The organism is Listeria floridensis FSL S10-1187 (genome assembly GCF_000525875.1).
Taxonomy (GTDB): domain Bacteria; phylum Bacillota; class Bacilli; order Lactobacillales; family Listeriaceae; genus Listeria; species Listeria floridensis.
In genome coordinates, this window is sequence record NZ_AODF01000032.1 from 1 (window position 1) to 57,671 (window position 57,671).

Genomic DNA, 57,671 nt, shown 5'->3' on the forward strand with positions numbered 1-57,671 from the left:
TATCGCGGATTAGCGAAAGTCACACTGCAAGCCACGCTTACTTATACTGCCATGAACCTGAAAAAAACTAGCTTTATGGACGTGGAAGAAGTCTTGTTCTTCTTCGAGTTTTTTCATTCTGAGAGCTAAAAACGACAATCCCGTCTTTTTTTTCATTTTGGAATTGTCGTTTTTCAACAGTCTGAGACCATTTTCAATTGAAAATGGTCTTTTTATCGTTATATTTTCTTTGTTTTACATTTTTTCTTTTTTGCAAAACATGATTTTACTGGCGCAAAACTTAGACGATGGATCGGACACGGACCAAGTTCACGTAAACCTTCAAGATGTTTTTTGGTTCCATATCCCATATTACTCGCAAAATCATACCCAGGGTATAGCTGATCGAATTCAACCATCATCCGATCTCGAGTTACTTTCGCTATAATGGACGCAGCGGCAATTGAAATACTTTTCGCATCTCCTTTTATAATCGAAGATTCATTTTCCGAATAGTGAAGCGGCATTGCATCAATTAACGTATAATCCGCCGGAACTTTAAGCGCATCCAGAGCTTGTGTCATCGCAATTTTAGTGGCTTCATAGATATTTACCTTATCAATTGTTTCATGTGATACTATCCCAACTCCTGAGGCTACAGCATGATTCATAATTTGTTCATAAAAGTCATTTCGCTTAGCTTCACTTAATTGTTTAGAGTCATTCATACCAAGGAGCATAAAATTGTCAGGTAAAATTACTGCAGCAGCAACTACTGGGCCAGCAAGCGGCCCTCTTCCTACTTCATCAACCCCTGCAATATTTAAAAATCCCTTTTTTTTTATAAATCTTTTCATAGTGCTGCATTTCATGAAACTGATCAATCAATTGCTGCTTTTTTTTGAGACGTTTTTCTGCACTCTTTACAAGTACAGCCACACCCTTGCGTTCATCGGTATAAAACTCAGTCAGCTCAGACTCCTTCTTAACTTGAGCAAGCATCTGTTTGATCTCAGAAATAGATCTTTTCATTCTTCGATCGCTTCTTTCTCAAGTGGAAAATCAAAACTGAGACGTCCCATTTTTTGTGATCGGATTTCTCTAACAATCAGCTCTGCAGCCCGACCATAGTCTGGATCTCCATAACGATCTTTAAGTCCTCGTGCACCTGCAATCTCTGCTAACCATTCTGCTCCTGTTTTACTTTTTTCTGTATGTTTAATCCACTTAGAAAACTGCTCCGGATAGTGATCATAAATAAAATGTAGTCCATATAATGCAATGTCCTCCATATTAAGCAAATCATCTTTAATTGCTCCTGTTAGCGCTAGTTTAAAGCCGACTGTTTGATCTTCAAATTTTGGCCAAAGTATGCCTGGTGTATCCAGCAATTCCAGTGATTTCCCAACTTTTATCCATTGTTGTGCTTTTGTCACTCCAGGCTTATTTCCCGTCCTCGCAATATTTTTTTTTCGCTAATCGATTAATCAAAGTAGATTTCCCAACATTTGGGATACCAAGAATCATCGCTCTGATAGCTCTTGGTTTCATTCCCTTCTCCTTCAATCGATTAAACTTCTCCGCCATCAAAGCTTCCGCTGCTTTTTCGATCGCATGCATATTTTTACCTTGCTGCGAATTCACAGCAACAGCCTTCAATCCTTTTTCTTTAAAGTGCTCAATCCAAGCTTGTGTTATTTTTTCGTCAGCTGTATCTGCCTTATTTAAAATAATGACACGTTTCTTTTGATGGATTATTTCTTCAAGCATCGGATTGGATGAAGAAATTGGAATACGCGCATCCACTAATTCAAAGATTATATCCACTAATTTTAATTTTTCAGTTACCTCACGGCGTGCTTTTGCCATGTGACCTGGAAACCATTGTATTGTCATTCTTTTAACCCCTATTTAATAAATTTTGCATCTTTAATTGGCCAGTAGCATAGTGGCGTTGTACCAAGTACTTTACTTTTTGGAATAGGTCCGATAATTCTGCTGTCGCGACTTGCTCGCCGATTATCGCCTAAAACGAAATAGGTATCTTTCGGTACTTTTCCGCCTCTTAACATTTCTTTTGTACTGTAGTTCTCTGTTAAAAACCCTTCCTTCATTTGGGTACGATAGGTATCAAGGTATGGTTCTTCAAATTTTTTACCATTAACATACAACACATCAGCTTTATATTCAATTTCGTCGCCTGGAAGTCCGATCACACGTTTAATATAATCGTTTTTTCCCTCACGAAAAACCACAACATCGAAGCGGTCAATTTTTTCAAAACGATTAATGATCACTCGGTTTCCGTCTGTTAGCGTAGGCATCATTGAGACCCCGTCTACGACAATTGGAATAAATAAATAAAAACGAATGATAAGCGCTAAAATAATAGCTACGACCAGTGCCCAAATCCAAGCCCAGAGCGATTTTAAGTTCTTCTCTTTCACCATTTGCACCGCCTAACGAATCTTCCTTACCTTCTGTTCATTATAAACGAAAAAAAAGGCCCATGAATAGACAAATCCGTGAAGAATCTTCACGGATTACACATGCCTTATTTCTTACCAAAGTTTACGACAACACCATCAACCGCAGACGAGTTAATAAAGCCAAATATTCGGCTGTCCATGCTGCCCTCCCGGTTGTCTCCTAAAACAAAGAGCTTTCCTTTTGGAACAGTTGCAGATCCCGTAATGTCCTTTAAGGTAAAATTACCATTTCCATCACCAGGTTCGCGATACGTTTTCATTCCATCAGCTAAATAAGATTCACTTTGTTTTTTTCCATTTAAATATAAAATACCCTCTTTAAATTCAATTTTATCTCCCGGAACTCCAATCACACGTTTGATAAAGTACTTACCTTCATCTCCAGTTGAAACAGGAGCATCAAATACAATTTTATCAAAACGATCCGGCCCAGTCAGTTTTTCGATAAAAACACGATTTCCATCTTCATACGTTGGATACATCGACATTCCATCTACTTTTACAGGCGCAAAAACAAAGGTGCGAACAAGCATTGCAATTCCAATTGCAACTGCAATTACAAGAACCCAGCTGAGTATTTGCTGCCAGATTGATTTTTTCTTCACTTCTTCTGTCATAATCTACTTCCTCTCAAAAGCGCTTGCTCATTAATAGTCTTAACTTTTTTCTATTATCCCATGGTTTAATGCGATTGTAAAGAAAACGGCGTTTGCAAAAACAGCTAGAACTCAGCGTTTCAATGAATTCCCAAACGAAATAACTTTACCGATTACATCCTCTTGTTTAATAAAACCAATATATCTGCTATCTTTACTGATGCGCCGATTATCCCCTAGTACAAACAGTTGATTTTTCGGAACCACTTTCGCACTTTTAACGGCTGGCAAATCTTGTAGCTTAAAATTTTTCGTCAAATAACCGCTTCCTCCAAGCTCCTTTTTCTCCGCATCTAAATAAGGTTCTTCGTACTTTTTCCCGTTAATATAAAGCGTATCTTTCTTATATTCAATCGTATCTCCTGGAAGACCAATAATTCGTTTTATATATTCAGAGCCCTCCTCATCAGGCGCAGGAAAGACAATAATATCAAAGCGCTTCGGTGTGGACAATTTATTAATAAATAAATGTTCCCCATCATGCAGTGTCGGATCCATGGAATCCCCATAAACCGTGACAGGCGAAATTAAAAAATATCGAATTGCAAATGCCACAACGAGCGCCAAAATAATAATCTTCATCCAGCCAAAAGCTGATGAAAAAAAGCCGCCTTTGTCTTGTTCTTTACTCATCCCCACAATTCCTCTCTCGTCCATTTCTTAAATTATAGCATGAAATAAAAAAAGCAGCAGTTCTTTTTTCTGAAAACAAAAGCCAGCATCTCTTATTTGTAAGATGCTGGCTTAAAAATTAAGCAGATGTTTTCGTTGGAAGGATGGACCCGTCATCAAGCTGCATTTGCGGATCACTTTCCCCAATCACAGCTTCCTTCGTGATGATACATTTCACAATATCATCACGCGAAGGTATTTCGAACATCACATCAAGCATGATTCGCTCAATGATCGACCGAAGACCGCGTGCCCCAGTTTTACGATGAATCGCTTCTTTAGCAATTTCAAGTAAAGCTTCATCCGTAAATTCAAGTTCAACGTTATCAAGTTCAAGCATTTTTTGATATTGCTTCACAAGTGCGTTTTTAGGCTGCGTTAAGATCGATACGAGCGTTTCTTCATCGAGCTGTTCAAGTGACGCAATGACCGGCAAACGCCCAATAAATTCAGGGATTAACCCAAATTTAAGCAAATCTTCCGGTACAACTTTAGAAAGATACGTTTCATCATCTTCTAGAACTTCATTTTCAGCTCCAAATCCGATCACTTTCTCACCCATACGATTTTTTACAATTTGTTCAATGCCGTCAAATGCACCACCGACAATAAACAAGATATTACTTGTATCAATTTGAATGAATTCTTGATGCGGATGCTTTCTGCCGCCTTGCGGAGGAACACTTGCTACAGTACCTTCTAGAATTTTAAGAAGGGCTTGCTGTACCCCTTCACCAGAAACATCTCGTGTAATCGATGGATTTTCTGATTTACGGGCAACTTTATCAATTTCATCAATATAAATGATGCCTTTTTCAGCTTTTTCAACATCATAATCTGCCGACTGGATCAGTTTGAGCAAAATATTCTCAACATCTTCCCCGACATATCCAGCCTCAGTCAATGACGTAGCATCTGCAATCGCAAATGGAACATTCAAAATACGTGCAAGAGTCTGGGCAAGAAGTGTTTTACCACTTCCGGTTGGACCGATAATACAAATATTACTCTTTGAAAGTTCCACATCATCATCGGCTGATTCATTAGAGTTAATGCGTTTATAATGATTGTATACTGCGACAGATAAAGCTTTTTTCGCACGTTCTTGTCCAATCACATAATCGCTTAAAATAGAACGGATTTCGTGCGGTTTTGGTACTTCTCCAAAATCAACAGCTTCCGATACATTTAGTTCTTCTTCAATGATCTCGTTGCAAAGTTCGATACATTCGTCACAAATATAGACACCAGGACCGGCAACAAGTTTTCTGACTTGGTCTTGAGTTTTTCCACAAAAGGAGCATTTTAGTTGACCTTTTTCATCATTAAATTTAAACAAATTAGTTTCACCCCTTCGTTTCTCTAGGATTGAGGTGCTACAATCCCATATATTAATGATAGCACCGAAACTTTAAAAAAACTACTCATCTGATTTTAAAAAAGAAAGGACAAGAGAAAATTCTCGTGTCCTTTTCTTCGCAAAAAATCGATTTAAGCCTTCTTATTTTTCAACAGCACTGTCTACTAGAAGATCGATAGCTTTACGGATCTTAAGGTCAGATTTAAGTTCGCTCAAATCTCCAAGAGCTTGGCGTACCGCATCTTTTTCCATTCCGTATTTTTCTGCAAGCGCGCTTACTTCTTCATCAACCGCTGCTTCATCAGGTTCAATGTTTTCAGCTTCAGCAATCGCCTCAAGAACTAGATTCATTTTAACGCGTTTTTCTGCGTCTTTTTCCATTTGATCATGCATTTGTTCTTCTGTTTGACCAGTAAACTGATAGTAAAGTTCTGGAGTCAAGCCTTGAGCTTGTAAGTCTTGTGTAAAGTGACCCATCAAGTGGTCTGCTTCATGGTGGATCATCGCATGAGGAATTTCCACTTCAGCATTTTCAACTGCTTTTTCAATGACTTCATCTTGCTTCGCTTGGCTTGCAGAATCTTCTTTTGCTTCTTTCAAACGTTTTGTAACTTTTTCTTTAAGCTCTGCCACTGTTTCTACTTCAGAATCAATGTCTTTTGCAAGCTCATCGTCAAGTTCTGGAACTTCTTTTGTTTTGATTTCGTGAACTTTCACTTTGAAAACAGCAGGTTGACCTGCAAGATCTGCTGCATGATATTCCTCAGGGAATGTGATGTTAATTTCTTTTTCTTCTCCTGCTTTAGCACCAACAAGTTGTTCTTCGAATCCTGGAATGAATTGACCAGAACCTAATTCAAGAGAATAGTTGTCAGCTTGTCCGCCTTCAAAAGGTTCGTTGTCCTTGAATCCTTCAAAGTCAATAACGACAGTATCGCCATTTGCAGCAGGTTCTTCTTCTTTCACAACCAAGTCTGCTTGACGTTCAGTTAAGCTTTTGATTTCTTCATCTACTTCTGCATCTGTAAGCTCAGAATCCTGCTTAGCTACTTCAAGACCTTTGTAGTCGCCAAGTTTCACTTCTGGTTTAACAGTAACTTCAGCAGAAAGCTTCCAGTTTTCGCCTTTTTCCATTGAGTCGATATTCACTTGAGGAGTATCAACCGGATCGATTCCTGCTTCTTCAACAGCTTGTGTATAAACTTCTGGAAGAAGAATATCAAGTGCATCTTGATAAAGTGCTTCTTCGCCAAAACGCTGATTGAAGATTTGACGAGGTACCTTTCCTTTACGAAAACCAGGCACATTTAAAGTTTTACGAACTTTTTGAAAAGCTCGGTCAAGTCCTGATTTAATTTGTTCTTGGTCGATTTCAAAAGAAAGCGTCCCTACATTGCCTTCTTTTTTTTTCCCATTTTACTGACATGGTTCTATTCCCTCCATCATCTATTTAATTCAGTATAAGTAAATTCATGACAACTTTCAGCCATACTTGATTATTTTAACATAAAACAACAGCTATGAAAACAGGAAAGCCATATTAGAGCAAATAATTTTGCTGTTGCTCTTCCAAATCTTCAATAAATGAAACAGCATTTTCAAGTTCCGACGACATTGGCTTCGATAAAGTACCACTATATAGTTTTTCAGCAAACGCGAAATAGGCTTGTGCCCAAAGCTTTGCGTCTTTCGGATGAAATGAAAACGGATAAATCATAAAAATATGATGTTGAAGCGTTTGCGTCAACTGATCAAGCAGTGAAGGATTCTCGCTTTCGAGCAGCCTTCGTAGTTCGCGAAACAATTCTTTTGCAAATTCATCTTCACCGATCAGTGGCAGTTCAGAAGGGGTGAAATCCCCCTCTTGCCCTAACTTTTTGACCTTAAAAGGCTGATCAATTCCCTTTTCTTGAAGTAGCTCAAACACAATTGACTGAACAAACGGCGAAGCCTGATCACTTACCAAAAAAGAACGAAACTCTTCTAAAAATGGAGAAATACTTTCAAACCTTAACTTTTGAAGAAACTCCAACTGCTCAGTCGGCGATAATTCCAGCCAATTTCCCCTAGACGAATTTAAAAGCATTTTTTTGGGAAACGGGATTACATTATCGTGGACATCGCTACTTTCCTCCATAGGTTCCTTTTCCTCATCGGTAAAAAAGCGAACAAGTGAAAAATAAGTATCCATTTCATCCGTATTCATATAAGCAAGCGATAGCTCAGACAATACGGCCTTGCTGTATCCGTTCATTGTCAGGAATGAACGTCCGATTTGTTTGGCCTTCTCGTTCTCACCTCGGGTGACAAAAAGACGTATCAAAGCCTGTACAACTATCTCATTGCAAGGCTCAAGTTCATATTGTGTTTCCAAATAAGAAAAAACTTCAAGTTCTTCTTCAAAACTAAGTTCAGCATTCTTATCCTTCAGCCAATTCGCTATTTTAGTTGGCAACATATCTTCACTTCCTGTCATGCTTTTTCGCTCCTCTTACAAGTGTCGGTCTCTTATTCAGCTTGCATCATTTTAGCCATCTCAGCCCTTCTTGTCAAGTTCAGTACTGAACGAACAAAATAGATAAAACACGATTTCAAACTTTCAATATACTTATAGTCAATATTGTTATTCTACCATATAATACCTATTTAAAAAGAAAAAAAGTCGTGAAATGTTGTTTTTTTTGTCACAAAGTGATAATTTATGTTATTTTTATAATTCTTTTGATAGGAAATATAAAAAACGAGACTACAATGAGTCTCGTTTTCATGCAATTAATCACAAAAATCGGATAAATCGCAATTAAGAATTTCACTCAAAATCACAGCGTTTTGATAAGATAACCGTACAGTTCCCTTCTCGACGTTTGCATAGCCGGACGTATATTTATACTGCATTTTCCGTGCGACAAAAGCTTGCGTGATTCCTTTACTGAGGCGGATTTCTCTAATCTTGGCTACGTTGATATTCTTTGTCTTAAGTTGATCCATTCATCTAGCCTCCTAACACATTTTGAGTTGTCTTCCTTATTCTATCAACACTTTATGTATTTGTCAACAAAATAAGGCTTCTAATTGTGTTGTTTTATACTTATTTTGTGTATACTCGTGTATAATATTAACGAGGAGATGATAAACATGACAAATTTAAGCCGCCAACTCACATTATTACGGGAAAAACAAGGTTGGACAAAAAGAGAAACTGCCAGACGCCTTGGTTTAAAAGCACCATCGACATACGGCAATTGGGAATATGGAATCAGAGAACCGGATCTGTCAATGGTCAGAGAGATCGCGGCTTTATACGATGTGACCGTGGATTATTTAATTGGTGAGGATGACGTGCAAAAAGAAAAACCAAAATCCGACACCAAGAATATGAAGAAGGAACTGGAAAGTATAGCTGATTTGCTCTCATCTGAAAAAAAGCTCTACTTTGGCCCACAAATTTTGAAAAGCCACACCTCTGATTTTATACAAAAAAAATATTCATTGTCTGCTCGAAAATGCTGAAATGTTCAATCAATTATCTGGTCAGAAATCAAAATAAAAGACAATCCGTGCTTTTATTCGCTTTATATTTTCATTTTGTGTATAATTACTGCGAAGGGGTGATAGATTGGTAGATTTAAGTCAACGTCTCAAACTGCTTAGAGAAAAGAAAGGTTGGACGAAAGCGGAAACTGCACGCCGATTGAGTCTTAAGGCGCCTTCTACTTATGGAAATTGGGAATATGGTTTAAGAGAACCTGATCTCGAAATGGTGACGAAAATTGCCGAACTTTACCATGTCAGCATCGATTATCTGCTTGGTGAAAATAATCTTCCATCTTATGATTTGCGCGCAAAAGAAAAAGAAACGGATGTTTTATATCGCTTAGAAAAAATTTGTGAAGATATTGAATACGAAGAAAGCTTACAGCTGGGTAAAAATTTATTATCAGAACCTGCCGGCGAATATATTATTGACAGTGTTGCTTTTACGATTAAACAAGCAAAAAAAACTAAATCAGTTAAACGAAACGCCTAAAGTTTAGGCGTTTTTTCTTTGTCTACTACACGTTTTTCTTGACGAAAAAATACTGTTAAAATCTTAGTTTTGTAGTAGAATGAAAGTATTCTATTTTGAAGGAGTTTTCTTATGCGAACATCACTTAATTCTTGCAAGCGCATCGTCGTCAAAGTGGGAACAAGCACGTTAATGTACCCGAACGGAAATATCAATCTCAGAACTATCGAAAAGTTGGCGCGCGTTTTGTCTGAACTCCGTAATGAAGGAAAGGAAGTCGTTCTTGTTTCATCTGGAGCAATCGGTGTCGGCTTGCGAAAACTTCAGTTGGCAAAGCGACCAGCTTCTATTCCAGAACAGCAAGCCATTGCTGCTGTTGGACAAAGTGAATTGATGCATATCTATTCGAAATTCTTTGGTGAATATGGCTATACTGTCGGGCAAGTACTTCTTACTCGTGATGTTACTGATTACCCAACTAGCCGCAAAAATGTTATTAATACATTTAATACATTAATTCGCCAAGGAACGGTTCCGATCGTAAACGAAAATGACACGGTTGCGGTCGAAGAAATTGAACATATCACGAAGTATGGCGATAACGATCGGCTTTCAGCGATTGTCGCAAAGCTGATTAACGCCGAACTTTTGATTATGCTTTCTGATATCGATGGTTTTTATCATGAAAATCCATTGCTGAACCCGACAGCTGAAATGTTTGATGAAATACACGAAATCAATGATGACGTGTTAAAGCTCGCAGGAGGAAGTGGATCAGATTTTGGCACGGGCGGAATGCTCACAAAGCTTGCTGCTGCGGAATATTGCATGCAAAACGGACAGCAGATGGTGCTTGCAAACGGGGATCACCCTGAAGTTATTTATCAGATTATTGCCGGCGAAAAGATTGGAACATTATTTACAACAGACAAACAAGGAGGTTTCTTGAATGACCCAATTAGATGAACTCGGGAAAAAAGCAAAGCGTGCGGCACAGGAGTTGGCACTTCGGGATACGCATAGTAAGAATGAAGCACTGTTTAATTGGAGCAAGGCTCTGCTTGATGCGAAAAAAGAATTAATTGATGCGAATCAGGTGGATATCTCAAAGGCGAAGGAAAACGGGATTGCGGAACCAATGATCGATCGGCTGCTGCTCACAGAAGAGCGAATTGAAAGTATAGCCGCAGGTGTTCGGGAGGTCGCGGAACTTGCAGATCCGATTGGTGCTGTTGATGGCATGTGGGTAAATGAAGCTGGTCTTACGATCGGGAAGAAGCGGGTTCCGCTCGGTGTCATTGGGATTATTTATGAATCGCGTCCGAATGTAACTGTGGATGCAGCCGCGCTTACATTTAAGTCTGGCAACGCTGTGATTTTACGCGGTGGAAAGGAAGCCTTTCATTCGAATTTGGCACTCGTCAAAGTCCTGCAGCAGGCACTGAGTGAAACGGGATTTCCGGCGGATGCGGTTCAGTTTTTAGAGGATACATCGCATGAAACAGCGCGGAAATTCATGCAGTTAAATGGTTATCTCGATGTGTTGATTCCACGAGGTAGCGGGCGCTTGATTCAAACGGTGCTTGAAAATGCTACTGTGCCAGTTATCGAAACGGGAGTCGGAAACTGCCATATTTATGCGGATGCGGCGGCGGATATTGATATGGCCGCAAATATTCTTGTAAACGCCAAAACGTCTCGCCCATCCGTTTGCAATGCAGCGGAAACGCTTTTGGTTCATAAAGCGATTGCAGCGGACTTCCTTCCTGAAGTCGAAAAACGGCTCGCTCCTTTTTCAGTCGAATTACGTGCGGAAGAAAAAGCAGCTCAATTCTTGAAGAATTATACGGAAGCGACGGAAGCGGATTTTGAAACGGAATTTTTGGACTTTATTTTAGCGGTTAAAGTTGTTGATAGCTTGGATGAAGCCATTGAACATATTAATCGCTACGGAACCAAACACTCCGAAGCAATTGTTTCAAGTGATTATTTCGCCGGAAAGAGATTTCAAAATGAAGTAGATGCAGCGGCAGTTTATATCAATGCCTCTACTCGCTTTACAGACGGTTCTGAATTTGGATTCGGGGCAGAAATCGGTATAAGCACGCAAAAATTACACGCCCGTGGACCGATGGGACTTCATGAATTGACGACGACTAAGTACATTATTTTTGGTGAAGGGCAAATTCGATAGAAATCAAGAAAACGCAGCGAAGCTTAGGCTTCGCTGCGTTTTTGATCAAGCCAAAGGATAATATCACGAATAATGGTTTCTTTGCCGATTTCGTTGATGAGTTCATGACGTGCATTTTCATATAATTTATAAGTGACATCGAGTACGCCCGCTTCGGATAATTTTACAGCAATTTTTGGAATATCTTTTCCGTAATGGCCGACTGGATCGGCGGTACCAGAGAGTAGCAAAATCGGAAGACCTTTTGGCACGCGCGTAAAATTTTCGCTTGCTTGCGAGAGCTGGATGGATTCAAATAGTGCGGCGAAAAATCCGGATGTTCCGACGACTGGGCCGCAAAACGGATCGTTCTGATAAGCTTCTTGAACCGCGATATCGCGCGAAAGCCAACTGAACTTATGTTTTTCCGGATAAGTTTTATTAAATCCCCAAAACGCAGCTTGGTTCAGGAAATGCCCTCTTTTGGCCGGATTTTTTTTCACAAAATGTTCGGTTGCTTTTACAGCGGTTGAAAGCAGTAAATGAGGCTGCATTCCGCTGCCCGAGAGGATAATACCGTCTGCAGAATGACGTGTCATGAAAATACGGATGATGAAGCTACCCATGCTATGTGCATAGATGAAATAGGGCAAATCTGGAAATTTTGTGCGAATGTAATCTTTTACAGCAGCTTGGTCACGGATAAGAGCTTCCACGCCTGCTTCCGGATCAATGTGCCCGAGCTCGGATTCTGTTTCTGCTGTAGCACCAAAACCTCGATGGTCATCGGCAACTGCAATATAGCCCGCTTCATTGAGTTTTTGGGCAAATTCTTGATAGCGTGCTCCGTGTTCGTTCATGCCGTGGACAATTTGGACAATCCCAACTGGTGATGCAACGTCGCTCCACTCGTGGATATGTAGCGGCAAGCTGTCGTGTGAAATCAGCTTTGTTTCTGTATACATTGCTGCTTTCCCCCTCTATACTCTTTTTTTCAATATACCCTGCTCCTTTTATTTTAACCTCTTGGGACTTTTGTTTCAAACGTTCATTTTTTCCCCTTCCTTGGATAGATTTTTTTGGAAAGAAAAAAATTTAATTGCTCAATGTTTCACATTATGATAGACTTACATTTGAAGGAGCTGATGGAAATGGGGCAAAGTTTAGCACATCTGCAAATGTTTGATTATTTACTAAAAAAATACCGTGATCAAGCGGTTTTCCCAGATACACAAATGGTGGTTGAAATTGATGGGAAGCTTTGGACAGGTAATTTTCTGCAACTTGAGGATTGTAACATTATTGAAGTAGATTGGGATGACCAGCGTTATACGCAAGTTGAAAAAACGCGCCAAGCGATTAATGATGAATTTGATGCAAGTATTCAAAATTCTAATGTTAATGTTAGTGAAAATCGTTTGGATGCGAAATTGGCAAAAATTAAAAACAGTGAAATTCTTTATGAAGAAATTAAAAGCTTTGTTTCGCAAGTTAACAATAAGGAAACTACTTTGAAGCCTTATCTTTATGACGCTTATTGTTTAGATACGCGGGTGAAACTTCCCTTCCTTGATTTGTCAAATAAGACTGTTCAAGTGGTTGCATTATCCAATTAATAGCTAAACCAGCTTGGCTGTTCGCAGCTAAACTGGTTTTTCTTTTAAAAAAAATGGTTGCGCTTTCAATTATTTCGTAGTATATTTTATTTAAGCAACTTGTATATACAAGTTTGAAAAAGGAGGAAAAGTAATGGCAAAATATACAGATGACGTAAAAGCTTTGCTACCGTTGATTGGAGGAAAAGAAAATATTTCATCGGTGACTCACTGTGCTACACGGATGCGGTTCGTTTTACAGGACCCGGAAAAAGCAGATGTTGCAAAGATTGAAGAGCTCGATGCAGTGAAAGGAACCTTTACACAGGCTGGCCAATTTCAAGTTATTATCGGCAATGATGTTCAAGAATTTTACAATGAATTTGCTGCTGCAAGCGGTGTTGAAGGGGTTAATAAAGATGACGTGAAAACGGATGCGAAAAAAAAATATGAGCTTGATTCAGCGAATGCTCGCTGCTCTTGCTGAAATTTTCACACCGCTGATTCCTGCAATTGTTGTTGGGGGACTCATTCTCGGTTTTCGAAATGTAATCGGTGACATTAAGATGCTTGAAGAAGGAACAAAAACAATTGTGGAAGTTTATCCATTTTGGAACGGTGTTTACGGATTTCTTTGGTTGATCGGCGAAGCATTTTCCACTTCCTTCCGGTTGGAATTACTTGGTCAATTGCAAAAAAAAATGGGGACAACTCAAATTCTTGGAATTGTTCTTGGAATCACGCTCGTTTCTCCTCAGCTGCTAAACGCGTATGCAGTGGCCTCTACAAAAGCAGCAGAAATTCCTGTTTGGGACTTCGGATTTGCTCAAATTCCTATGATCGGTTATCAAGCTCAGGTCATTCCAGCTATGCTTGCCGGATTTATGCTTGCTTATCTTGAAATTGGGTTAAGAAAGATTGTTCCAAATGCGATTTCAATGATCGTCACACCTTTCTTTGCACTTGTACCTACTGTTTTAGCTGCTCACGTTATTCTCGGACCAATTGGTTGGAAAATTGGTGATGTCATTGCGACAGTTGTTTACAGCGGATTAACAAGTGCATTCAGCTGGTTGTTTGCTGCATTGTTCGGTTTCTTGTATGCCCCGCTCGTAGTTACTGGACTACATCATATGACGAATGCAATTGATTTGCAGTTGATGAGTCAGTTTAATGGAACAAATCTTTGGCCGATGATCGCTCTTTCAAATATTGCACAAGGTTCAGCTGTTCTTGCTATTATTTTTCTTCATAAAGGAAACGAAAAAGAAGAACAAGTTTCAATTCCGGCAACAATTTCTTGCTATCTTGGTGTCACGGAACCAGCAATGTTTGGGATTAACTTAAAATACTTGTATCCTTTCGTTGCAGCTATGATCGGTTCCTCGCTTGCAGCTGTCATCTCTGTTTCAAGTGGTGTTATGGCTAATTCTATCGGCGTTGGAGGCTTGCCTGGAATCTTATCAATTAAACCTCAATTTTACTTAATTTATACGATTTGTATTCTTGTGGCGATTGTTGTTCCGTTCGTTTTAACGGTTGTGTTCCGGAAATACAACATTTTAAATAAAGTTGATACGGCTCCAATTCGCACATTTGGAAAGCATGAGTTTCGCAAAAAAGCAGGCAATATTTAATGAAAGAGGTTTAAAGAATGGAAAGAATGGCTGAGAAAACAATCTACCAAATTTATTTACGCTCGTTTTATGATTCAAACGGCGACGGGTTTGGCGATATTCCTGGAATAACGGCCAAGCTGGATTATTTTGAAAAACTCGGTGTTGATATGTTGTGGCTAAACCCGTTTTATCCTTCTCCACAGCATGATAACGGTTATGATATTTCTGATTATACAGGGGTTGATCCGCGATTTGGAACGATGACAGATTTTGAAGAACTGGTTCACGAAGCAAAGAAACGCTCGATCGGTATCATGATTGATCTCGTTTTAAACCATACTTCAACCGACCACATCTGGTTTCAAAAGGCTCTTGCTGGCGATTCGAAATACCGTGACTTTTATTATTTTAAAAAGGGACGCGGCAAAAATTGTCTTCCACCAACGAACTGGACTTCAAAATTTGGTGGCCCTGCGTGGGAGCGGCTGCCGAACTCGGATGAGTACTATATGCATCTCTATGATGTGACACAAGCGGATTTAAACTGGGAAAACCCTGAGGTGCGTGAAGCACTCTATCAAGTTGTTCGCTTTTGGATAGATAAAGGGGTCGAAGGCTTCCGGCTAGATGTTCTTAATGTCATCTCAAAACCCGATACGCTTCAAGATGATTTCATCGGAGACGGGCGGCGTTTTTATACGGATGGACCTCATATTCATGAGTATTTAAAGGAACTGAATACAAAAACTTTCGGGCCGGAGCACTTGCTTACTGTTGGTGAGATGTCTTCTACGAGTATAGCAAGCTCAATTCGTTACAGCAATCCGGCCGAAAAAGAATTGTCCATGGTCTTTCATTTCCATCATTTAAAAGTAGACTATAAGGACGGTGAAAAATGGCGGCTAGATCAAGTACGCTTTGGAGAGTTAAAGGAACTTTTTCACACTTGGCAGGTTGAGATGACACGCGGCAATGGTTGGGACGCACTCTTTTGGAATAATCATGATCAGCCACGAGCGCTTGGTCGTTTCACTTCAGACAAAGAAGAATATCACTATGCTGCGGCAACACTTCTGGCATCAACGATTCACTTGATGCGCGGAACACCTTATCTCTACATGGGGGAAGAGATTGGGATGATCAATCCGAGGTTTTCAACGATTGAAAGCTATAGTGATATTGAAACAATTAATCATTATAAGTTACTTCAACAGGAAGGTTTGTCGGAACAAGAAACGATGGCTATCATCATGGAGCGCTCTCGTGACAACAGTCGCATTCCAATGCAGTGGACATCAGGCAAAAATGCTGGATTTACAACGGGAACTCCACTTTATCCGGTTTCAGACAGCAAGGCTTGGATCAACGTTGAAGCGGCACTTAAAGATAAGTCGAGTATTTTCTATTTTTATCAGCGTTTGATTGAACTCCGGAAAAAACACCGTGTTATCCAAACAGGCAATTACACTCCTTTTCTACTTGAAGAGGATCGGATCATCAGTTATTTGCGCGAAGATGAAACGGATTCTCTGCTCGCTGTTCATTACTACGGCGAAGAAGAGCATGAGATCACGCTCCCAGAAGTATTTTTAAATGGCAAAATTTTGATTTCGAATGTGGGGCGGGATCAAATTGGCAAGCGGATTACTTTGAAACCATATGAAACTTTGGCTATTCTTTTAACAAAATAAAAAAGCTGCTCGCATATGACGAGCGGCTTTTTATCTGCGCCGGGCAAAGTCGATGAAACGAAAGCGATCTAGGCGATGACGTGATTCTGTGTACTGAAATAGTGTTGTATCCTGTAAAAAAACAGCGCTTCGCACAACGACTACATGGCTATCTTGCTTGAGGTCAAGCCATTTGCGATCTTCTTCTGTCACCGGTTCGACTGTAAATTCTTTTTGCGCGTAGCTAATCTCGTAGCCAAGTTCATTTTCGAGATATTCATACAATGAATTTTCAAGCTCGTGGTCTGCAACTTTTCTGATTTTTTCTTCCAAAAGAAAATCTTTATCAAGTATTACTGCTTCCCCACTTAGAGATCGCACACGTTCAATATGCCACGCTTTTGCTCCTTTTGGAAGAGAAACGTATTGACGTACACGTTCCGGTAAAACTTCATATTCATTTTTGATGACTTTTGTTGTCGCATTCATATGCTGTGCTTCATGTAGTTCCTTAAAGCTCGTTAAGCCGGAAACTGGAAATGCGTAACGCTCACGGTCAATCACGATCGACCCTTTCCCCTGCATTTTTTGGATAAAGCCGTTTTCAAGTAGTAGTACGAGCGCTTTGCGGATAGTTTCGCGGGAAACATGAAACTCTTTTGCGAGCAGATTTTCACTTGGAATGAGCTCGCCTGCTGCATAGGTTTTGTTGAGGATTCGTTCTTCCAGCTGTAAATAAATATCATAGTATTTGTTTTTTGTATTCAAATTACTCACCCATCGTTATTGTAGCATAATTATCTCCAAAAATAACTTTTTTTTGTGGTACACTGATAGTAGAACAGTCTGATGACTCATTCAGATCGACCTTTTTAAGAAAGGGGCATTTATTATGAAGCAGACAGAAAGCGAAAAACCGCTTGTCTTAAAAATTACTATCAGTGTGCTGATCGGCTTGTTTTTACTGAACTTGATGCCGATTTTGGCGATCTTCGGCTAATCAGAGTTGCCAAAAAAAAAGATTTTATGCTAATTTTTAAAAGACGGAAAAAATGATTTATTTTTTATGGTGAGAAAGTTAAGGGAAAATAAGCCCTTAATGCTTTTTAGAAAAAAAAGACTCCGATGATCCTTTGCAAGGATTTTCGGAGTTTTTTTTATGGCTTCACCGCGCGAGAAAGGAGATACATTTATGACAAAAAAATGGGTTTTTGATTTTGGTAAAATTATTATTGGGGCTTTTGTTTTTTCACTTGCCGTGAATGTCTTCGCTCTCCCAAACCACCTTGGTGAAGGCGGTGTGACGGGACTTACAATGATTCTTTATTACACGCTTGGACTTGCACCAGCGCTCACAACACTGATCTTTAACGGAATTCTTCTTATTATTGGCTACAAATTCCTCGACCGGCTCACAGTGATTTTAACGATAGTTGCCATTACTTTTACTTCGCTTTTCCTACGGTTAACAGAATCGATTACATTTTCAACCGATCAAACGATTATTGCAGCCATTTCAGCCGGAATGCTGATGGGATTTGGAATGGGACTAATCATGCAAGGCGGCGGTACAACTGCCGGAAGCGCCATTCTTGCAAAAATTGCCAATAAATATTTAGGCTGGAATACAAGTTATGCTTTGCTATTCTTCGATTTAATTGTCGTTGTCCCTTCTGCTTTCATCATTGGATTTCAAAATATGCTTTTCACGATCGTTTCGCTTTATGTTTCGACAAAGGTTCTTGATTTTATTCTCGAAGGTTTTAATCCGAAAAAGTCAGTTACGATTATTTCGGATCAATACGAAGCGATTGCAAAAGAAGTTGATCTCAAAATCGGCCGTGGTATCACGATCTTTAACGGTGAAGGCTATTACACAAAACAAGGCAAAAAGATTCTTTATATCGTCATTAGTCGGCAACAGCTTTTGCCGCTCACCAAAATTGTGAATAAACACGACGAAAAAGCTTTCTTCATTATCAATGACGCACAAAGCGTTGTCGGTGAAGGCTTTACGAAACAAATTACGAGCGAATAATATAAAAAACTGAGGAAAAGCCGTTCTGCTTCTTTCCTCAGTTTTTTTCTTGGCGAATTTGCTTTAGCTTCTGTACCGCCTTGCTCCTAAACTGTTCAAACCGCTCTGGATTGTTCACCCAAGGCGCTGGACAAAATTTTCCGCTAATATCAAAATGGCGAATGATATCTGTTGCTTCAAGTTGGTGCTTCGCGCATAAAAATACGGCTAATTCTAAAGCCCTCATCTCGATTTCGCTTGCTATTTCTATATTGCGATCTACACACATTTCAATACTGAGCGACAAATAATTCGCATCAGGCAGTAGCGCTTTTGTACCGCGATATAGCTCCCCGTTTACGAAGCGTGCTCGATCGTTTGCATGATAAGCGACTTCATCCGTTGGAACAACACATAACGTCTCGTTTCTATCAACAAAAAAATGCGCCGAGGCATAGCGCTTTCGTTCTTGATTTAACCATTCGTAATGCTCATGAGCAGTCATTTCTGGGTTAGCCGTGTAGTGCATTACAATTTTTCTAATTGCCTCAAGTTTTATTCCCGGTCTTGTTACCGGATTTTTTTCAATCCATTTATTTTTATACATCATTCTTCTTCCACCTCATTCGAGGCTCGTAAAATGCGATACATTTCTTCACCTTTTTGCGTTAATCGATAAAATGTTTTCTTGCCGTCCACTTCTCCACGCTTAATGTAGCTTTTCCATTCCAGCCAGTATAACGTATGCAAAAGATCTGTTTTCGAGTGATGATGAACACGTTTCTCATCCAAGTGTTCTAACGTTAAGTTTGTCAGACGATTGTGCGGATTATGCACAGCTCGAAGCACGACAAAAATTATGTCTGCGTTTGGTACATTCAAGTGATCACATTCTTTCCGATGCTATATTGGAATTTTACTTGATTCTCTGTTTAAATTCAATCTTTATTTTCAAATCAAGTTTCCTTTGGACGATACTCCATATTCATGTATTTATCTCCTGATGCAAGTTCGGCAAGCATTTGATTCAATCTTTTTTCACGTGTCTCCATTCGTTTGGCTCGAGAAATCCAACCGATATAATCATTCTTTTGATAATCCGGTCGTGCTTTGTAAGCTTCTAGTAAATTGCGCTTACTTAGTTCAGCTAAGATGTCATCCGGAAGCGGATAAACGCTTCGATGCAGTTTGCTTGAATCCACATACTTATTCTCCATTTTTTCTCCCCTCAAGCTCATATTCCATACGTCACAATTCCCATTTAACACCTGCATTAAACATTAAAAAGCCTGTTTTACCGCGGTAAAACAGGCTTTTTGCAATTACTTGCTAAGATATTTAGTTGTTTTTGTTTTAGCTTTCAGAAATTCTTCAATCGGTCCGCTGAAGACTAAATGTCCTCCATTTTTCCCACCATCTGGTCCAAGTTCAACAATAAAATCGGCTTGAGAAATCACATCCAGATTATGCTCAATGAAAATGAAGCTATTGCCAAGATCAATTAATTCTCGGATCAATTCCATGAAGTGAAAGACATCTAGTTTGTGGAGCCCCGTAGTAGGTTCATCCAAAATAAACAATTGATCGGTTCCTTGCTTCAGCGAAATTTTTCGTGTCAAGTTCAGCCGCTGCATTTCACCGCCTGACAAACTATCCGTGGTTTGACCAATCGAAATATAATCGAGACTCGTTTTAGAGAGCAATTTCAAAGCCGTGCTATTCAGCTTGTTCGAATCAAAAAACTGAATGGCCTCTTGAATGGATAAATCGAGCACACTTTTAATTGTATGCCCACTTACTTCTACTTGCAGTACTTCTGCTTTGTAACGGCTTCCGTGACAAACAGGACAAGGGCTTTCAAAGTTTTCAAAGAACAACTGGTTATTCTCAACTACACCAAGTCCTTGACAGTTTTCACAACGTCCTTTTCCTGAGTTAAACGAAAAATCACCGGCAGAAAACGGCAAATCTTGCTTTTTCGCTTCTTTAGCAAACAGCTTGCGAATCTCATCAAACAGGTTTAAGTACGTGGCAATAATCGAACGTTTATTGCGTGCAGGTTTCTTCTGTGTAATAGTCACCAAATCTTTGAACTTGTGATGCCAGGTAACATGTTCGCTATCGGAAAGTTCATTTTTAGCCAGCTCATGAAATAGCAATGTGGATTTCCCAGAACCTGATACGCCTGTCACAACAGACAAACAACCGACAGGAAAGGCAACAGAAACTTCTTTTAAATTGTGGCTTGATGCGCCGTTAAGTGTCACAGCTGTGCTTGCTGTATTGCGTGCTCGGCTCGTTTGCCGATATTCATTTGAAGAAGACTGAAAAAGAAGTGAGCTCGTCAATTTGCTAAGAGATTCAAAGCTGCCGGAAGCTACTACTTCGCCCCCATTTTTCCCAGATTTCGGTCCGATTTCAATGATATGATCAGCGTGCTTCATAAAGGTTTCGTCATGTTCAATCGCGATGATTGTATTGTTTCGCGCCTGGATCTGAGCGATCATTTCAAGCAGACCTGTCGTGTCATCTGGATGCAGTCCAACTGTTGGCTCATCAAGAAGTATTAAGAGTTCGGTCATTTCTGAGTCAAGAATCGCAGCAAGCTTAATTCGCTGGGCTTCACCGCCAGAAAGTGATGCATACGGACGATCAAGTGATAAATAATCGAGACCGACTTTTGCAATCCGCTCCACTTTCGTTTCGATATCAAACAAATAATCCTTCACAAATTCGGCAGCTTCCGGCTGTTTTTGTTTAAGCTCTTGCACCCATTCTCGAAGCATCTGCAAATCCAGTTCTCCAAGTTCCGGAAGGCGTTTACCAAATACACTTACTGAACGGCTAAGTTCACTTAATTTTTCACCATGACAATCTGGACAGGTAGCTTCATGAATATAGGCATCCATGTTAGTCGGCACCCCTTTATGCTCAGCGATCTTCTGCCAAATTTTTGTTTCAACTCCTTCAAATCGGCCTTCAAACACCTTTGTTGGCAAGTTTCGCTTCGTTTCGGGATCTAGCTCTTTTGAGTGAATTCCATTTTTTAGCAGTTCGATTTGTAGCGACGTAAAGTCAGCGAGCGGCAAGTTATCCGGTGTTTCAATACCGAGATGCTCAAGCAGACCAAAATACGATTTTTGCTGATAATCTGCGTAACTTTTTTGCCAGATGACCACACCTCCCTCGAGAATCGACTTGGTTTTGTCGTATAGGCTGTCACCGATAACGAGCGCCTTCCCAATTCCCTTGCACGTTCCGCAAGCCCCTTCTTTTGTATTGAAGGAAAAGGCTGATCGTGTGAGCTTTTTCATGCGAAATTCGCAGTGCGGACAAAACATGTATACCGTATACTGATCATCTGTTTTTTCTGTTTCCTCAATTGCTTCATGTGCAGCAACTATCTTGCCGCAATGCGGGCATTTACGTTCATGTAGCTTCTCAAAAATCATCCGCAGATCGGTGTACATATCTGTTTGCGTGCCGAGTGTTGATCGCGGATTGCCGTTTCGATCTTCCTGATCGATCAAAATGGCTGGTGATAAATTTTGAATGGAATCTACTTTAGGTTTTGGAATACCTTGAAAACTCATTGATTCCAGATACTGCCGCTGTGATTCAATGTAAATGGTGTCTTTTAGCAAAGTGGTCTTTCCTGAACCCGACAATCCAGTAATCACGGTCATCTTGTTGCGCGGAATCTCAAGATCAATGTGTTTCAGATTTTTTTCATGTGCATTCTTAATGTTTATCCTCATCTAATCACCTCTCTTTTAAGTATAGCAGTTTGAAGCAACCTTTCACTTTTTGAAACTAAATTTCTTTTAAATAAGGATTCATGATACAATAAAGTAAACTTACTACTTGAAAGTTTTACTTAAAGGTTGTGATGACTATTTTCTATACAATGAAACAAATGACCGAGAGAATCGGTGTCAGCAATACTACATTGAAAAGGTATGAAGATGATCAGCTACTTCCCGAAATAAACTATACACTTGGCGGGCAGCGTCGCTACGGAGAAGTGCATCTGATCGCATTCGAAACGCTACGGAAACTCCTACCTGGATTCAAAACGGCCATTTCCTATCAGTTGATGAAGCTTGCCCTTAAGGGGAACCTTGCTGATGCATCGTGGCTGATTGCAGATTCACTCCGCAATCTTGTTCACAAGAAAGAACTGCTCGAAAGACGCCGCACTTTTCTGCTTTCTCTTCCTGAAAACCTGCCAACGGTTTCTCGTTTAAAGATTGGTGACCTTGCAAAATTCGCTAGTGTAGAGACTTCTGCACTGCGCTACTGTGAGGAACGTGGTTTGATCGTTAGTGAGCGAGAATCTTCAAGTGGTTACCGCTATTATAATGAACCTGAAATCAAGAAAGTGCTCGTTATTTCTATGCTTCGAAAAGATATTTATAATTTAGACCAAATCAAGCAAATTGTAGATGAAACGACCGAAGCAGATCTTGCGAGTGTGAGACAACACTATGAACTGACCCAGCAGAAGCTTACAGAGCAGCTTGAACGAGCACTTGTTGCAGTCTCGCAGTATATGACGTATTTTGAACTGCTTCAGGATACTGATCATGATTAAGGTTTAAACACAAAAAAGCCCGCGGTGTGTGCCGCGGGCTTTTTAATTAATAAGTTTTTATTCATTTAAAAGCTTATCTTAGTACCAACCATATTGTTCGTGATGTGCTTTCGCATTGCTCCACGAACCGTAACGGCTTTGTACGTAACTATTTGCTACACGTTCTTGGTTAGCAGCAGAATAGTCGCCTTGCAGATAAGAATTAGTTAATTGGTAACGACCAATATATTTTCCTGTTGCACTTTTAGCTGAGTATGAACCGCCAGATTCTCTTTGCGCAATCCATTCTTTTGCAGATTGTTCACTTGAACTCCCTGTGTTGGCTGCTTTTGTTTGAGTTTGACGAACAGTAGTTGTTTGTTTTTGAGCTGGTGCTTGTGTCTCAGCTGTATACGTTTTTTGTTTTGGCTTTGTTGGCTAGTAGTTTGGCTCGAGGCATTGCTATTAGTTACCGCAGCTTTCGATGTATTTTGTACAGTTGCTACGCCGTTTCCGTCAACATCTAGCGTTTGACCGACATAGATAAGGTTAATATTTTTAATGCCATTTAGTTGGGCAAGTTTTGCTACGGTAGTGTTGTTTTCAAAAGCAATTTTAGATAACGTATCCCCTTGAACCACGCTGATAGATTTAGCGTCTGCCAAATGACCTCCTACAACCGTCGTTACTCCTACTACAAATGTAGCTACAGCCATCTTTAGTACGTTCTTCTTCATTATTTTAAAACCACTCCTTAATTTTTAATGCGAGATAAGCATAACATACCAACATTTCAAATCAACTACTGTATTATTTCATATTATTTCAATATAAAGTCAGTCCCCCATTTTTGATTTATTCGCAACCTGCTTATCTTTTCATCCATTTTCATTGTAAATAGGCATGGTTGTCAGGAAAAACGATCATCCGTTCTATTTTTTTTGCTTTGAAATTTTTTCGATTTTTCTTTCTATTTATTTTTAGAAAAAAAAGAAGAAAACTGATTAAATTTATGTCGATTTTCTTCTTTTTTTACTTTTTGAGATAGTTTTTTTATTTTTGAAAGTTTATTTTTCTAGTAAAATCGGTATGAAATTTCAATAGATTTTGCTTTATAATTGTAAAACCGTTTCAATAATCTGTAGAACACCAGATTCATTATTAGAAGGTGCTTGATGATGAGCAGTGCTTTTTACAGAGTTACTACTCTGTTTCATTGCATAACTAAATTTAGTTAATTGAAGCATTTCTATATCATTATCTGCGTCCCCGAAAGCCAGAAGTTCGTTTACATCTAGTTGATTCTTTTCTAAAATTTGGCGAACTGCAGTCCCTTTAGTTATATTTGGGAGCATAATGTCGATACTACCATGACCACTTGATACAGCTTTTATATGATTTTTGAAGCGCGAATTAAGTTCTAGCACAACTCGATTTACTTCCGTTTCTTTTACATCAAGCGCAAATTTAACAAAATCATCGTTAGGAAGTATTTTGAAATCTTCCACTTCATTTAGAGAAAAATAATACGTTTTTGCAAACTCTTTAAATCTTAAACTAGCACTTTTTGTCATGTAGGCTTGACTCACACCACATAAAACAAATTCCAAATTCTCTGATTCCTGCGTGAGATATGCTACAATTTTTTTTACTATTTCGATCGAAAAAGTGTGTTTAGCAAGTAATCGATTATTTTGGAATGTCAAAGCTCCATTCTCAGAAACATAAATAATTTGTTCATCTTTATTCGGAAAAAATGATTTTAACTGAGCGTATTGATTACCACTTGCAACGATGAATAAAATTCCATTCTGTTGTATTGCTTGAAATACTGTATCAAATCGATCTCGATCATAATAACCGTTTGAATCTAAAAATGTTCCATCCATATCAACACTTATAGCTTTAATAGGCATTTTCTTTGCTCCTTTCATCGACTTTCTTCTATTAATTAGGTAGTAAAAAAAGAAAACCACTAACTTGTGGGAGTTAATGGTTTTGATGAGTACTTATTTTATCTTCATTATATCACTATGATTTTTGTCTGTCTGTAGACAAATTGTGAATAAATGGATATCCTAGCATCTTTTTACAGTCACTTTGGGAACAAATTTTCATGTATCTATCAGATGTCAGAATTCTTCCTCTCTCTTTTCTTTATGGTCAAACTCCGCTTTTCTTTTTCTTAAAAGATAAAAAATTAAGATTAGCAGTCCAGATGGAATCCCAATGACAAAAGCAAAAATCAATAAAGTAAAGACTGTATCCCATATCGTAAAAGCACTTGCTATCACTAACATTTTAGTTCTCCTTTTTGTAAAAATATTTATTTTCTTCTATTATATTGGATGATAGCTATTTTAGCGAATTTCTTAATTTATTTTTTGTCTTAATTGAGTAACTTGAAACAGAGTTTATATCCTTTCACAGTTAGTCTCAATGTTTTTCCTGTGCATTATATCCTTTTAGCTTAAATTCTTTTTAATCAATGATTTTTTCCATATAAAATAATTCCTCTATTCTAACTTCAAATCCTTTCATATGTTGACGCTTCGCTTTTTTGCGGTCGTCACTGGGCAGATAATTAAAATCAAAAGAATACTTATTTATTCGTTCCAACCATTGAAATAGAAAACACATCAACAAGATCTGAGTTGATGTGTCAGCAAAAATCTAAAAATATAATACGTATCTAATTTAGTCATGAAAATTAAAGATTAAACAAGGCTATCTCAAAAATTATTTAGTTGGGACATTTAATAAAATACTCTCCGATAACATTCCCGGATCGGCAATTTTATTTACAGAAGTTAAAAATGGCATTCCCCAATCTTCTGCATGAGCACTTCCATTAAATGGTTGCTCATAAACAAGATCTTGATCATTTGTGGCATATTTCCAAACAGCTCCAGCGAACCACGTACAGTTATTGATAGGGGTATATGTTCCTCTTTCAAGTGAACCCTCTAATCCCATAGCTTTTCCTGTTAAATAGCTTTCCAAATTCAGTTTGGGCACATATTCGCGCTCGAATTTCTTTGAAAACTCTTCACCAGAAATATCTAATTTTGCTACCTTCTCAGCATGAAATTTTCTCTCAGCACTGTCGTTACCAGTTTCTGGATCGGTTCCGTTTTTAGTATATCCTTGCCCACCGTGGTAGCCATAAGAAGTAAAGTCTCCAGGCCTATCGCTGTTAAAAACAACAATCCATGAGTGTCCGACTACACCAGAGGCAAAATATTCATACAAAACTTTTAACACTGCCTTGGATCTGTTTTCTGCATCTTCTTTTGGAAATTCATCTGCAGCAGTATCTGCAAGAGCAACTACTTCATCTAAGTTTGTACGTTCTGCTGTTCGATTGCTTCGAATAGCAATTTGAGGATATCCCACCTCAGCATTACCAGTAGGTTCATATGTATCTTCTGAAACACCTCTATGAATGGTTTCATTTTTAATAGCTTTTGCTGAATGTGGGTAGAGTCCGCTACCAAATACGCTTATAAGAAAACTGAGCAGAATAAGCGTTATAACTTTCTTTTTCATAAAAACAACTCCTTTTAAAAATTTAGTAGCTATTACCTTGTTTAATCATTCACAAAAATAGACGCTTACTTCTTTACTTAGCTAGAAATTTGTAGTTTCATGATTTTTAGTATATAATTTACCATCTTCGAAACTAATCATATAATACAATAGTAAGTAAAATCGCTTTAGTATTATATTCGTCGATTTTCGTAATTATTGTAGCACAAATAAGTATAAAATAACTAAAAATGTAATAAAATGTGTAATTTATGTCGCAAATGACTAAAAATCAGTAGTTTTTCACTTTTATAGAGTATTAATGCTAATACTCTGTCTTTATCCAAAAAAAGCATATATGAAGCGTACTTTGTTCGAGTTTCATGCCCTTAAACAACAGTTTGCAGATCGGTTAAGCGGATCTTTAGCAGCTGAAAAATTTATTTCTACATAGGCTATGACGGATTTATAGGGTGTCGACTTTTTGTTTTTATCAACTGGGGCAACAGTCATGGCTTGCATTCCATTTTTTGAGTTGTTTTCTGTTTTTAAAATTTTATAATTGTAACCATCTAATTCAAAACCATTTCCTTCTTTCATTGTAAGAGAATAATCATCATGCTTCGGGTCTAACCAATAAGCCACATCACTTAATTTACTGTATTGTCTATCCCGAATAGTCATCAAAATTCCTCCTCTTTACCATTTGAATAGATGACTTTGATTTTATTGGTTGTAATCCCCTTCTCTTGAACCTCTTCATCAACTAATCCTATGGTAGATAATTCGTTTTGTTTTTTTACATAGCCATAATCAAAACGAGCAGTTTTATTTTTATCATTTGTCATCTTCACAACCATTCGATAAAAACCTGCCATTTTATTATACCCAGTGCTCTCTATTTCCACTTTTTTTATATCGAAAAATTTCTTTTTTTAATAGCTCAGCGGATTGCTTTTTAGCCTCTAACTTTTCTAGTTCCTTTTTATTGTCCATATATTTTTCTTTCCAATTCCGATTCTAAGTAGTAGTATAAGTCCAAGTAATATTAGCCACATCTTTTTCATCCCGTCACCTAAATTTGTATGCAATACTATATCCAATATATCATAACCTCATCAACCTATATGTGAAATTTTCTGTTTATTGCATAAAAAATGACCTCGCCTAAAGGCGAGGTCAACTATTGATCGGTTACTAAATCTTTAAGAGTACAAAAACGCCCAACTATCTATCGAATAAAAGAAGATCGTTTTACTGCTACTAAATCTTTAAGAGTACAAAAACTAGCGGTCTCGTGCGCTACAATAAAATTAGGTTTTACTGCTACTAAATCTTTAAGAGTACAAAAACGTATTAAAAGATGGAATACCAAAAGGTAAAGTTTTACTGCTACTAAATCTTTAAGAGTACAAAAACCAGGGTACAACAAAAAGAATGAATGGAGAGTTTTACTGCTACTAAATCTTTAAGAGTACAAAAACCTCAAAATAAACGTCTTTAAATTAAGGATTGGCTCTATAGCAACATTCTAGCATAAAATGCTATTTTTGTCTTTTCTAATAATCGGATTAACTTTTTCAATACTATCCATCACTTAATTTAACAAATTTTCCAGCCAATGTAATCTAGATATAACTCCTTTTCAAACAAGGTTTAAAAATAGTAAAATCGTACAAGAGAGATTAAGACATAAAAAATACACTACCACCGCGGACATATACAGTCATCTCTTACAAGAAACTGATATGAAAGCAGCGAATGAGTTTAAAAACCCTTTTTAGGATTCTCTGCCCCATTTCTGCCCAGTTAGGTAATAGTGTACTCTTTAAATGAGCGTCCTGAGAGGGATTCGAACCCCCGACCGACGGCTTAGAAGGCCGTTGCTCTATCCAGCTGAGCTATCAGGACAAATTGGCTTATTTTTCAACAGCCAAATATTATTTTTATGGTTATTTCCCTCTTTTGTCAATGCTTTTATGCAACTTCTTTTATATTTTTGCAATAAAGTTCGCTCATGCTTTGAATAGCGGAAAAATTTGTGTCAGCTCACGTAATTCATTATCCTGATCGTCCATGAACTTCACAAGAATACCTTCTGGAACACTCTCAATCAAAGCATACGTCTTCACGCGAATTGGTCCGCGCGGAAGTGAAATGCTGCCTGGATTCAGAATTAGCGTGTTATCCATCATCTCGGCGCCTAATTCATGTGAATGGCCAAAAAAGACAAAATCGGCATCGAGCTCACGAGCCCGGTAACGCAAATTCATCAGCGTCATTTTAATATTATATAAATGACCGTGTGTCACAAAGATACGATATCCGTCAATGTCAAGCGTCAATTCGTTTGGAAAATCCGGTCCGAAGTCGCAATTACCGCGAACGGTTGCAAAACCCTGAATCGCAGGATCATTCTTACTAAGTTCTGAATCGCCACAATGAATCATGGCATCGACTTTTCCCTCATATTTTTCTTTCAAATGCGTCAAACAGTCATGTTCAGAATGGCTGTCGCTCACTACTACTAATTTCATAATCTGTTGTTCTCCTCCCCACATGCTTCTCTATTCTCTCACTTTTGATCGATTTTTGCTAGTACCTTTTCGATGTTTTTACCAAGTTCTTTGATTGCATTTCCTCGGTGGCTGATCTTATTCTTTTGCTCAGGTGTGAGGTTGGCCATTGTCGTCCCGAAATTCGGCAAGTAAAATAACGGATCATAACCAAAACCATTGGTGCCGGAAGGGGCTTCAGCGATTCTGCCTTCGCATTCGCCATCAAAATAGTCAAGTGCACCATCTGGCGTAGCAATCGCTAGCGTACAGTGGAATCTGGCTGTTCTTTTTTCCGCCGGAATGTCTTTAAGTTCTTTAAGCAGTTTTTCATTATTTTTCGCATCATTATGCGCTTCGCCTGCATAACGCGCTGAATAGACGCCTGGTGCTCCGTCAAGCGCATCTACAACAAGTCCGGAATCATCCGCAAGTACTGTTTTATTCAAAAGCTTTGCAACGGTTTCAGCTTTAATTGCCGCATTTTCAGCAAATGTCGTCCCCGTTTCTTCAATATCGCCAATTTCTGGAAAATCGAGTAATGTTAAAATCTTAATATCATGGCTACCAAGGATTTGTTCATATTCCATCGCTTTGCCTTTATTCGCCGTTGCAATAACTAGTTCACGCATCATTTTTCGCCCCTTATTAATTCATCAATCTCTTGTCCCAATTTTTCATGTTGCATTTTTGTAAGTTCATTAATTCCTGCTCTTCCAAGTGCCAACAGTTCAACAAGTTCTGTTTCAGAGAACGTTGCTTCTTCCCCTGTTCCTTGGAGCTCAACAAATTGACCGCTGCCCGTCATGATAATGTTCATATCTACATTTGCAGCACTGTCCTCGTGATAATTTAAATCAAGCACAGCCGTACCGTCTTCTAAAATCCCAACGCTCGTTGCTGCCAAGTAATCTTGAACTGGGAATTTTTCGAAAGGCACTTCCTTATGCAGTTTGTGAATCGCAAGTGTTAGCGCAATAAAAGCCCCTGTAATTGAAGCTGTTCTTGTTCCTCCGTCTGCTTGAATCACATCGCAATCAAGCCAAATCGTCCGCTCGCCCAGCGCTTCTAAGTCGACAACAGCCCGAAGTGCGCGGCCGATTAAACGCTGAATTTCCATTGTTCGTCCAGTTACTTTTCCCTTGGAGGATTCACGAATATTTCGTGTTCCCGTTGCACGCGGCAGCATCGCATATTCTGCTGAAATCCAGCCTTTTCCTTCGCCGCGCATAAATGGCGGTACTTTCTCTTCAATGCTCGCATTACAAATTACTTTTGTTGCTCCTGCCGAAATCAGCACAGAGCCTTCCGGATGTATTAAATAATCTGTTTCTACTTCAATTGTACGAAGCTCATCTTGTTTTCGTCCATCAAATCTCATGATTCACCTCAAACCTTTCCTTTTCACCCAATGTAATATGTTCAACGTCCATTTTTTCTAGTCCTAACCAATCTTTTGCAATGCCTTCAAAAATTGGAACTGATCCGGTTGTAAAGAAGCGATGATGCTTCTTTCCTTCTTCTTTTTCGAGCAAGTCATGATAATCAAGCAACGCACTTACTTCACTCGCTGTTTCTTCACCCGAATTGATAACGGCAACATTTTCGCCCATGAAATTTTCAATCAAAGGTTTTAAGAGCGGATAGTGCGTACAACCTAAAATCAGTGTATCAATCTTCGTGCTTTTTAGCGGAAGCAATGACTCAGCGACTACTTTTTTAGCAATCGGGCTTTTATATTCGCCAGACTCTACGATCGAAACGAATTTCGGACAAGCTAGCGAATCAACGCGGACATGCTGATTTAATCCTTTCAGCGCTTTTGGATAAGCCATGCTTTGAACTGTTCCCACTGTTCCAAGAACCCCAACTTGTTCATTTCGAGTTGCCTTAAGTGCAGCACGCGAACCTGGTTGAATAACACCGATTACGGGTATATCAAGTGTCGCTCTGATGTCTTTTAGTGCCGCTGCTGTTGCCGTATTGCAAGCAATCACAAGCATCTTGATGTTGCGATCAACTAGAAAACGAGTCATTTCCCAAGTAAACTTCAAAACCTCAGCAGTATCACGCGGACCGTAAGGGCAACGTGCGGTGTCGCCTAAATAATATATCTCTTCATGCGGCAGTTGTTTCAAGACTTCTTTAACTACAGTAAGTCCACCAACGCCAGAATCTATAAATCCTATTGCTCGTTTCACGATCTCGCCTCTATTTCCTTTTAAATCTATACGTTACCATTTTCTTATTTTTTGGCAGTTTTCGCAAGTATTTTTGCTAATTTCTCAAATTCTATTTTCTTTTAAAGCCCTTTTTCGCTATAATAGGTAAGTAGAAAGCGGGGTATCATGTTAATGACAGAAGAATCAAACCATGAAATCACAAGCGAACCGGCAAAAAACCTTGTGCCGAGTTTTGGTATTGAACTTTTCCGAGATTATTTGCTTCCAGAGCTTCTCGGCGAAGAAACGCCTCACATTTTGTACTGGGCTGGAAAAGACTTGGCTCGTAAATTTCCACTCGCTTCTTTTGAAGAAATCAGCGCCTTTTTTGCGGAAGCTTCTTTTGGCTCTGTCGCTATTGCGAAAGAAAAAAAGGACGAACTGCAGATCATTCTTTCAGGAAATGCGGTGGAAACACGCTTCAATCTTCAAAATAGCCCTTCATTCAAGCTAGAAGCAGGCTTTATCGCAGAACAGATTCAAACGCAACGCGGATACTATACGGAAGCCTATGATGAAGTCAATACGCGCAAAAAAGAAGTCGTGATTGTCGTCAAATGGGATCGTAAAGAAAGTGTCGAATCAGAAATAGAATAGGAAGCAAAAAGGCGTGAAAACAAAGTTTTCACGCCTTTTCAAGTTCAAATGTATCATGAAGCACTTGAGCCGCTTTTACCATATCTCGCTCAGGCACAACCGTTGAAACCTTGATTTCAGAAGTACTGATCATTTTGATGGGCACTTTGTTTTCTGTCAGGGCTTCAAACATACGCGCTGCGACGCCCGGGTTTGAGACCATTCCAGAGCCTACGATCGAAACTTTGGCAAGGTCTTGCTCCGATTCAAGTTGTTCGTAGCCAATCTCTCCCTTTTTATCCTCCAAAACAGCAAGCGCATTAAGCAGTGCAGCTGTTTTTAGCGTGAAAGATAAATTTCCATGTCCAAGACCGGTAATTCCTTGAATAATAATATCCACATCCACATTATTTTTAGCGAGTTCGGTGAACACTTTTGACACGCGCATATCTTCTTTGCGGCTCCAGTGAATTGTGATACGCGTAATTCCGTCTTCAAACGCAATCCCGCGTACAACTTTCGTATTTTCCAAGTCCAAAACCTCCTCAATCATCGTTCCGCTCGTTTCTCCGTGGCTAAGACGTACTTCAAGCGGGATTTTGAAATTTTTTGCATACTCGACTGAACGCGGATGAAGCACTCCGGCACCCAAATTTGCAAGCTCGAGCATTTCGTCGTAAGTCAGCTGCTCAAGCTTTATCGTTCCTGTTACGTAGCGCGGATCGGTCGTATAAACCCCGTCAACATCCGTACAAATCGCACATTTTAAAGCAGCGAGCTCGGCCGCAAGTGCAACAGCTGTTGTGTCAGAACCGCCCCGGCCAAGTGTCGTGATTTCCCCGTCATGAGTGATCCCTTGAAAACCTGCGACCACTACAATTTTATTTTCCGCAAGTGCCGCACGAATACGCTCCGATTCGATATCGAGAATTCTAGCATTCCCGTGTACGCGCTCTGTTTCAATCCCAGCTTGAAAGCCCGTAAATGAAACAGCATTCGCACCTTTCGCTTGAAGCGCCATCGCGAGCAGTGAAATCGTGATTTGTTCACCCGTTGTAAGCAGCATATCCATCTCGCGTTTACTTGGCAACTTGGAAATCTGCTCAGCCATTTGAACCAACTTATCCGTTGATTTTCCCATTGCCGAAACGACGATCACAACTTGATGCCCCTGCTCTTTTTCGCGAATTGCCTGCTCGGCCGTTTTCTCAATTTTTTCAATCGAACTGACCGAAGTTCCACCAAATTTCAGCACAACAACTCCCATAACTTCCGCCCCTTTTCTACTCTTCACTTGTATTCTTTTCGTTTTGCTTCTCGTTCACTTGTGTGACTTTCGCAAAAACAGCTTCTGCAACAGCACGAGGAATTCCGCTTTCTTGTAATTCTTCAATCGTCGCCGTCTTAATTTTTTTCATTGAACCAAAATGGCTTAAAATCTTTTTCTTTCGTCCAGGTCCAACACCTGGAATTCCGTCTAAAATCGACTGAAAACCAGATTTACTTCGAAGCTGCCGGTGGAAAGTAATGGCAAAACGGTGAACCTCATCTTGAATTCGCTGAAGCAGATAAAATTCTTGGCTATTTCGTGCAAGCGGAATCACTTCAAGCGGGTCGCCGAACAACAGCTGACTTGTCTTATGCTTGTCATCTTTCGCAAGTCCAGCAACTGGAATATCAAGTCCAAGCTCATTTGTCAAAACATCTTTCGCACTGTCAATTTGACCTTTTCCTCCATCAATTAAAATCAAATCTGGAAGAGGCAGTCCTTCTTTTAAAACGCGCCAATATCTTCTTCTTACAACTTCGCGCATCGTGGCATAATCATCTGCCCTTCGACTGTTTTAATCTTGTACTTGCGGTAGTCATTCTTGTTCGGCTTCCCATCTAGGAAAGTCACCATCGCCGAAACTGGATCCGTACCATGAATATTCGAGTTGTCGAAAGCTTCAATCCGTGATGGCGTAGGAATCCCCATTTGCTCACCTAGCTTTTCAACGGCACCGACTGTTCGTTCTTCATTTCGTTCAAGGAGCATAAATTTCTCATTCAACGCAATTTTTGCATTCTTATAAGCGAGTTTAACTAAGTCTTTCTTATTGCCACGTACCGGCACAAGTACTTTTGTATCTGGTAAAAGTGCCGCTACCGCTTCTGCATCCACGTCATTCGGCAGAAAAATTTCCTTCGGTGGAATATGGTTGGCTTTTTGGTAAAATTGACCGATAAACGTTAAGAAATCTTCATCTGCATCATTATAAAAAGGAAATTGCGATACATCGCGCTCAATCAATTTCCCTTGACGAATAAAGAACACTTGGACACACATCCAGCCTTTATCAATGGCATATCCAAATACATCCCGATCGACAAAGTCGTTCATTGTCATCTTTTGTTTCTCCATCGTCGTTTCAATCGCATTAATTTGATCTCGAAATTCCCCCGCTTTCTCAAATTCCATCTCAGCGGCAGCTTCCGCCATTTTTTTCATCAAGTCTTGTTTGACATCTTTATACCCGCCGTTTAAGAAACTGACAATTTCATCCGACATTTTCTTATACGTTTCCGCGGATACATCAAACACACAAGGTGCAAGACATTGACCGAGGTGATAATAGAGACAAACTTTATTTGGTAGCACGTGACATTTCCGAAGGGGATAAAGCCGATCGAGAATTTTCTTCACTTCATTTGCTGCATAGACATTTGGATAGGGTCCAAAATACTTTCCTTTATCGCGCTTAACTTGTCGAGTGATAATCAGCCGCGGATGGCGTTCATTCGTAATTTTGATGAACGGATATGTTTTATCATCCTTAAGGCGAATATTGAAACGCGGATCATGCTTTTTAATCAAATTGATTTCAAGTAGCAGCGCTTCTACATCCGAGCTCGTCACAATGTATTCGAAATCTTTAATTTCCTGAACTAGACGTTGTGTTTTCACATCATGAGCACCCGTGAAATAAGAACGGACTCGGTTTTTCAAGATTTTAGCTTTCCCGACGTAAATGATCGTGCCTTGTTCGTCTTTCATTAAGTAACAGCCCGGCTGATCCGGCAAGAGAGCAAGTTTATTTTGTAAATGAGTAGATACCATTAGATCAACTCCCTCATATCATTAAAAAACGCTTCAAAAAGCGCTCCTTCATTCCACTTCAAAAAAAGACACCGCAATTTTCGCGGTGTCCCTATTTTACCATATTTTAAAGGCTTTTACACATACTTGTTGATGACTTCATCCAATTCTTCTTTTGGACGGTATCCGATGATTGTATCTACAACTTCACCATCTTTTTTAACAAGAAGTGTCGGGATGCTCATTATTCCAAATTGGCTTGGAACTTCTTGATTTTCATCAACATCCATCTTAACAATTTTTAATTGATCACCGCGTTCATTCGCGATTTCTTCTAAAACTGGGGCTACCATACGGCAAGGTCCGCACCAAGCTGCCCAGAAATCTGTTAATACAACGCCTTCTTTTGTTTCTTCTTCAAAGGTCGCATCTGTAATTGCTTTAATATCAGCCATGCTGGTTTCAACTCCTAACTCTTAATGTATCCACAGTATACACCGAGTATACCGGGTGTTCCATTTTTTTGCTCACAAAGCTTACTTTAAGTCAGCAATCGTAATGCCATTGCCGCCTTCTGCCGCATCTCCAAACCGAATGGCTTTCACCATTCGGTGGTTGCGTAAGAACTCGGTTACACCTGTTCGCAGTGCTCCCGTTCCCTTTCCGTGAATAATAGCCACACGCGGATAGCCAGCAAGAAGCGCTTCATCAATATATTTATCCACTGCTTGAAGAGCATCTTCATAACGCATTCCGCGTAAATCGAGTTCTGCTTTAACTGGCTCAGTATTTCGGACATTCGTAATGATGCGCTGCTTCTTCGGTTTTTCCGGTTGAATGTATTCTAAGTCGTTTTCTTTAATTTTGGTTTTAATAATCCCAATTTGAACATTCCATTCTTTTGTGCTCGCCTGATCAATTAGTGTTCCCTTTTGTCCGAGCGAAAGTACGCGAACAGCATCACCCGCTTTAAACTTATGCTTAACTGGAGCTGTTTGATGAACGACACGTTTTTGAATGGTCTTCGGCTTCGCCTCCGACAAGCGGGTTTTAGCATCAATCAATTCATGTTCCTTGATGCCTTGCGCCCCGCGAAGCTGAAGCTCCCGAATTTCTCGAATAATCACATCCGCATCTTCTTCTGCTTTCTCAACAATTTGAGCAGCTTGCTTCTTAGCCTGTTCAACTAGACGATCTTTTTCATGGTAATAAGCCGTAATTTCTTTTTGTAGGTCTTTTAACAACCGTTCTGCATCGCGTGTCGTTTCTTGGGCCTCTTGATATTCTTTCTCTGCTAAGTTGCGTTTTTCTTCGAGACTTGAAATCATATCGTTTAAATCTGCACTTTCTGTATCAATCAATGCTCGTGCTGAACCAATGATCGCGTCATCCAAACCAAGCCGCTTCGAGATTTCAAATGCATTACTCCTGCCGGGAACTCCAATCAAAAGTTTATAGGTCGGACTTAACGTCTCTACACTAAATTCCACCGAGGCATTCGTTGCAAACGGCCGATTATAGCCGTATGCTTTCAGTTCAGGATAATGGGTTGTCGCAACAACACTTGCGCCACGCTTTGAGACCTCATCTAAAATTGAAATCGCAAGGGCAGCACCTTCCTGCGGGTCAGTACCCGCGCCAAGCTCATCAAATAAAATCAGTGAGCGCGCATTCATCTTCTGCAAAATCGAGACAATATTTGTCATATGTGATGAGAAGGTACTCAAACTTTGCTCAATTGATTGTTCATCACCGATATCTGCAAATACATTCTCAAACACAGCAATCTCCGATTCTTCTTGCGCTGGAATCTGCAAACCGGCCTGCGCCATGATTGTAAGCAGTCCTAACGTTTTCAGCGTAATGGTTTTACCGCCAGTATTTGGTCCGGTAATTACAATCGCTGAATAGCCGTCGCCAAGCAGGATATCATTTGCTACCACTTTTTCAGGATCTAACAACGGATGGCGTGCAGCATACAACTTGACCACACCGTTTTCATTTAATCTAGGCGTAACAGCTTTCATTGCTTTACCAAGCTGAGCTTTTGCTAGAATGAAATCAAATCGTCCAAGCAAATAAGTGTTATGATGAATTTCTTGAATATATTCTGCAAGCCGTGCCGAAAGTTCGGCTAAAATGCGTTCAATTTCTTGATTTTCTTTCGCTTGAAGTGCACGACGCTCATTATTTAAATCAACAACACTCTGCGGTTCAATAAAGAGTGTTTGCCCAGAAGCCGATTGGTCGTGAATGACGCCGCCATAATGGCTGCGATATTCCTGCTTAACTGGAATAACGTAGCGGTCATTTCGAATTGTAATAATTGCATCGCTAAGCATTGTCGCTGCATTTCGATCACGCAAAAGTCCTTCCAGTTTTTCACGAACGCGACCTTCTGTCCGAGATAAGGTTTGTCGCAATCCGCGTAGCGTATCACTTGCTGAATCAAGCACATAGCCAGATTCATCAACTGAAAGTGCGATCTCTTCTTCTAAATCGCGCAAGCTTAGCAGTTCTGCTGAAATCGTATATAAAAGCGGAAGTTCAATCCCTTGATCTTCAAGGTCTGCCATAAAATTTTTCATCAATCGGCTGACTCGTAAATTACTGCCGATTTGATAGATTTCAAGACCGTTTAAATCCCCGCCGATTTCAAGCCGTTTCAAGTGCGGTGCCACATCTGTGAGCCCCGTTATTGGAGCACTTCCACGTAGTCGAATCACCTTGGCGCCTTCCTCAGTTTCCTGCTGTGAAAGTTCAACTTCTCTAAATGAATCTGCTGGGCTGAGTGCTGAAACTGCTGCTTCACCTAAACTTGAAACAGCGAATTCAAGCAGCTGTTTTTTAATTTTATCGAATTCTAAAATGTTTTCGAGTTTTTTTTCCATCGGTCATTCCTCTATTTCTTCTTTTGTAAAAAATCCTTAAATTCTTGCTTACTCATTGTATTCAGTACATCGGATTTTGTAAGCCAGCCTTTTACACCTGCTCGCACTCCGATTTCCATAAAATCAAGATGCTTGGTATCATGTGCATCGGTATTAATCGCAATTTTCACTCCAGCGTTTGTCGCCATTTGAAGATGCTCCGCATTCAGGTCAAGTCGTTCTGGATTGGCATTGAGTTCGAGAACAGTCCCTGTATCGTGTGCTAGTTTAATCAATTGTTCAGGGTTTACGGCATACGGTTTGCGGCGGCCGATTACTCGTCCGGTTGGGTGGGCAATTAAACGAACGTAAGGGTTTGTCGCTGCCGTTTCAAGCCGCTTCATGATTTCAGTTTCGGTCTGACTGAATCCGGAATGAATTGAAGCAATCACGAAATCCAATTGTTGCAAGATTTCATCTGAAAAATCCAAGGCTGCATCTGTCAGAATATCCATTTCAACTCCAGAATAGACATCAATTTCAGGATAGTCAGCTGCAACTTGCCTAATTTCTTCCTGCTGCTTCATCAGCCGTTCTTCATTCAACCCGTTTGCAACACGCAAAAATTTACCGTGATCCGTGATCACCATGTAATCGTAGCCTTTTTCAATATTTGCTTCAATCATTTCGCGAATCGAATACGCCCCGTCTGACCATGTTGTATGCATATGCAGATCGCCGCGTATATCTTGAAGTTCAATGAAGCGCGGTTTTTCAGTTTGAATACGTTCAATTTCTGTTCCGTCTCTTCGCACTTCTGGCGGAATAAACGGTAAATCGAAATGTTTGAAAAAAGCTGTCTCGCTTTCAAAATGCTGAACAGAACCGTCTTCTCGCTCAACACCATATTCGCTGATTTTTTCATCGCGCGCTTTTGCAAGCTGTCTCATTTTAATATTATGCTCTTTTGACCCAGTAAAGTGATGTAAGGTCGTCGCGTAACTCTCTGGCTCAATCATGCGGAAGTCTACAGAGATTTTAATTCCCGCATCAAGTTCAACTGAAACTTTAGTATCGCCTGCACCGATCACTTCCGCAATATCCGGATAAAGTAGCAAGGCCTTTTTAACCGCATCTGGATGTTTGGTTGCGATGACGTAATCCAAATCTTTTAAGGTTTCGCGTAAACGGCGCATACTGCCCGCTGGATGAAACTCTTCTATTTCTGTGATTCCAGAAAGGTACGCTTCTACCGCGCTTGCAACAGGAAGCACTTTTGGAAAGGGATAGCGGTCTGGACGGCTTCCAAGTGCCGCAACACCTTCAACCATTTTCTCAACCGACTTTTTGCCAAATCCTTTAAGTGCCTCGATTTTACCGCTTTTTGCAGCCGTAAGCAGACTTTCCTGATCTGTCACGCCTAATTCATGATAGAGACGCGATAGTTTTTTGCCGCCAAGTCCTTCCACATTTAAGAGGGGGATTAAGCCGCTTGGAACTTCTGCTTGCAGTTTTTGAAGCTCAGGAGACTCCCCCGTTTCCAAAAATACAGCGATTATTTCTCCGGTTGTTTTGCCGATTCCTGGAAGCGCGGTGATGTCTTCCATTTCGCTTAAACTGCGTTCATCTGTTTCAAGGCTTTGCGCGGCTTTCCGGAAAGCTGAAATTTTGAAGCTGTTCTCACCTTTTAATTCCATATACAAAGCAATTTGCTCAAGCAGCCGAATGACTTCTTTTTTTGTTTTCACCATTTTCTTTCACCTCTTACGAAAACAAGACCAGTCGAATCCGCTGGTCTCATTCTTTCTATTTTGTAATCACACGTGTCATCCAGTCGTAAAAGCGTTCGGATAAAATCGGCGTATTTTCAAGAATCCACTGCGCAACATTTGATCCTTCTAAGACATTTTTCAGCCACTCAGACGGGTAAGCCGCACCGAGATAAAGAAAGACGAACAGAAACAGATACGTCGCAATAACACCGAGAAGCCCGCCGATCAAACCATTCACTTGGCTGACAACCGGGATTTTCGTGCGGGAGCCGGTAACTGCTGTCAGCATGTGCACTACAATCAGCGCCGCCACAAAAATGAAGATAAACGCTAAAATGTTATAGTATGCTTCTTCTGTGTGAAGCAGTTTTAAAAGTTCATAGACGCTCCCATCCGACTTGTCGAGTTCGGGATAGGGAATGAAATGTAGTTTCGGCGAAAGCAGTTCGTAGTAATGGTAAGCCACAAAAAAAAGCTAAAAAGTAGCCGATTGTTGTAATCAACTGGCGAAGCAGTCCATTGCGGTAACCATTAAAAAAGCCGCCGATCAATAAAATAATGAGTACAATATTTAAAATCATTAATCTCGTCCTTTATGAATTTTCTAATCGTTTTTCAAGCTCACGATATTTTTCAAGCAACATCAAGTAATCATGGGTCATGTTGACTGCCGTAAGCACTGCCAATCTTCCGCTATCAAGCGCTCGATTCTGCGCACCGATTTCGTGCATTTTACTATCAACAATCTGTGCTACTTTACGAAGATGATCAGTCGGTTCAGAGCCGACGATCGTATATTCTCTGCCGTAAATGGTGGTTATGATTCTATTTTTTTCGTCAAGAGCCACTCTGTTCCCTCCTTCACAACTTGTTTGTGCAACTCTACTCTCCAATATTATCATGAAAAAACAGAGATGGAAAGCTGGGAAAGCGTTTTTACCGAAGAATCAGCCTTGAGACGGAAAAGTTTACTTCTGTTTACGTTTTTTATGGTACAATACCCATATCTTGAAAGTGAGAGGAAGAAGACTTATTGCAAACACAGTGATCACCGCAGCACCAGCGGAAATCGAACGAATGAAAGCGGAATACCAACCTTTTTTCACGGGGAAAACTCCGCCGGGTGCACTTTTTTCAGCCAAGAAAAATGGTCTTACGGTCACAGCTTATCGGTCTGGAAAAGTGATGTTTCAAGGCGCTCAAGGTGAAGTTGAGGCAGCAAAATGGAGCACAGCCAACCCGGCAAAGAAAAAAAACGTCCGTAGCGGTTCAAACACTTCCTCCTGATTTTGCGACGCGCAATGTTCTTGGTTCTGATGAAGTCGGAACGGGAGATTTTTTTGGACCGATTACAGTGACTGCCTGTTATGTGAGCCGCGAACATTTTGATTTGCTAAAACAGCTTGGCGTGAAGGATTCAAAAGCGATGAAAGACCCTGAAATCTGCCGGATTGCTAAAAAAATCATTCCGATTGTTCCGCATAGCACGCTTGTTTGTCCAAATGAAAAATATAACGAACTGATTGCAGGTGGCATGAATCAAGGGAAAATGAAAGCCATTCTCCATAATCATGCACTTCTTAATGTCTTAAAGCGGATGGCACCAGAAAAACCTGAAGCTGTTTTAATTGACCAGTTTGCTGAGAAAAATACTTATTACCGCTACCTTGCAAACGAACCTATCGTTTTGCGTGAAAATGTATATTTCGCAACGAAAGCAGAGGGCTTGCATTTAGCGGTTGCGGCTGCTTCGATTATAGCGCGCTATAAGTTTGTTCAAGTTTTCAGCGAGATGGAGCAGGAACTTGGAATGTCTCTTACAAAAGGTGCAGGTGCCAAAGTCGATCAAGAAGCGGCAGCTATTATCAGGCAACACGGTCTAGAAACACTTGGGCGCTACACAAAGCAGCATTTTGCCAACACCGAAAAAGCACTGCACATTGCTAACAATTAAAAAAGCTTGAAATCAGGGTATACTTCTTGATTTCAAGCTTTTTCATATAAATTCGGAATTTGCCAATCAATTGGCGCTTCACCGTGCAACACTAAATAGTCATTCGTTTTAGAAAATGGCTTGGAGCCAAAAAAACCATAATTTGCTGAATAAGGGCTTGGATGCGAACTTGTTAGGATCAAGTGATTAGGGTTATTCAGCAAAGCTGTTTTTTGTTTAGCATTATTTCCCCATAAAATAAAAACGAGCGGCGCTTCCTTTTGGTTCAGCAAACGAATCACGGCATCGGTTAAGTTTTCCCAGCCTTGTCCCTTGTGTGAATTTGCTTTTCCTGCTTCAACCGTAAGCACTGTATTAAGAAGTAACACGCCTTGATCTGTCCAAGGTTTCAGATACCCATTATTTGGAATGAAACAGCCAAGGTCATTTTTCAGTTCTTGAAAAATATTTTCGAGCGAAGGTGGTATCCGAATCCCCTTTTGAACAGAAAAAGAAAGTCCATGTGCTTGCCCGCGTCCGTGATACGGATCTTGTCCCAATATGACAACCTTTGCGGCTTCATAAGATGTGTATTTTAACGCATTAAATAAGTCATACATATCCGGATAAACTTGTTTTGATCCGTATTGTTGTTTCAAAAACTCCCGTAACTCTAGGTAATATGGCTGTTTAAATTCATCTGCTAAAAGTCCATCCCAATCATTTCCAAGTTGAATCATACGTGCTGTCACCTCTAGTTTTTTTCTTTTTTATTATACTAAAGTCTCACGCCTTACGCCAAAAAAAGCACATTTCCCGCGGGAAATGTGCTTTTTGCCTGTTATTGTTCTTTTTTGCCGCGTTCACCTGCTGATGATATGAAAGGCCACCAGTTTCCTCTGCCAAATAGTTTGACCATTACCGGTACAAATAGCGGCAAGACCACCACTGCATAAAGGATTAAGCCGATCAAGACGACTGTCGCAATTTCAAGTAGCGACAGCACTCCAGCCGGCATCATCGCCGCAAACGTTCCGCCAAGAATAATCACAGCCGAGAAAATGACACCGCCCATGTTTTTCATCGTCAGAATCATCCGCTCCATCACGCCCATTCCGCTATACTCATTAAACCGGCTCATGAGGAAAATGGAATAGTCAATGCCAAGCGCGACAAGTACAACAAAGCTGAAGAATGGGGTTGCCCACGTTAATCCGTTATAATCTAGCAGACGTGTAAAAATGATTTCCGTAAAACCAAGCGATGCAAAGTAAGTGACAACAATTGATCCCACTAAGTAAAGCGGCATCACCATCGATCTAAGTAAAATAACAAGCGTTACGAAAACACTAATTAAAACGAGCGCAATCACAAGGTGGTAATCGGCAAGCGACATGTCGCGTGTATCGTAGTTCATACTTGTCATACCACCGATTCCGATTTTTGCGTTTTCTAGTTTCGTTCCTTTTAAACTGCTTTTCAGCTGCTCATTTAACTTCGGAATATCTTCCATCGCAGCATTGGAATACGGATTTTTTTTTGAGTACAACATTGATCGTTGCAAGTTTGCCGTCTTTTGATAGATATTGATCGAGCGCTTGCTTAAACTCGGGATTCGTCAAGAGCTCATCCGGCACGTAAATTCCAGAATTATTGTAAGACTGTTCCGACCAGTCGTTTAGCAGTCCGTTTGCTTGCGATAGTCCCGACTCCACTTGCGTGAGGCCCGAAGCTCCGCTTGAAAGTCCGTTCGAGAGCTCGCCGATTTGGCCGCTTACAGCGGAAAAGCCAGTTTTAAGTTCAGCCTGTCCGCCTTCGATTTGAGCTAGTGCCGATTCAAGTTGAGGCAGTTTCAAAATTACTTGATTTTGACCCGTTGCCGCTTGGGTAAGCCCCGATTCAAGTTGCGTCAACCCTGTTTCAATTTGACCAAGACCTGCATGGAATGCAGAAAGTCCCGTTGAAATTTGTTCCGATTTTGCATTTAATTGTTTCATTCCATCAGAAAGCTGGTTCAGCCCTTGATTCAATTCCTTAATCTTCGCTTCAAGCGCCGCCATTTGCTTCCCAAGTTGCGATTTCAGCTGATTTTCAAAAGCAGATCCTGCTGTTTCAAGTCCTGCCACATCGCGCATCAAATTTTGAAACTCAGCATTTTGAGTGGCATCGGGATGTGCCGCAGCGAAGGCTTGCAGCGAATTGCCTACTTTCTTCATTTGATTCGTAAGTCCGCTTGTATCAATTTGACCAGCATTTCCACCAGAGAATTGCGCAAGCGAATCCGCTGCTTTCTGCAGATTTTGCTGAATCGTCACATAGCCCTGCTGAAGCTGCTTTTGCCCGCTTTCGAGTTTGGCAAGCTCTGAACGAGCCGTTTTCACAGCTTGTTTTAACTGTCCCGCCCCTTTACTGCCACTTGAAATCCCATCACGAATTTGCGTTAAAGCAACATTAAGTGCCGCTACGCCGTCTTTCGTTTGTGCTGTTCCGGATTGAAGCGCATCAATCCCATCAACCGCTTGATTCAAACTTGGCGAAGAGGCGTTCAGCTGATCACTTGCATCAAGCAAGCCTGATTTTACTTGCTCAATACCACCTTTTGCGTCGCCCAAGCCATTTTCAAGCTGACCCGCTTGATTTTTCACATAGATAGCATCAAGTCGCGTTCCTGCAGGTCGTGAAGCACTCATCACCATGTCGACACCTTTCACGCTTGCAAGGTCTGCCGATACTTTTTCAAGCAGTGCAATATAGTCACCTGTCCGCATATTATCGTCATTTTCCAAGTAAATTTGTGTCGGTGAAACTTGACCGGCGCCAAAGCTGTCAGAAACAATTTCAAAGCCTTTTTTTTGACGGATAGCTGTCACTAATTTCGTCTAGTGAGTTAAAGCTTTCCGTGCCTTGATGCAGCACAATCGGAGGAATCACAACGATTGCAACGATCAAAAGCGAAATGAATGGACGCATAAAAGCAAGTTTCCCTGCTCCGCCCCAAAATTTATTTTCCTTATGTGCAATATTTTTATTGAGTGGCCAAAATAGCACTCGTCCAAGTGTTCCCATAAAGAATGGGACAAGTGTGTAGATACCGAGCATTAAAATCACGATACCAACTCCGACTGCAACAGCAGAACGATACAATTCAAACTGCACAAAATAAAGTGAAACAAAGGCAACTAAAACAGCTATCGCACTATAAAGGACTGTTTTTCCAGCAGTACGGTAAGTCCTAATGACCGCTTCGCGCACCGAGAGACCATCACCGATTTCTTCTTTAAAACGGCTCATCAGAAGAATACAATAATCCGTTCCGATACCAAACATGATACACACCATGAAGATTTGTGTATAGGTAGAGACCGGAAAATCCAAATATTTAACCAGAAAAGCAACCACACTTTGGGCTGTCAAATAACTGATTCCGACTGTGACAAGCGGAATAAAAGGGGCAATTACCGAGCGGAATACAAGGAACAGGACAACTAAAATAAAGACGACGGTAATTCCTTCTGTTTTTTGCAAACCATCTTCTGATCCTTGGACAACGTCTTCCTGAATGACTGCGTTACCTGTGAGATAGGAATCTACACCTCGAACTTTCATTTTCTTATCCAAGTCTTTACGTACTTCTTTTACAGGGGTTTCTTTGGCATCAACTGTCAAGCTTGCTACTATCGTTTTCCCGTCTTTTGAAACAAACTTATCTTGAAGCTCCTTTTGATCGAAACTGTCGAGCACATTTGTTACGTGCAGCTCCGCTTTGTTTGCTTTAATCGAACTGAGCGACTTTTCAATCGTCTTTTTATTCGCTTCTGTCAGCTTATGTTTCGCCGTATAAACAGCAATGTAACTCTCTCCGTCACTATCCGGATTGTGCTTTTTCTGCAGCTCACCAGCAAGCTGCGACGGATAGCCGTCTGGAAGCTTGATTTCTCCTTTTTCACGCACTAAATCCGCCATGCTTGGTGCCGTAAAAAGCAAACCGGCAAGCAAAACGATCCAAAGAACTAGAATCGGCCAGCGGAATTTTAAAATCCATTTCATGATTGATCTTTCCCTCCTCGTTCAAGATTCACAATAACCAAATCAATCAGCCTGTCATAAAGCGTCATAAACATTTCACTGTTTTCTTTACCAAACCGCCTGAGCCAATCTCCGATCAAATCCTGCATGGCTTTTTCGCATACTTTGAAAATCTCCCGGCCTTGGTCTGAGACATGCAAAACAACAGCTCGCCTATCAAACGGATTTTGCGACCGAACCAAAAATCCTTTTTCTTCAAGATTCTTAATTTTGGCCGAAACCGCGCTCTTATTCACATTGAGCCGGCATGAAAGCTGCGTTGCACTAACCCCATTTTCCTCACGGCAAAGTTCGCGCAACATAAAAAACTGTTCCATCGAAATCCGCTTTCCATAAAAATCGACTTGCTCGATGGCTTGATCAATTTCCTTTAAAGCAAATAAATATGTACGCATGTATCCATCAATAAAATGATCAATCGCCTCTTTCAAAACAATGATTCACCCCCTGAACTATTTTTTCATTTTACCCTTACTCGAATAAAAAGTAAAATAAAACACACCTTTTATTTCTCCAATAAAAGGTGTGTTTCTAGTATTATTCTACGGATTTCAGTGCTTCAATCATATCAATCCTTTTCAGCTTCACATGCATCACGAGCATGACAATCGTAGAAAATAGTAAGGTTAAGATCGCCGAGTATAAATAACTTGGCGCGGTAACCGTCGGACTGAACATCATGTTATCCACTTCTGCTGTTTGAATGACAAATTGGTGCAAGAAGAATCCAAAGATAAAGCCGACTAAAATGCCGAGTACCGTCAAAATAATATTTTCCCGGTAGACATACATCGTCACTTCTTTCGGATAAAAACCGAGCACTTTAATCGTCGAAAGTTCACGAATCCGTTCTGAAACATTGATATTCGTGAGATTATACAGCACGATAAACGCAAGAATCGCGGCTGAGACGATCAAAACAACCATAACGATATTCAGACTCTTAAGCATATCCGTCAGCATACCACTGATTGTGTTGGAAAACGTGACGGCAAGTACGCCTCCCTCATCCATAAGTTTCTCAGCAAATTGATTTTGCCACGCCTTCGATGTATCCTTCAGATTCAGCAAATCCGAATCATATACGGGCTCAGATTGAAACGCACGTTCATAGCCAGTTTTCGTCACGTACACATAATGACCGGCATAATTCTCCGCAATTCCTCTTACCTTGAAGCGATATTCTTCATGATCTGTATCTTTTAATACAAGCGTTTCTCCGACTTTAAGATCAAGCAGTTTCGCCAGTTTTTCCGTAATAACCACACCATCATCTCGAAGTGGCTGACGTTCTTTCGTTTTTCGATCCTGGAGCCGCACAAATTTGTCTAGCCCTTTTGTTGTTTCAAGTGTCGCAAGCTGAATTTGCTGGCTCGATTTCCCCGAACGAACCGTATCCATACTTTTCATTGAAAGTTGCATTCGGCTTGTGATATTGCCATCTTGCATTAACTTATCGTAATCCAGTTTTTCCGTCTTGCTTGCCGTTTTATCGCGTGAAACGAGCGCATCATATTTAATGACGCTACCATACTGAAGCTTCGCAATATCACTGATCGAATCACGTAAACCGAATCCAGTAAGAATGAGTGCGGTACAGCCCGCCACACCAATTACAGTCATAAGCATCCGCTGTTTATACCTGAAAATATTTCGCGCCGTTACTTTACTTGAGAAATTCATGTGGTTCCAGATAAAACCAATGCGCTCAAGCAAAATGCGTTTTCCTTGCTTCGGTGCTTTTGGCCGCATAAGCGTTGCCGCATTTGAACGCAGTTCTGCTGTACAAGCCGCAAATGCTGTTGCGGTCGTACAAATGAGCGCGACAACGAGCGCGATGATACTGTAGCTTGGATAGAACACCAATTCGACGGGCGGCATTTGATACATCATCCCGTAAGCATCAAAAATAATGGCTGGGAAGAAACGATAACCAATCAAAAGTCCAATCCCAGTTCCAAGAATACTCGCGAACGACCCGTAAACTAAAAACTTCTTCATAATGTCGCCGTTTGAATAACCAAGAGCTTTAAGCGTCCCAATTTGCGTCCGCTGTTCTTCGACCATTCGCGTCATTGTTGTAAGACATACAAGTGCCGCGATCAAGAAGAAAAAGACTGGGAAGATCGTTGACAAGGAAGCGAGCCGATCTGCATTTTCCTTATATTCACCGTAACCGGGATTATTAGACCGATCAAGCACATAATAACTCGGTTTTTCCAGTGTTTCTAATTTTTCACGCTGCACCGTTAAATCACGACGTGCTTTCGCTATTTTTTGTTCTGCTTGTAGTTTTTCCGCTTGAAATTTCGCTTCACTCGCCGCATAGGTCTGTTTTGATGCGTCTAATTTTTGAAGCGCTTCACTAAATTCACTTTCGGCTTGCTTCGCTCCGCGCTCGCGCTCTTTTTTCGCAGCTTCGATTTGCTTCACACCCGCCGCATAATCGCGTTCACCGACTGCTAGTTGTGCTTTTCCTGCCGCAAGTTCCGCCTTTTTCGCTTCAAGCGTTTTCACCGCTTGTGCAAGCTTAGCCTCTTCTTTTTCAAGTGCTGCTTTTCCGGTCGCAAGCTCCTGCTTTGCCTCAGTTAGAAACTCTGCTGCCAAGGTTTCCGCTTCGTCCAAATTTTGTCCGCCTTTGATTGCCTGATAAAGAGGCTCAGATACTTGGCGCAGTTCATCCGCTACAGTGCTCGACACATAAAGTGTTCCGTCTTCAATCTGATAAAGTTCCGTCAGTTCTGGATCGAGTTTCACGGTTTCAACCAAAGTCTGCGCTTTTGCTTCATTTAGAAACTGTTCTGCTGTCTGAAGTGCTTCTTCACGTTCCGCAAGTTCTCTTTTCGCTTCCTCAAGCTGTGCCTTTCCAGCTTCCGCCTGCTGCTCCGCTTGCTCTAACTGCGCGCTTCCTTCTGTAATATCCTTTTTCGACTGGGCAATCGTTTCTTTAGCAGCCGCTAGTTTTGCTTCACCTGCCGCAATTTCACGATCGGCTTCTGCCATTTTCGCCTTATAAGCACGGCGCTTATTTTGATACGCTAAAAAACCGGCATCAAGCTCAGCTTTTCCTTGTTTCAATTTTGTTTCGCCTTCCGCAAGCTTCTGCTCATTTTCCTTCAGTTTCGCTTCTGCTTCGTCGAGTTTCAAAAAGCCATCTTTTTTAATCGTAGCGACACGTTTTTCCGCCTGCGCTTCAAGTAGCTTTTTCAGTTTTTTCTTGTTCGCCTTACCAGCCTCTTCATAACCATCTGAGAAGGCCGTTTTTGCCGTCAAATTGCTAAACTGAATATTGGCCGCCGTATAGACCTCAAGGTCAAAATCCCCTTGCGGGATCACCGCGAACGCATCCGTCGAACCGTTCCCAATCGTACTTGTGCCGCGACTGCTTTTTTCAATATACATCGGACTCTCCACAAAGCCGACAACCCGATATGTATCACGTTTCAGCGTATCTGTCAGCTTGGAGCCGTCTTTCGCGAAAAAAGTAACCTTATCGCCAAGCTTGATTTTCTTCTTCACCGCGTTGCTCGCATCAAGCGTAATTTCACCCGATTTTTTCGGTAAGCGACCAGATGCGGCTTTATATTGATTCAGCTTCTTACTGCTATTTTGATACGAATAAAGCCGCATCACGAGGCGATCATCCCCAAGCAAGAGATCCGCCGTGTACTGCATATCTACTTGCTTTACACCTGACAAATTTTCAAGTGCCGCTTGATCAGATCCATTCAAACCATAGGTGGATTGAACTGTAAAATCAGCTAATTTGTAATCTTTGTAATAGCGATCAGCCGTTTCAATCATATCTGGACCCGTTGCTTTAATCCCAACGAAAAAGGCAACCCCAAGCATGATCAGCGCTAAAATTGAGAAGAAGCGGCTTTTGGAATGCCAAATTTCACGCCGTATATCTTTCCATAATGCACGTTTTTTCAAAAGTCCGTCTCCCTTCTCACCATTCTATGCTGTCAATTGAAACGGGATGTTTATTCTCTCGGATCTCCCGAACCTTCGCATCATTTATTTCAATCACTCGATCTGCAATCGGTGTAATCGCTGTGTTATGCGTAATGACAATAACAGTTGTCCCCGTATTTTCACATGTATCTTGCAACAACTTCAAAACAGATTTGCCTGTCTCATAATCGAGTGCTCCCGTCGGTTCGTCACACAAAAGCAGTTTTGGTGATTTCGCCAGCGCACGAGCAATCGCAACCCGTTGTTGTTCCCCTCCGGAAAGCTGAGCTGGAAAATTATTTAAACGATGCGCTAAGCCGACATCTTCCAGCACTTTTTCTGCATCAAGCGCATTCGGAACAATTTGCGAAGCAAGCTCGACATTTTCTTTTGCCGTTAAGTTCGGAACGAGATTGTAAAATTGAAAAACAAACCCGACATCCGTTCGCCGGTAGCCAGTCAGTTGTTTGGCAGAATACTGCGCGATATCCACCCCGTCAACGATGACTTCACCTGAATCAGAAGTATCCATTCCCCCAAGAATATTAAGTACCGTTGATTTCCCAGCACCACTGGGTCCAACAATGATCACAAATTCCCCTTTATTGATTTCAAAATCAACACCGTCATTTGCTGTGACTACACTTTCTCCCATTTGGTAACGCTTTACTACTTGATTAAGTTTGACGTAAGTCATGTTTCAGCCTCATTTTCTTTAAAGTTGTTATCTTTATTATAACGAACCTGATTCCCTCTGTGAAGAAGCGTATAAAAAAGACTTGAGAGGAAAATCCCCCCAAGCCTTATTCATTAACGAATTTCTGCGCCAAGTTGTTCGCGAAGTGCCTGAACAACTTTTTCAGTTGCCGCCGTTACTTCTTCTTCAACAAGCGTCCGTTCCGGATCTAAATAAGTGAGCGAGTATGCGAGCGACTTTTTATCACTACCAATACTTTCACCTTCAAAAATATCAAATAGTTTCACGTCTTGCAAGAGCGCTCCGCCATTTTCGCGAATCACCGTTTCAATCGCGGCATGTTCTACCTCTTTTGCAACAAGTAGCGCGATATCGCGAGTCATTTCTGGATAACGCGGAATCGTTTTGTAGCGCACTGGTTTTTTCAGAGCTTCGACAAGCTTAGCGAAATTCAGTTCAAAGAGATACGTTTCAGCCAAATCATATTCCTTTTGCACAAGCGGATGGAGTTCACCGATATAACCGATTTCTTGATCGTCCAGCAAAATTCGTGCTGTTCTCCCTGGATGGAGGTCATCTCGTACAAGTTTTTCAAAGCGGAATGGGTTCTTGATTCCAAGTTGTGCATGTAAGCCTTCGAGCATTCCTTTTAACAAGAAGAAATCGACTGCCTTCGTTTCCTTTTGCCAATCCGGAGCCACAAAGTTCCCCGTGAGGAGCGCTGCAAGATGTTCCTCTTCAACCGGAAGTGCATCGCCATCTGTCCCGTAAAAAACGCTACCCATTTCAAATAGGAAAATATCCGTATTTTTCCGTGCCGTATTGTAGCTCGCAGCTTTTAACAACCCAGGCACAATACTTGTCCGCAAGTTGCTGTGTTCTTCACTCATCGGCATCGCAAGTTTTACAAGCTTTGCAGGCTCTAAGGCAAGCCTTGCCGCTTCTTTTTCCGAAGTAAGCGAGTACGTCAAGGCTTGATTCAATCCTGCACCTTCCAAATAGCGGCGTGTTTCTCTGCGCATTGCTTGAGCAGGAGTAAGTCCGCCCGCCGATTCTGTAAGTGGAAGCGTCGCAGGAATCCGGTCATACCCGTAAATTCGTGCCACTTCTTCCAAAATATCCGCTTCGATCACGATATCCCAGCGTCTAGAAGGAACATCCACACGGATCACATCCTCTTCAAAAGTAGCCGCAAAACCTAAGCGATCAAAGATTTCTGTCATCTCTTCTTTTGAAACATCTGTGCCAAGTAATCGATTTACCCGTGAGAAACTCGTAACAATTTCGTTGTGATACTCGTCACGATTATCTTCTTCTGCCACGCCTGAAATCATTTTTCCGCCACCTAGCTCTGCAATCAGAGCCGCCCCATGAGCAAGCGCTTCTTCTACCTTGAATGCGTCGCTACCTTTGTCATACCGAATACTTGCTTCCGTTCGAATTCCAAGTTCACGAGAAGCCTGTCCGATATATTTGCTATCAAAGATCGCACCTTCAAGCAAAATTTGCGTTGTGTTTTCTGTGACCTCCGAGCTTTCGCCGCCCATAATTCCAGCAATCGCAAGCGGGTTTGATCCATTCGTAATCACCGTATGATGATCCGAAAGCGTCCGAACTTTCCCATCAAGTGTAGTAATCTCTTCGCCTTGCTTCGCAAGGCGAACCACAATTTCCTTGCTGCCGATTTTGTCATAATCGAACGAATGGAGCGGCTGCGCATATAGAAGATTAATATAGTTCGTCACATCAACAATATTGCTGTGCGGTCTTATACCGGCTTTCATCAATAAAGTTTGCAGCCAAAGCGGCGAATCTGCCACCTGTACATCTTCGATCAATCGTACCGCATAATATGGTGTTGTCTCTTTATCCTTAATTTCAACCGTCACTTTACCCTCAATTGAACCCGTTTCAGAGATATCAGGCTGTTCGGGAAGCGCTGGTTTTTCATGAACAATTGCACCGACTTCATGCGCAATCCCTGTCATACCAAGAGCATCCGCTCGGTTTGGTGTAATCGCCATATCAAGCACTGCATCATCTAGCCCAAGAAGCGTAATCGCACTTGAACCAACTTGAGTGTCTTCTGGAAGAACAAAAATTCCATCTTGATACGCCTTAGGCACCACACTACTATCAAAACCAAGCTCTTGCAGCGAACAAATCATTCCTTCCGAGACTTCGCCGCGAAGCTTCGCCCGTTTAATTTTAATTCCGCCTGGAAGCCTTGCTCCGACGCGAGCAACCACAACCTTTTGACCAGCATCCACATTCGGCGCGCCGCAAATAATTTGAACCACTTCATCATTATCCACACGAACCGTTGTTTTCTTGAGCTTATCCGCGCTCGGATGCTGTTCACACGTCAGAACTTCTCCGATAACAATATTTTTCAAATTTTCATCTAAATGGTCGACACCTTCAATTTCAATTCCCGTTCGCGTAATTGCTTCAGCAAGCTGATCCGCATCCAGCTTAAGATTCGGGAAGAATTTTTTGACCCAGTTATAAGAAACTAACATTTACACTTCCCCCATTTCTTTGGCAACAAATTGCTTCGAAAAGCGCAGATCATTCGTATACAAATGTCTGATATCGTCAACCCCATATTTCAACATCGCAACCCGTTCAGGTCCAAGCCCAAAAGCAAAGCCGCTGTAGCGCGTTGAATCAATGCCAGACATTTCAAGAACACGCGGGTGAACAAGTCCAGCCCCAAGAATTTCAATCCAACCAGTTCCCTTGCAAGTTCGACACCCTTCTCCGCCACATGCAAAACAAGAAATATCCATCTCAACAGAGGGTTCAGTAAACGGGAAGAAACTTGGGCGAAGTCGAATTTCACGTTCCTCACCAAACATACGCTTCGCTAGAATCGTAAGCGTCCCCTTAAGATCAGCAAACGTGATATTTTCTCCAACCACAAGCCCTTCAATTTGCGTAAATTGATGAGAATGCGTGGCATCATCGTTATCGCGGCGGTAAACCTTACCAGGACAAATGATCTTGATCGGGCCATTTTTAAAATCATGTTTTTCCATCGTACGCGCCTGTACCGGAGAGGTCTGCGTACGAAGCAGTGTGTTTTCCGTAATATAAAAACTATCTTGCATATCGCGTGCCGGATGCCCTTTCGGCAAATTTAGCGCTTCAAAATTATAGTAATCAAGTTCAACTTCCGGGCCTTCGGCAATCTGATACCCCATCCCGATAAACATATTTTCCAGTTCTTCGACAACTTGCGTTAAAAGGTGAGGTGCCCCTGCCTGAACAGCAGTTCCTGGAAGAGTAACATCAAGCGACTCTGCTTCAAGCTGTGCCGTAAGTGCTTCCTTTTCAAGATGATCTTGCTTTTCTTTGATTTTTGCCGCAAGAAGTGTGCGCACTTCATTGGCTTTCGCACCAACAAGCGGCTTTTCTTCATTCGATAATTTCCCCATTTGTTTCATGATTTCTGTCATCGGACCTTTTTTTTCCGAGATACTTCACTCGAAGATCATTTAAATCTTTTAAGTCTTCAGCTGCATCAATTTGCAAGACAGCCTCTGTTTCTAAACTTTCTAATTCCTTTAGCACAAGAATCACTCTCCTTTTCTACAAAATAAAAAAACCTTCATCCACAAGGGACGAGGTTTTGCTCGCGGTACCACCCTAATAAAAACAGCTCTGCTGCTTTCACTTCATTAAAATAACGGTGTTTCACCGATCTGCCTTTCGAATTTATCTCCCGGCAGCGACTGTTAGAGTTGAAATTTTCATGAAGTATCCAGTAAAGCGGCTTTCAGTCAGCGACCGCTTCTCCCTCAAAAGGAATCTCTCCATTACTTGCCTCCGTCATCGTCTTTTGCATTATTTCGTTATGCCTTCATTATAACAGGTTCGCACGTTTTAGCAAGTATATTCACGAAAAAGTCGTCTAAGAAGCGGCAAAAGTATCGGAGCAAGCACCAAATAAAAAGCGATGTTACCGATAGCGTGGAGCGCATCAAACGAAAGCCCCGCCAAATAATACGCCCAAAAATACGAAAAACCGTAGAGTGGAGCAATAAACAGCGCTTGAATAAAACCATAAACGAATCCGCAAAACCCGCTAAAAAGGGCTAGCCAAACAAGGGGCAGTTTATTTTGAAACGGACGAATGAAAAATCCCGTCAACAGCACAATCACGAGAAAGCCAAGAATCTGGCCAATCGTCCAAAACCCCATTCCTAAAATAAGATTGGACAGCATCAATGTGAGCGTCGCAAACAGCGCACCAAAACGAAGCCCCGCAACCAGTGTCAACATGATGACAAGCGACGTCACCGGTTGCACATTCGGAATAAAAACGAACAAAATCCGACCAGCAACAGCCAGAGCTGAAAGAACTGCAAGCAGAGCCAAAGTTTTGGGATCTTTTAGCGGAAAAAGAGAGAATTTATTTGGCTTCATGCAAATCGAAGCTCACTTTATCGCCATTTTTCGGCTTAGTTTCTTTCGCACCTTTTGTAGCATATTTGCCGTTAATTTCATACATCCAATAAAGATTTTTAGCTTGATTTTGCGATACGCCTTCAATAGACGTAATAAAGCCGTCATCATCTTTAATCTCAAAATTTGCTTTCATCATTTGATAAAGCGTCGATCCAGATTTCGCCTTCACCTTTTTCGTCTTCACTTCTTCTTTACCATTATTTTTCGTCACATTGATCATCACACTGATATCACTGGACTTATCGCTTGATACTTCCTTTTGCGGAGCTGAACAAGCTGATAAGACAACAAAAAGTAGTAAGAAAATCGCAAAGAACGTTCTTTTCTTCATAACTATCCATCCCCTTTTTCACCAAAATAAAAAACACGGCAAACGCTCTGCCATGTTTTTTATTATCGCATCACTGTGCAACTTGTTCAAGCGGAATCCATTTATCGGCCCAACACTGAACTTGCTCCATCACTTCTTTAAGATCTCTGCCCTTTTCCGTAAGGGTATATTCAATTCGAACAGGGGTCTCTGGATAGACTTGTCTGACAACGATTTCCATCTCTTCTAACTCTTTTAGACGTTCAGCAAGAACGCGGTCGCTCATTTGCGGGATCTCTCCTGCAACCTGTTTGAAACGTTTTGGACCCGTAAGTAAAACATTGATGATCAGTCCCGTCCATCGTTTTCCAAGAAGTTGAAATGCGGACTCAAACTTTGGACATACTTTGTGTGTTTCAGTCATAACTCTCACCTCACGAGTTATTATACCATAAATCCAAATAGAAAGTAACTAATTAATTTCATGTTGCTTATTTTTTAAAAGCGATTGGATAAATTGCCAAATTTTGCTCGTGGGCTTACAATAAAAGTAGCGTTCATGGAAGGAGTGAAATCGATGCCTAGTCGTCGTTACATCGTTAAGAGTAGCGTTGAGGAAACGATTGATATGATTAAACTATCGCAATCAGCAAGCACACCCGTCTTTGAAGAATTACGAGATTTTGGCGACAATAAAAAGCTGGCAACTCTAGCTTATGAAAAATATTATTTTCGAGCCTCCAACCGAGCTGCCTTATTCATCAATATCAATAATTTTCATGGTGAATCCGAAGTTACAGTCATTTCAACCGGAAGCTCAGATGGTCTGTTATTCAATATCGACTGGGGTGCAGCCAACAGCTATTTAAAAACGGTTCAAAAGGCCTTGAAACCTGTTCTGATCAATGAAATAGACTTAGAATCATTTCCAAATTAATTCCAAATAGAACAAACTTCCAGAAGTTTGTTCTATTTTTTATTTGCGTAGCGCGTACATTAAAATACCGGCAGCTACCGCTACATTTAACGATTCACTTTTACCATAAATCGGAATATAAACTTTATGCTGAATATGCTGCTCCAAGTCTTTTGAAATACCGTTTCCTTCATTCCCCACCATGATGGCGAACGAATCTTTACGCGAAATTTGATCATAGCTTGCTGCTGTTTCATCTAAAAACGCCCCGTAAACAGGAATTTCTTCATCATGAAGACGGAAAAGCCATTCCGATAAATCCGCTTCGATGACTGCAATATGAAAATGGCTTCCTTGCGTACTGCGAATAACTTTCGGATTGTATAAATCCGCAGAACCGCGTCCGAGAATAACCGCATCAAATCCAGCAGCATCTGCTGTTCGAATAATCGTTCCTACATTTCCCGGATCTTGCACCGCGTCCATCAGCAAAAACTTTTTCCCGACAAGAAAAAGAAGTTCCGGTTCAGTCATTTCTACAACTGCAAAGATCCCTTGCTCTGTTTTGGTTTCGCTTAAAACCGAACTGACCTCTTCACTGATAAGTGTTACAGAAACTTCTCCGCCAAGAAAACTATCAACAGCAGGATTTTTTTCTTCTATTATAAGTTCACGAACAAGACCATCTTGAGCTAACGCCTCTTCAACCAAATGAAAACCTTCAATTAAATACGTGCGATGTTCCAGTCTTCCCTTTTTTTGTCTTTAATTTCTTCCACTTTTTGACGCGCTCATTCTTCGTAGATCGAATACAATCCATAATAGTTCTCCTTTGTAACATTTTTGTAATCTAAATCGAACTTTTATTTTTAATTCATAGTTATTACCAGTGATAAACAGGTGCCAAAAGACCTATTGAAGTTGCGCAAGCCTTGCCCTGACAGCATCCTCAAGCCCTGGCTCATCTTGATAAAAGCGAGAATCCAACTGATTTTCATCCAAAACAAGCGATCTTTGCTTTAATTTAGCACGTTCGATTGAGGCAAGTCCAGCTTCAGAAGCATCCTCGCGCAACCTTTGCCGCTCTGCCATACCTTGTTTTTCCAAGTCAGCAGCAGTGACAAGCTTTATTTCAAAAGGAAACTTCGCCTCCGCTTGAAGAAGCTCATAAACGCGTAGCGCTTCCATATCCCCAGATCCAAGCAGATAACTTCCAGAGCCGAGCCTATCATCAGTAAGCACCGTTTGAAGCGCCCGCGAAAGCCCTGCCTCCGTCAAAAATGTCCAACGAATAGGTTCTGCTTGAAACAATGAAGCTTCGCTGGTTTGGCGAATCTGTTTAAAATGGTGTGCAAAAGAAGTGGTTTGATCAGGATCATCGAGTAAAAGGAAAGGAGTGAGCAAAACCACTACTTGAAAATCGCGTGCTGTAAGTTCATCTGCCAGCTTTTCTTGTTCAAGCGTCGAATGAATAAACGGATGTACTTCACTAAGTTCAAGTTCCGGCCATTTTCGCGATAAAGCATTATAAAACGAAGTAAATAATATAAACCGTCTTACACCGGCTTCCTTAGCAAGTTTCATCAAGCGTTCAAGCGGCTCCACATTTTCTCGAAAAAAGAATTCCTGAGCCGGTTTTGGTGCGATCGTATCCGAGCTGAGTGTGGAAGTATAAAACACCGTATCCATACCTCTTAACCAACGTATAACCTCTGCGTCCGACAAGCCTGTAAAATCACCAAAGCAATGATTTTCCAAAGAAAGTTTAAGCAGTTTTTCTTGAAGCGGCGGTTTTGAGATCGAATGAACAGAGTAGCCGTTTTTTGACAGTAGTGTAATCGTTTGAAACCCAAGCACACTCGTTCCGCTCGTCACAAAAATATTTTCC

At 40.8% G+C, this 57,671-nt stretch carries 47 protein-coding genes, 1 tRNA gene, 11 pseudogenes, 1 CRISPR repeat array and 1 other annotated feature (1 of these 61 running past the window's edge); of the genes and pseudogenes, 13 read left to right on the forward strand and 46 right to left on the reverse strand.

Translation table 11 applies throughout. The annotated features are described in order from the left end of the window. Nucleotides 1–218 precede the first annotated feature (218 nt). From MFLO_RS11350 to MFLO_RS11390, 9 genes and pseudogenes are all read right to left on the reverse strand, one after another. Nucleotides 219–1,011, reverse strand: a pseudogene (locus MFLO_RS11350) (ribonuclease HII). Then, nucleotides 1,008–1,875 (reverse strand): annotated as a pseudogene (gene ylqF / locus MFLO_RS11355) (ribosome biogenesis GTPase YlqF). The pseudogenes MFLO_RS11350 and ylqF overlap by 4 nt, the downstream one beginning before the upstream one ends. Nucleotides 1,876–1,886: 11 nt before the next feature. Further along, complete coding sequence (sipZ, locus tag MFLO_RS11360) at nucleotides 1,887–2,426, reverse strand: type I signal peptidase SipZ (RefSeq protein WP_077913238.1); 540 nt, start codon at nucleotides 2,424–2,426, stop codon at nucleotides 1,887–1,889. A 107-nt stretch (nucleotides 2,427–2,533) separates the two neighbouring features. Further along, entirely contained in the window at nucleotides 2,534–3,085 is a 552-nt protein-coding gene (gene sipY / locus MFLO_RS11365) for a type I signal peptidase SipY (protein WP_036098109.1), read from the reverse strand. Between the two features lie 111 nt (nucleotides 3,086–3,196). Then, entirely contained in the window at nucleotides 3,197–3,757 is a 561-nt protein-coding gene (gene sipX / locus MFLO_RS11370; RefSeq protein WP_036098110.1) for a type I signal peptidase SipX, read from the reverse strand. Between the two features lie 118 nt (nucleotides 3,758–3,875). Further along, on the reverse strand, nucleotides 3,876–5,135 hold the full coding sequence (gene clpX, locus MFLO_RS11375) for an ATP-dependent protease ATP-binding subunit ClpX (RefSeq protein ID WP_036098112.1): 1,260 nt from the start codon (nucleotides 5,133–5,135) through the stop codon (nucleotides 3,876–3,878). Between the two features lie 162 nt (nucleotides 5,136–5,297). Continuing rightward, nucleotides 5,298–6,582: pseudogene (gene tig, locus MFLO_RS11380) on the reverse strand (trigger factor). A 114-nt stretch (nucleotides 6,583–6,696) separates the two neighbouring features. After that, complete coding sequence (locus MFLO_RS11385) at nucleotides 6,697–7,632, reverse strand: hypothetical protein (protein ID WP_036098113.1); 936 nt, start codon at nucleotides 7,630–7,632, stop codon at nucleotides 6,697–6,699. 296 nt (nucleotides 7,633–7,928) lie between these two features. Continuing rightward, a complete protein-coding gene (locus MFLO_RS11390; RefSeq protein WP_036098114.1) occupies nucleotides 7,929–8,144 on the reverse strand; it encodes a helix-turn-helix domain-containing protein in 216 nt (71 codons plus the stop codon). Nucleotides 8,145–8,291: 147 nt separating this feature from the next. Here MFLO_RS11390 and MFLO_RS16530 point away from each other — a divergent pair. From MFLO_RS16530 to MFLO_RS11410, 4 genes and pseudogenes are all read left to right on the forward strand, one after another. Then, a pseudogene (locus tag MFLO_RS16530) lies at nucleotides 8,292–8,487 on the forward strand (helix-turn-helix domain-containing protein); the annotation flags it as partial. Nucleotides 8,488–8,772: 285 nt separating this feature from the next. Next, nucleotides 8,773–9,183, forward strand: a complete 411-nt coding sequence (locus MFLO_RS11400) for a helix-turn-helix domain-containing protein (RefSeq protein WP_036098116.1) — start codon at nucleotides 8,773–8,775, stop codon at nucleotides 9,181–9,183. A gap of 111 nt (nucleotides 9,184–9,294) precedes the next feature. Beyond that, the gene (proB, locus tag MFLO_RS11405) at nucleotides 9,295–10,128 is read left to right on the forward strand and encodes a glutamate 5-kinase (protein ID WP_036098118.1); all 834 of its coding nucleotides are present in this window, start codon (nucleotides 9,295–9,297) and stop codon (nucleotides 10,126–10,128) included. Further along, a complete protein-coding gene (locus MFLO_RS11410) occupies nucleotides 10,112–11,356 on the forward strand; it encodes a glutamate-5-semialdehyde dehydrogenase (protein ID WP_036098119.1) in 1,245 nt (414 codons plus the stop codon). The genes proB and MFLO_RS11410 overlap by 17 nt, the downstream gene beginning before the upstream one ends. A 23-nt stretch (nucleotides 11,357–11,379) precedes the next feature. Here MFLO_RS11410 and MFLO_RS11415 read toward each other — a convergent pair whose 3' ends face one another. Further along, nucleotides 11,380–12,300: an alpha/beta fold hydrolase gene (locus MFLO_RS11415; protein WP_036098120.1), complete on the reverse strand. Its 921-nt coding sequence runs from the start codon at nucleotides 12,298–12,300 to the stop codon at nucleotides 11,380–11,382. Between the two features lie 186 nt (nucleotides 12,301–12,486). Between MFLO_RS11415 and MFLO_RS11420 the strand changes: the two genes are divergently transcribed. The 4 genes from MFLO_RS11420 (at nucleotide 12,487) to treC (ending at nucleotide 16,240) form a co-directional block, all read left to right on the forward strand. Continuing rightward, on the forward strand, nucleotides 12,487–12,951 hold the full coding sequence (locus MFLO_RS11420) for a hypothetical protein (RefSeq protein WP_036098123.1): 465 nt from the start codon (nucleotides 12,487–12,489) through the stop codon (nucleotides 12,949–12,951). 133 nt (nucleotides 12,952–13,084) lie between these two features. After that, complete coding sequence (locus MFLO_RS16535; RefSeq protein WP_241433639.1) at nucleotides 13,085–13,417, forward strand: glucose PTS transporter subunit EIIB; 333 nt, start codon at nucleotides 13,085–13,087, stop codon at nucleotides 13,415–13,417. Beyond that, on the forward strand, nucleotides 13,365–14,567 hold the full coding sequence (gene treB, locus MFLO_RS11425; RefSeq protein ID WP_241433640.1) for a PTS trehalose transporter subunit IIBC: 1,203 nt from the start codon (nucleotides 13,365–13,367) through the stop codon (nucleotides 14,565–14,567). The genes MFLO_RS16535 and treB overlap by 53 nt, the downstream gene beginning before the upstream one ends. A gap of 17 nt (nucleotides 14,568–14,584) precedes the next feature. Then, nucleotides 14,585–16,240: an alpha,alpha-phosphotrehalase gene (treC, locus tag MFLO_RS11430; RefSeq protein ID WP_036098125.1), complete on the forward strand. Its 1,656-nt coding sequence runs from the start codon at nucleotides 14,585–14,587 to the stop codon at nucleotides 16,238–16,240. 30 nt (nucleotides 16,241–16,270) lie between these two features. On the opposite strand, the gene treR is transcribed toward treC, so the two are convergent. Beyond that, on the reverse strand, nucleotides 16,271–16,987 hold the full coding sequence (treR, locus tag MFLO_RS11435) for a trehalose operon repressor (protein WP_036098127.1): 717 nt from the start codon (nucleotides 16,985–16,987) through the stop codon (nucleotides 16,271–16,273). 424 nt (nucleotides 16,988–17,411) lie between these two features. Between treR and MFLO_RS11440 the strand changes: the two genes are divergently transcribed. Next, nucleotides 17,412–18,257 carry a YitT family protein gene (locus MFLO_RS11440; RefSeq protein ID WP_036098192.1) on the forward strand — a complete coding sequence of 282 codons (846 nt, stop codon included), beginning with the start codon at nucleotides 17,412–17,414 and terminating at the stop codon, nucleotides 18,255–18,257. Nucleotides 18,258–18,294: 37 nt separating this feature from the next. Here MFLO_RS11440 and MFLO_RS11445 read toward each other — a convergent pair whose 3' ends face one another. The 4 genes from MFLO_RS11445 to MFLO_RS11460 form a co-directional block, all read right to left on the reverse strand. Next, nucleotides 18,295–18,846, reverse strand: a complete 552-nt coding sequence (locus MFLO_RS11445) for a peptidoglycan recognition protein family protein (protein WP_051993626.1) — start codon at nucleotides 18,844–18,846, stop codon at nucleotides 18,295–18,297. After that, a complete protein-coding gene (locus MFLO_RS11450) occupies nucleotides 18,843–19,118 on the reverse strand; it encodes a DUF3116 family protein (RefSeq protein WP_036098129.1) in 276 nt (91 codons plus the stop codon). Before MFLO_RS11450 ends, MFLO_RS11445 begins: the two co-directional genes overlap by 4 nt. A 74-nt stretch (nucleotides 19,119–19,192) precedes the next feature. Beyond that, the gene (locus MFLO_RS11455) at nucleotides 19,193–19,453 is read right to left on the reverse strand and encodes a YdeI/OmpD-associated family protein (protein WP_051993627.1); all 261 of its coding nucleotides are present in this window, start codon (nucleotides 19,451–19,453) and stop codon (nucleotides 19,193–19,195) included. A gap of 105 nt (nucleotides 19,454–19,558) precedes the next feature. Continuing rightward, nucleotides 19,559–21,994: an ATP-binding cassette domain-containing protein gene (locus MFLO_RS11460; protein WP_036098130.1), complete on the reverse strand. Its 2,436-nt coding sequence runs from the start codon at nucleotides 21,992–21,994 to the stop codon at nucleotides 19,559–19,561. Between the two features lie 131 nt (nucleotides 21,995–22,125). Here MFLO_RS11460 and MFLO_RS11465 point away from each other — a divergent pair, with 131 nt between their 5' ends. Then, nucleotides 22,126–22,830 carry a MerR family transcriptional regulator gene (locus MFLO_RS11465; protein ID WP_036098131.1) on the forward strand — a complete coding sequence of 235 codons (705 nt, stop codon included), beginning with the start codon at nucleotides 22,126–22,128 and terminating at the stop codon, nucleotides 22,828–22,830. A gap of 78 nt (nucleotides 22,831–22,908) precedes the next feature. Here MFLO_RS11465 and MFLO_RS17335 read toward each other — a convergent pair whose 3' ends face one another. From MFLO_RS17335 to racE, 12 genes are all read right to left on the reverse strand, one after another. After that, the gene (locus MFLO_RS17335) at nucleotides 22,909–23,112 is read right to left on the reverse strand and encodes an aggregation-promoting factor C-terminal-like domain-containing protein (RefSeq protein ID WP_479481402.1); all 204 of its coding nucleotides are present in this window, start codon (nucleotides 23,110–23,112) and stop codon (nucleotides 22,909–22,911) included. Then, a complete protein-coding gene (locus tag MFLO_RS14775; protein WP_051993628.1) occupies nucleotides 23,037–23,546 on the reverse strand; it encodes a LysM peptidoglycan-binding domain-containing protein in 510 nt (169 codons plus the stop codon). Before MFLO_RS14775 ends, MFLO_RS17335 begins: the two co-directional genes overlap by 76 nt. A 375-nt stretch (nucleotides 23,547–23,921) precedes the next feature. After that, a complete protein-coding gene (locus tag MFLO_RS11475) occupies nucleotides 23,922–24,725 on the reverse strand; it encodes a Cof-type HAD-IIB family hydrolase (RefSeq protein ID WP_036098197.1) in 804 nt (267 codons plus the stop codon). A 216-nt stretch (nucleotides 24,726–24,941) separates the two neighbouring features. After that, entirely contained in the window at nucleotides 24,942–25,109 is a 168-nt protein-coding gene (locus MFLO_RS15605; protein ID WP_156065862.1) for a hypothetical protein, read from the reverse strand. A gap of 439 nt (nucleotides 25,110–25,548) precedes the next feature. Beyond that, complete coding sequence (locus tag MFLO_RS11480) at nucleotides 25,549–26,358, reverse strand: hypothetical protein (RefSeq protein ID WP_206538335.1); 810 nt, start codon at nucleotides 26,356–26,358, stop codon at nucleotides 25,549–25,551. 360 nt (nucleotides 26,359–26,718) lie between these two features. Then, a complete protein-coding gene (locus MFLO_RS11485) occupies nucleotides 26,719–27,021 on the reverse strand; it encodes a hypothetical protein (RefSeq protein WP_193786554.1) in 303 nt (100 codons plus the stop codon). Next, nucleotides 27,021–27,215 (reverse strand): hypothetical protein, encoded by a 195-nt coding sequence (locus tag MFLO_RS15435; RefSeq protein ID WP_149023037.1) that lies wholly within the window; start codon nucleotides 27,213–27,215, stop codon nucleotides 27,021–27,023. Before MFLO_RS15435 ends, MFLO_RS11485 begins: the two co-directional genes overlap by 1 nt. A 307-nt stretch (nucleotides 27,216–27,522) precedes the next feature. Next, a CRISPR array of direct repeats spans nucleotides 27,523–27,821; the repeat unit is 36 nt; unit sequence GTTTTACTGCTACTAAATCTTTAAGAGTACAAAAAC. Nucleotides 27,822–28,174: 353 nt separating this feature from the next. After that, a tRNA-Arg gene (locus MFLO_RS11495) sits at nucleotides 28,175–28,248 on the reverse strand. 104 nt (nucleotides 28,249–28,352) lie between these two features. Next, nucleotides 28,353–28,874 carry a metallophosphoesterase gene (locus tag MFLO_RS11500; RefSeq protein WP_036098132.1) on the reverse strand — a complete coding sequence of 174 codons (522 nt, stop codon included), beginning with the start codon at nucleotides 28,872–28,874 and terminating at the stop codon, nucleotides 28,353–28,355. A gap of 38 nt (nucleotides 28,875–28,912) precedes the next feature. Then, complete coding sequence (locus MFLO_RS11505; protein WP_036098200.1) at nucleotides 28,913–29,524, reverse strand: XTP/dITP diphosphatase; 612 nt, start codon at nucleotides 29,522–29,524, stop codon at nucleotides 28,913–28,915. After that, nucleotides 29,524–30,273, reverse strand: coding sequence for a ribonuclease PH (rph, locus tag MFLO_RS11510; RefSeq protein ID WP_036098134.1), 750 nt, complete (start codon nucleotides 30,271–30,273; stop codon nucleotides 29,524–29,526). The genes MFLO_RS11505 and rph overlap by 1 nt, the downstream gene beginning before the upstream one ends. After that, entirely contained in the window at nucleotides 30,263–31,093 is an 831-nt protein-coding gene (racE, locus tag MFLO_RS11515; RefSeq protein ID WP_036098137.1) for a glutamate racemase, read from the reverse strand. Before racE ends, rph begins: the two co-directional genes overlap by 11 nt. Nucleotides 31,094–31,240: 147 nt before the next feature. Here racE and MFLO_RS11520 point away from each other — a divergent pair, with 147 nt between their 5' ends. Further along, a complete protein-coding gene (locus MFLO_RS11520; RefSeq protein ID WP_036098138.1) occupies nucleotides 31,241–31,711 on the forward strand; it encodes a YslB family protein in 471 nt (156 codons plus the stop codon). A 28-nt stretch (nucleotides 31,712–31,739) separates the two neighbouring features. On the opposite strand, the gene MFLO_RS11525 is transcribed toward MFLO_RS11520, so the two are convergent. The 7 genes and pseudogenes from MFLO_RS11525 to zapA all read right to left on the reverse strand — a co-directional run bounded on the left by MFLO_RS11525 (nucleotide 31,740) and on the right by zapA (nucleotide 40,313). Next, nucleotides 31,740–32,957 carry an aspartate kinase gene (locus MFLO_RS11525; RefSeq protein ID WP_036098139.1) on the reverse strand — a complete coding sequence of 406 codons (1,218 nt, stop codon included), beginning with the start codon at nucleotides 32,955–32,957 and terminating at the stop codon, nucleotides 31,740–31,742. A 16-nt stretch (nucleotides 32,958–32,973) separates the two neighbouring features. After that, nucleotides 32,974–34,790, reverse strand: a pseudogene (uvrC, locus tag MFLO_RS11530) (excinuclease ABC subunit UvrC). Between the two features lie 116 nt (nucleotides 34,791–34,906). Then, the gene (gene trxA / locus MFLO_RS11535) at nucleotides 34,907–35,224 is read right to left on the reverse strand and encodes a thioredoxin (RefSeq protein ID WP_036098140.1); all 318 of its coding nucleotides are present in this window, start codon (nucleotides 35,222–35,224) and stop codon (nucleotides 34,907–34,909) included. An 81-nt stretch (nucleotides 35,225–35,305) separates the two neighbouring features. Next, nucleotides 35,306–37,660, reverse strand: coding sequence for an endonuclease MutS2 (locus MFLO_RS11540; RefSeq protein ID WP_036098141.1), 2,355 nt, complete (start codon nucleotides 37,658–37,660; stop codon nucleotides 35,306–35,308). Nucleotides 37,661–37,671: 11 nt separating this feature from the next. Next, on the reverse strand, nucleotides 37,672–39,390 hold the full coding sequence (gene polX / locus MFLO_RS11545) for a DNA polymerase/3'-5' exonuclease PolX (RefSeq protein WP_036098142.1): 1,719 nt from the start codon (nucleotides 39,388–39,390) through the stop codon (nucleotides 37,672–37,674). 55 nt (nucleotides 39,391–39,445) lie between these two features. Further along, a pseudogene (locus MFLO_RS11550) lies at nucleotides 39,446–39,992 on the reverse strand (CvpA family protein). After that, nucleotides 39,992–40,313: pseudogene (gene zapA / locus MFLO_RS11555) on the reverse strand (cell division protein ZapA). The pseudogenes MFLO_RS11550 and zapA overlap by 1 nt, the downstream one beginning before the upstream one ends. 175 nt (nucleotides 40,314–40,488) lie before the next feature. On the opposite strand from zapA, the pseudogene rnhC reads away from it, so the two are divergent. Beyond that, nucleotides 40,489–41,365, forward strand: a pseudogene (gene rnhC / locus MFLO_RS11560) (ribonuclease HIII). Between the two features lie 32 nt (nucleotides 41,366–41,397). Here the strand turns inward: rnhC and MFLO_RS11565 are convergent. From MFLO_RS11565 to MFLO_RS11610, 10 genes and pseudogenes are all read right to left on the reverse strand, one after another. Next, entirely contained in the window at nucleotides 41,398–42,084 is a 687-nt protein-coding gene (locus tag MFLO_RS11565) for a uracil-DNA glycosylase (protein ID WP_036098144.1), read from the reverse strand. A gap of 101 nt (nucleotides 42,085–42,185) precedes the next feature. Beyond that, nucleotides 42,186–45,391, reverse strand: a pseudogene (locus MFLO_RS11570) (MMPL family transporter). Further along, complete coding sequence (locus MFLO_RS11575; protein WP_241433643.1) at nucleotides 45,388–45,861, reverse strand: MarR family winged helix-turn-helix transcriptional regulator; 474 nt, start codon at nucleotides 45,859–45,861, stop codon at nucleotides 45,388–45,390. The pseudogene MFLO_RS11570 and the gene MFLO_RS11575 overlap by 4 nt, the downstream one beginning before the upstream one ends. A 106-nt stretch (nucleotides 45,862–45,967) precedes the next feature. Beyond that, nucleotides 45,968–49,366, reverse strand: coding sequence for an FtsX-like permease family protein (locus MFLO_RS11580; RefSeq protein WP_036098147.1), 3,399 nt, complete (start codon nucleotides 49,364–49,366; stop codon nucleotides 45,968–45,970). 16 nt (nucleotides 49,367–49,382) lie between these two features. After that, a complete protein-coding gene (locus tag MFLO_RS11585) occupies nucleotides 49,383–50,084 on the reverse strand; it encodes an ABC transporter ATP-binding protein (protein WP_036098148.1) in 702 nt (233 codons plus the stop codon). A 113-nt stretch (nucleotides 50,085–50,197) separates the two neighbouring features. Further along, nucleotides 50,198–52,606 carry a phenylalanine--tRNA ligase subunit beta gene (pheT, locus tag MFLO_RS11590; protein ID WP_036098150.1) on the reverse strand — a complete coding sequence of 803 codons (2,409 nt, stop codon included), beginning with the start codon at nucleotides 52,604–52,606 and terminating at the stop codon, nucleotides 50,198–50,200. Continuing rightward, a pseudogene (gene pheS, locus MFLO_RS11595) lies at nucleotides 52,607–53,660 on the reverse strand (phenylalanine--tRNA ligase subunit alpha). It abuts the gene before it with no gap. Between the two features lie 43 nt (nucleotides 53,661–53,703). Continuing rightward, nucleotides 53,704–53,931, reverse strand: a binding site (T-box leader). A gap of 41 nt (nucleotides 53,932–53,972) precedes the next feature. Then, nucleotides 53,973–54,515: an ECF transporter S component gene (locus MFLO_RS11600; RefSeq protein ID WP_036098151.1), complete on the reverse strand. Its 543-nt coding sequence runs from the start codon at nucleotides 54,513–54,515 to the stop codon at nucleotides 53,973–53,975. Next, nucleotides 54,502–54,888, reverse strand: a complete 387-nt coding sequence (locus tag MFLO_RS11605) for a DUF4430 domain-containing protein (protein ID WP_036098152.1) — start codon at nucleotides 54,886–54,888, stop codon at nucleotides 54,502–54,504. The genes MFLO_RS11600 and MFLO_RS11605 overlap by 14 nt, the downstream gene beginning before the upstream one ends. Before the next feature lie 70 nt (nucleotides 54,889–54,958). Continuing rightward, complete coding sequence (locus tag MFLO_RS11610) at nucleotides 54,959–55,291, reverse strand: winged helix-turn-helix transcriptional regulator (protein WP_036098153.1); 333 nt, start codon at nucleotides 55,289–55,291, stop codon at nucleotides 54,959–54,961. A gap of 153 nt (nucleotides 55,292–55,444) precedes the next feature. On the opposite strand from MFLO_RS11610, the gene MFLO_RS11615 reads away from it, so the two are divergent. Next, nucleotides 55,445–55,804: a DUF6054 family protein gene (locus MFLO_RS11615; protein ID WP_036098155.1), complete on the forward strand. Its 360-nt coding sequence runs from the start codon at nucleotides 55,445–55,447 to the stop codon at nucleotides 55,802–55,804. 39 nt (nucleotides 55,805–55,843) lie between these two features. Here the strand turns inward: MFLO_RS11615 and MFLO_RS11620 are convergent. Next, nucleotides 55,844–56,603: pseudogene (locus MFLO_RS11620) on the reverse strand (TrmH family RNA methyltransferase). 92 nt (nucleotides 56,604–56,695) lie between these two features. Beyond that, a protein-coding gene (locus tag MFLO_RS11625; RefSeq protein WP_036098156.1) for an NAD-dependent epimerase/dehydratase family protein crosses the window boundary here: on the reverse strand, nucleotides 56,696–57,671 show its 3' portion. Its footprint extends 2 nt past the window's final position; the window shows 976 of its 978 coding nt (coding positions 3–978); its start codon straddles the right edge of the window (only 1 of its three bases is visible, at nucleotide 57,671); its stop codon occupies nucleotides 56,696–56,698.

Coding starts and splice junctions, on each gene's coding strand:
- treC (WP_036098125.1), top strand. CDS start 14,585: ATGGAAAGAATGGCTGAGAAAACAATCTACCAAATTTATTTACGCTCG.
- MFLO_RS15605 (WP_156065862.1), bottom strand. CDS start 25,109: ATGTTAGTGATAGCAAGTGCTTTTACGATATGGGATACAGTCTTTACT.
- MFLO_RS11480 (WP_206538335.1), bottom strand. CDS start 26,358: ATGAAAAAGAAAGTTATAACGCTTATTCTGCTCAGTTTTCTTATAAGC.
- pheT (WP_036098150.1), bottom strand. CDS start 52,606: ATGTTAGTTTCTTATAACTGGGTCAAAAAATTCTTCCCGAATCTTAAG.
- MFLO_RS11525 (WP_036098139.1), bottom strand. CDS start 32,957: ATGGGAGTTGTTGTGCTGAAATTTGGTGGAACTTCGGTCAGTTCGATT.
- sipX (WP_036098110.1), bottom strand. CDS start 3,757: ATGAGTAAAGAACAAGACAAAGGCGGCTTTTTTTCATCAGCTTTTGGC.
- MFLO_RS11485 (WP_193786554.1), bottom strand. CDS start 27,021: ATGACTATTCGGGATAGACAATACAGTAAATTAAGTGATGTGGCTTAT.
- MFLO_RS11440 (WP_036098192.1), top strand. CDS start 17,412: ATGACAAAAAAATGGGTTTTTGATTTTGGTAAAATTATTATTGGGGCT.
- MFLO_RS11385 (WP_036098113.1), bottom strand. CDS start 7,632: ATGACAGGAAGTGAAGATATGTTGCCAACTAAAATAGCGAATTGGCTG.
- rph (WP_036098134.1), bottom strand. CDS start 30,273: ATGAGATTTGATGGACGAAAACAAGATGAGCTTCGTACAATTGAAGTA.
- MFLO_RS11565 (WP_036098144.1), bottom strand. CDS start 42,084: ATGATTCAACTTGGAAATGATTGGGATGGACTTTTAGCAGATGAATTT.
- MFLO_RS11505 (WP_036098200.1), bottom strand. CDS start 29,524: ATGCGTGAACTAGTTATTGCAACGGCGAATAAAGGCAAAGCGATGGAA.
- MFLO_RS11445 (WP_051993626.1), bottom strand. CDS start 18,846: ATGATGTATAAAAATAAATGGATTGAAAAAAATCCGGTAACAAGACCG.
- MFLO_RS11600 (WP_036098151.1), bottom strand. CDS start 54,515: ATGAAGCCAAATAAATTCTCTCTTTTTCCGCTAAAAGATCCCAAAACT.
- MFLO_RS11500 (WP_036098132.1), bottom strand. CDS start 28,874: ATGAAATTAGTAGTAGTGAGCGACAGCCATTCTGAACATGACTGTTTG.
- MFLO_RS11605 (WP_036098152.1), bottom strand. CDS start 54,888: ATGAAGAAAAGAACGTTCTTTGCGATTTTCTTACTACTTTTTGTTGTC.
- MFLO_RS11585 (WP_036098148.1), bottom strand. CDS start 50,084: ATGACTTACGTCAAACTTAATCAAGTAGTAAAGCGTTACCAAATGGGA.
- trxA (WP_036098140.1), bottom strand. CDS start 35,224: ATGGCTGATATTAAAGCAATTACAGATGCGACCTTTGAAGAAGAAACA.
- treB (WP_241433640.1), top strand. CDS start 13,365: ATGCGAAAAAAAAATATGAGCTTGATTCAGCGAATGCTCGCTGCTCTT.
- MFLO_RS11520 (WP_036098138.1), top strand. CDS start 31,241: ATGTTAATGACAGAAGAATCAAACCATGAAATCACAAGCGAACCGGCA.
- MFLO_RS11615 (WP_036098155.1), top strand. CDS start 55,445: ATGCCTAGTCGTCGTTACATCGTTAAGAGTAGCGTTGAGGAAACGATT.
- polX (WP_036098142.1), bottom strand. CDS start 39,390: ATGGTGAAAACAAAAAAAGAAGTCATTCGGCTGCTTGAGCAAATTGCT.
- MFLO_RS16535 (WP_241433639.1), top strand. CDS start 13,085: ATGGCAAAATATACAGATGACGTAAAAGCTTTGCTACCGTTGATTGGA.
- proB (WP_036098118.1), top strand. CDS start 9,295: ATGCGAACATCACTTAATTCTTGCAAGCGCATCGTCGTCAAAGTGGGA.
- MFLO_RS11415 (WP_036098120.1), bottom strand. CDS start 12,300: ATGTATACAGAAACAAAGCTGATTTCACACGACAGCTTGCCGCTACAT.
- MFLO_RS11420 (WP_036098123.1), top strand. CDS start 12,487: ATGGGGCAAAGTTTAGCACATCTGCAAATGTTTGATTATTTACTAAAA.
- MFLO_RS11460 (WP_036098130.1), bottom strand. CDS start 21,994: ATGAGGATAAACATTAAGAATGCACATGAAAAAAATCTGAAACACATT.
- MFLO_RS11610 (WP_036098153.1), bottom strand. CDS start 55,291: ATGACTGAAACACACAAAGTATGTCCAAAGTTTGAGTCCGCATTTCAA.
- MFLO_RS11465 (WP_036098131.1), top strand. CDS start 22,126: ATGACTATTTTCTATACAATGAAACAAATGACCGAGAGAATCGGTGTC.
- MFLO_RS11390 (WP_036098114.1), bottom strand. CDS start 8,144: ATGGATCAACTTAAGACAAAGAATATCAACGTAGCCAAGATTAGAGAA.
- MFLO_RS14775 (WP_051993628.1), bottom strand. CDS start 23,546: ATGAAGAAGAACGTACTAAAGATGGCTGTAGCTACATTTGTAGTAGGA.
- MFLO_RS11475 (WP_036098197.1), bottom strand. CDS start 24,725: ATGCCTATTAAAGCTATAAGTGTTGATATGGATGGAACATTTTTAGAT.
- MFLO_RS15435 (WP_149023037.1), bottom strand. CDS start 27,215: ATGGCAGGTTTTTATCGAATGGTTGTGAAGATGACAAATGATAAAAAT.
- sipY (WP_036098109.1), bottom strand. CDS start 3,085: ATGACAGAAGAAGTGAAGAAAAAATCAATCTGGCAGCAAATACTCAGC.
- MFLO_RS11455 (WP_051993627.1), bottom strand. CDS start 19,453: ATGGAGAATAAGTATGTGGATTCAAGCAAACTGCATCGAAGCGTTTAT.
- MFLO_RS11540 (WP_036098141.1), bottom strand. CDS start 37,660: ATGGAAAAAAAACTCGAAAACATTTTAGAATTCGATAAAATTAAAAAA.
- MFLO_RS11410 (WP_036098119.1), top strand. CDS start 10,112: ATGACCCAATTAGATGAACTCGGGAAAAAAGCAAAGCGTGCGGCACAG.